The 57671-nt window shown below is 71.1% G+C and carries 48 protein-coding genes and 1 pseudogene (2 of these 49 cut by a window edge); 20 read left to right on the top strand and 29 right to left on the bottom strand.

Annotation, left to right across the window (positions count from 1 at the left end; genetic code table 11):
- The 3 genes from ligK to Sm713_RS11215 all read right to left on the bottom strand — a co-directional run.
- On the bottom strand, positions 1-71 hold the 5' end (the start) of the coding sequence (gene ligK, locus Sm713_RS11225) for a 4-carboxy-4-hydroxy-2-oxoadipate aldolase/oxaloacetate decarboxylase (protein WP_283249802.1). The gene continues 613 nt to the left of window position 1, outside the view; only the first 71 of its 684 coding nucleotides appear in the window; it begins with the start codon at positions 69-71; its stop codon lies off the left edge, out of view.
- 138 nt (positions 72-209) lie between these two features.
- Entirely contained in the window at positions 210-1235 is a 1026-nt protein-coding gene (locus Sm713_RS11220; protein ID WP_212909473.1) for an amidohydrolase family protein, read from the bottom strand.
- Positions 1232-2515 (bottom strand): 4-oxalomesaconate tautomerase, encoded by a 1284-nt coding sequence (locus Sm713_RS11215; RefSeq protein WP_212909472.1) that lies wholly within the window; start codon positions 2513-2515, stop codon positions 1232-1234. Before Sm713_RS11215 ends, Sm713_RS11220 begins: the two co-directional genes overlap by 4 nt.
- A gap of 237 nt (positions 2516-2752) precedes the next feature.
- Here Sm713_RS11215 and Sm713_RS11210 point away from each other — a divergent pair, with 237 nt between their 5' ends.
- Entirely contained in the window at positions 2753-3454 is a 702-nt protein-coding gene (locus Sm713_RS11210) for a GntR family transcriptional regulator (RefSeq protein WP_212909471.1), read from the top strand.
- A 76-nt stretch (positions 3455-3530) separates the two neighbouring features.
- Here the strand turns inward: Sm713_RS11210 and Sm713_RS11205 are convergent, their stop codons facing one another.
- From Sm713_RS11205 to Sm713_RS11185, 5 genes are all read right to left on the bottom strand, one after another.
- Positions 3531-4040: a nucleoside deaminase gene (locus tag Sm713_RS11205; protein ID WP_212909470.1), complete on the bottom strand. Its 510-nt coding sequence runs from the start codon at positions 4038-4040 to the stop codon at positions 3531-3533.
- 14 nt (positions 4041-4054) lie between these two features.
- Positions 4055-4591: a hypothetical protein gene (locus Sm713_RS11200; RefSeq protein ID WP_212909469.1), complete on the bottom strand. Its 537-nt coding sequence runs from the start codon at positions 4589-4591 to the stop codon at positions 4055-4057.
- Complete coding sequence (locus Sm713_RS11195) at positions 4588-6345, bottom strand: hypothetical protein (RefSeq protein ID WP_212909468.1); 1758 nt, start codon at positions 6343-6345, stop codon at positions 4588-4590. The genes Sm713_RS11200 and Sm713_RS11195 overlap by 4 nt, the downstream gene beginning before the upstream one ends.
- A gap of 152 nt (positions 6346-6497) precedes the next feature.
- The gene (locus Sm713_RS11190) at positions 6498-6710 is read right to left on the bottom strand and encodes a DUF397 domain-containing protein (RefSeq protein ID WP_212909467.1); all 213 of its coding nucleotides are present in this window, start codon (positions 6708-6710) and stop codon (positions 6498-6500) included.
- Positions 6707-7579: a helix-turn-helix transcriptional regulator gene (locus tag Sm713_RS11185; protein WP_212909466.1), complete on the bottom strand. Its 873-nt coding sequence runs from the start codon at positions 7577-7579 to the stop codon at positions 6707-6709. Before Sm713_RS11185 ends, Sm713_RS11190 begins: the two co-directional genes overlap by 4 nt.
- Before the next feature lie 327 nt (positions 7580-7906).
- On the opposite strand from Sm713_RS11185, the gene Sm713_RS11180 reads away from it, so the two are divergent.
- A complete protein-coding gene (locus Sm713_RS11180; protein ID WP_212911944.1) occupies positions 7907-8227 on the top strand; it encodes a hypothetical protein in 321 nt (106 codons plus the stop codon).
- A 118-nt stretch (positions 8228-8345) separates the two neighbouring features.
- Positions 8346-9248 (top strand): NADP-dependent oxidoreductase, encoded by a 903-nt coding sequence (locus Sm713_RS11175; RefSeq protein WP_212909465.1) that lies wholly within the window; start codon positions 8346-8348, stop codon positions 9246-9248.
- 100 nt (positions 9249-9348) lie between these two features.
- Here Sm713_RS11175 and Sm713_RS11170 read toward each other — a convergent pair whose 3' ends face one another.
- The 4 genes from Sm713_RS11170 to Sm713_RS11155 all read right to left on the bottom strand — a co-directional run bounded on the left by Sm713_RS11170 (position 9349) and on the right by Sm713_RS11155 (position 14410).
- Positions 9349-9792 carry a nitroreductase family deazaflavin-dependent oxidoreductase gene (locus Sm713_RS11170; protein WP_212911943.1) on the bottom strand — a complete coding sequence of 148 codons (444 nt, stop codon included), beginning with the start codon at positions 9790-9792 and terminating at the stop codon, positions 9349-9351.
- A 131-nt stretch (positions 9793-9923) separates the two neighbouring features.
- Positions 9924-10373, bottom strand: coding sequence for a hypothetical protein (locus Sm713_RS11165; protein WP_212909464.1), 450 nt, complete (start codon positions 10371-10373; stop codon positions 9924-9926).
- A gap of 171 nt (positions 10374-10544) precedes the next feature.
- Complete coding sequence (locus Sm713_RS11160) at positions 10545-12782, bottom strand: beta-galactosidase (RefSeq protein WP_212909463.1); 2238 nt, start codon at positions 12780-12782, stop codon at positions 10545-10547.
- 32 nt (positions 12783-12814) lie between these two features.
- Positions 12815-14410, bottom strand: a complete 1596-nt coding sequence (locus Sm713_RS11155; RefSeq protein WP_212909462.1) for a hypothetical protein — start codon at positions 14408-14410, stop codon at positions 12815-12817.
- A 162-nt stretch (positions 14411-14572) separates the two neighbouring features.
- Here Sm713_RS11155 and Sm713_RS11150 point away from each other — a divergent pair, with 162 nt between their 5' ends.
- The 5 genes from Sm713_RS11150 (at position 14573) to Sm713_RS11130 (ending at position 19973) form a co-directional block, all read left to right on the top strand.
- Positions 14573-15574, top strand: a complete 1002-nt coding sequence (locus Sm713_RS11150; RefSeq protein WP_212909461.1) for a carbohydrate ABC transporter permease — start codon at positions 14573-14575, stop codon at positions 15572-15574.
- Positions 15575-15586: 12 nt separating this feature from the next.
- Positions 15587-16492: a carbohydrate ABC transporter permease gene (locus Sm713_RS11145; RefSeq protein WP_212909460.1), complete on the top strand. Its 906-nt coding sequence runs from the start codon at positions 15587-15589 to the stop codon at positions 16490-16492.
- A 113-nt stretch (positions 16493-16605) separates the two neighbouring features.
- Positions 16606-17913 carry a sugar ABC transporter substrate-binding protein gene (locus tag Sm713_RS11140; protein WP_212909459.1) on the top strand — a complete coding sequence of 436 codons (1308 nt, stop codon included), beginning with the start codon at positions 16606-16608 and terminating at the stop codon, positions 17911-17913.
- Positions 17914-18014: 101 nt separating this feature from the next.
- Positions 18015-19097 carry a mandelate racemase/muconate lactonizing enzyme family protein gene (locus Sm713_RS11135; protein ID WP_212909458.1) on the top strand — a complete coding sequence of 361 codons (1083 nt, stop codon included), beginning with the start codon at positions 18015-18017 and terminating at the stop codon, positions 19095-19097.
- A gap of 75 nt (positions 19098-19172) precedes the next feature.
- Positions 19173-19973 carry an IclR family transcriptional regulator gene (locus tag Sm713_RS11130; protein WP_212909457.1) on the top strand — a complete coding sequence of 267 codons (801 nt, stop codon included), beginning with the start codon at positions 19173-19175 and terminating at the stop codon, positions 19971-19973.
- A 285-nt stretch (positions 19974-20258) separates the two neighbouring features.
- Here the strand turns inward: Sm713_RS11130 and Sm713_RS11125 are convergent, their stop codons facing one another.
- Positions 20259-22277, bottom strand: coding sequence for a beta-N-acetylglucosaminidase domain-containing protein (locus Sm713_RS11125; RefSeq protein ID WP_249416229.1), 2019 nt, complete (start codon positions 22275-22277; stop codon positions 20259-20261).
- 344 nt (positions 22278-22621) lie between these two features.
- On the opposite strand from Sm713_RS11125, the gene Sm713_RS11120 reads away from it, so the two are divergent.
- Positions 22622-23464 carry an alpha/beta fold hydrolase gene (locus Sm713_RS11120; protein ID WP_212909456.1) on the top strand — a complete coding sequence of 281 codons (843 nt, stop codon included), beginning with the start codon at positions 22622-22624 and terminating at the stop codon, positions 23462-23464.
- Positions 23465-23729: 265 nt separating this feature from the next.
- Entirely contained in the window at positions 23730-24368 is a 639-nt protein-coding gene (locus Sm713_RS11115; RefSeq protein WP_212909455.1) for an HD domain-containing protein, read from the top strand.
- A 21-nt stretch (positions 24369-24389) separates the two neighbouring features.
- On the opposite strand, the gene Sm713_RS11110 is transcribed toward Sm713_RS11115, so the two are convergent.
- The 4 genes from Sm713_RS11110 to Sm713_RS11095 all read right to left on the bottom strand — a co-directional run bounded on the left by Sm713_RS11110 (position 24390) and on the right by Sm713_RS11095 (position 27113).
- Positions 24390-25352, bottom strand: coding sequence for a GlxA family transcriptional regulator (locus Sm713_RS11110; RefSeq protein WP_283249770.1), 963 nt, complete (start codon positions 25350-25352; stop codon positions 24390-24392).
- Positions 25353-25944: 592 nt separating this feature from the next.
- Positions 25945-26148 carry a hypothetical protein gene (locus Sm713_RS11105; protein ID WP_212909454.1) on the bottom strand — a complete coding sequence of 68 codons (204 nt, stop codon included), beginning with the start codon at positions 26146-26148 and terminating at the stop codon, positions 25945-25947.
- Entirely contained in the window at positions 26145-26390 is a 246-nt protein-coding gene (locus Sm713_RS11100; protein ID WP_212909453.1) for a hypothetical protein, read from the bottom strand. The genes Sm713_RS11105 and Sm713_RS11100 overlap by 4 nt, the downstream gene beginning before the upstream one ends.
- Positions 26391-26729: 339 nt before the next feature.
- The gene (locus tag Sm713_RS11095) at positions 26730-27113 is read right to left on the bottom strand and encodes a hypothetical protein (RefSeq protein WP_212909452.1); all 384 of its coding nucleotides are present in this window, start codon (positions 27111-27113) and stop codon (positions 26730-26732) included.
- An 869-nt stretch (positions 27114-27982) separates the two neighbouring features.
- Here Sm713_RS11095 and Sm713_RS41450 point away from each other — a divergent pair.
- Complete coding sequence (locus Sm713_RS41450; RefSeq protein WP_308293162.1) at positions 27983-28792, top strand: transcriptional regulator; 810 nt, start codon at positions 27983-27985, stop codon at positions 28790-28792.
- Positions 28793-29176: 384 nt separating this feature from the next.
- On the opposite strand, the gene Sm713_RS11085 is transcribed toward Sm713_RS41450, so the two are convergent.
- Positions 29177-31582, bottom strand: a complete 2406-nt coding sequence (locus Sm713_RS11085; protein ID WP_212909451.1) for a SpoIIE family protein phosphatase — start codon at positions 31580-31582, stop codon at positions 29177-29179.
- Positions 31583-31974: 392 nt separating this feature from the next.
- On the opposite strand from Sm713_RS11085, the gene Sm713_RS11080 reads away from it, so the two are divergent.
- Complete coding sequence (locus Sm713_RS11080; RefSeq protein WP_212909450.1) at positions 31975-34197, top strand: NADP-dependent isocitrate dehydrogenase; 2223 nt, start codon at positions 31975-31977, stop codon at positions 34195-34197.
- A gap of 242 nt (positions 34198-34439) precedes the next feature.
- On the opposite strand, the gene Sm713_RS11075 is transcribed toward Sm713_RS11080, so the two are convergent.
- A complete protein-coding gene (locus Sm713_RS11075; protein ID WP_212909449.1) occupies positions 34440-35078 on the bottom strand; it encodes a TetR/AcrR family transcriptional regulator in 639 nt (212 codons plus the stop codon).
- Between the two features lie 73 nt (positions 35079-35151).
- Here Sm713_RS11075 and Sm713_RS11070 point away from each other — a divergent pair, with 73 nt between their 5' ends.
- Positions 35152-36159, top strand: coding sequence for an aldehyde reductase (locus Sm713_RS11070; protein ID WP_249416567.1), 1008 nt, complete (start codon positions 35152-35154; stop codon positions 36157-36159).
- Positions 36160-36268: 109 nt separating this feature from the next.
- Positions 36269-37945: an IS1182 family transposase gene (locus Sm713_RS11065; RefSeq protein ID WP_249416228.1), complete on the top strand. Its 1677-nt coding sequence runs from the start codon at positions 36269-36271 to the stop codon at positions 37943-37945.
- Positions 37946-38092: 147 nt separating this feature from the next.
- Here the strand turns inward: Sm713_RS11065 and Sm713_RS11060 are convergent, their stop codons facing one another.
- The 4 genes from Sm713_RS11060 to Sm713_RS11045 form a co-directional block, all read right to left on the bottom strand.
- Positions 38093-39556: a DEAD/DEAH box helicase gene (locus Sm713_RS11060; RefSeq protein WP_212909446.1), complete on the bottom strand. Its 1464-nt coding sequence runs from the start codon at positions 39554-39556 to the stop codon at positions 38093-38095.
- An 87-nt stretch (positions 39557-39643) separates the two neighbouring features.
- The gene (locus tag Sm713_RS11055; protein ID WP_212909445.1) at positions 39644-39847 is read right to left on the bottom strand and encodes a cold-shock protein; all 204 of its coding nucleotides are present in this window, start codon (positions 39845-39847) and stop codon (positions 39644-39646) included.
- Positions 39848-40213: 366 nt separating this feature from the next.
- Positions 40214-41305 (bottom strand): ROK family protein, encoded by a 1092-nt coding sequence (locus Sm713_RS11050; RefSeq protein WP_212909444.1) that lies wholly within the window; start codon positions 41303-41305, stop codon positions 40214-40216.
- Positions 41302-42825, bottom strand: a complete 1524-nt coding sequence (locus Sm713_RS11045) for an APC family permease (protein ID WP_212909443.1) — start codon at positions 42823-42825, stop codon at positions 41302-41304. The genes Sm713_RS11050 and Sm713_RS11045 overlap by 4 nt, the downstream gene beginning before the upstream one ends.
- Before the next feature lie 289 nt (positions 42826-43114).
- Here Sm713_RS11045 and Sm713_RS11040 point away from each other — a divergent pair, with 289 nt between their 5' ends.
- The 3 genes from Sm713_RS11040 to Sm713_RS11030 all read left to right on the top strand — a co-directional run bounded on the left by Sm713_RS11040 (position 43115) and on the right by Sm713_RS11030 (position 48693).
- The gene (locus tag Sm713_RS11040) at positions 43115-44611 is read left to right on the top strand and encodes an ROK family transcriptional regulator (RefSeq protein ID WP_212909442.1); all 1497 of its coding nucleotides are present in this window, start codon (positions 43115-43117) and stop codon (positions 44609-44611) included.
- Between the two features lie 119 nt (positions 44612-44730).
- Complete coding sequence (locus Sm713_RS11035; protein WP_212909441.1) at positions 44731-45600, top strand: alpha/beta fold hydrolase; 870 nt, start codon at positions 44731-44733, stop codon at positions 45598-45600.
- A gap of 279 nt (positions 45601-45879) precedes the next feature.
- A complete protein-coding gene (locus Sm713_RS11030; protein ID WP_212909440.1) occupies positions 45880-48693 on the top strand; it encodes an exo-beta-D-glucosaminidase in 2814 nt (937 codons plus the stop codon).
- A gap of 89 nt (positions 48694-48782) precedes the next feature.
- Here Sm713_RS11030 and Sm713_RS11025 read toward each other — a convergent pair whose 3' ends face one another.
- A complete protein-coding gene (locus Sm713_RS11025) occupies positions 48783-49181 on the bottom strand; it encodes a BlaI/MecI/CopY family transcriptional regulator (protein WP_212909439.1) in 399 nt (132 codons plus the stop codon).
- A gap of 540 nt (positions 49182-49721) precedes the next feature.
- Between Sm713_RS11025 and Sm713_RS11020 the strand changes: the two genes are divergently transcribed.
- Both Sm713_RS11020 and Sm713_RS11015 read left to right on the top strand, forming a co-directional pair.
- On the top strand, positions 49722-51311 hold the full coding sequence (locus Sm713_RS11020; protein WP_212909438.1) for a glycosyltransferase: 1590 nt from the start codon (positions 49722-49724) through the stop codon (positions 51309-51311).
- Positions 51308-52039, top strand: a complete 732-nt coding sequence (locus Sm713_RS11015) for a polysaccharide deacetylase family protein (RefSeq protein ID WP_212909437.1) — start codon at positions 51308-51310, stop codon at positions 52037-52039. The genes Sm713_RS11020 and Sm713_RS11015 overlap by 4 nt, the downstream gene beginning before the upstream one ends.
- A 370-nt stretch (positions 52040-52409) precedes the next feature.
- Here the strand turns inward: Sm713_RS11015 and Sm713_RS11010 are convergent, their stop codons facing one another.
- The 5 genes from Sm713_RS11010 to Sm713_RS10990 all read right to left on the bottom strand — a co-directional run bounded on the left by Sm713_RS11010 (position 52410) and on the right by Sm713_RS10990 (position 57372).
- Positions 52410-54554 (bottom strand): SpoIIE family protein phosphatase, encoded by a 2145-nt coding sequence (locus Sm713_RS11010; RefSeq protein ID WP_212909436.1) that lies wholly within the window; start codon positions 54552-54554, stop codon positions 52410-52412.
- A gap of 252 nt (positions 54555-54806) precedes the next feature.
- A complete protein-coding gene (locus tag Sm713_RS11005; protein ID WP_212909435.1) occupies positions 54807-55859 on the bottom strand; it encodes an aldo/keto reductase in 1053 nt (350 codons plus the stop codon).
- A gap of 190 nt (positions 55860-56049) precedes the next feature.
- Entirely contained in the window at positions 56050-56499 is a 450-nt protein-coding gene (locus tag Sm713_RS11000; RefSeq protein WP_212909434.1) for an NUDIX hydrolase, read from the bottom strand.
- 53 nt (positions 56500-56552) lie between these two features.
- Complete coding sequence (locus Sm713_RS10995) at positions 56553-56900, bottom strand: hypothetical protein (RefSeq protein WP_249416227.1); 348 nt, start codon at positions 56898-56900, stop codon at positions 56553-56555.
- A complete protein-coding gene (locus Sm713_RS10990; protein WP_249416226.1) occupies positions 56785-57372 on the bottom strand; it encodes a radical SAM protein in 588 nt (195 codons plus the stop codon). Before Sm713_RS10990 ends, Sm713_RS10995 begins: the two co-directional genes overlap by 116 nt.
- Before the next feature lie 36 nt (positions 57373-57408).
- Between Sm713_RS10990 and Sm713_RS41445 the strand changes: the two are divergent.
- A pseudogene (locus tag Sm713_RS41445) lies at positions 57409-57671 on the top strand (helix-turn-helix domain-containing protein) (its annotated part continues 151 nt past the right edge of the window); the annotation flags it as partial.

The following is a 57671-nucleotide window of genomic DNA, read 5'->3' as shown; positions in this document are numbered from 1 at the left end:
GGCGCCAGTGCCTCGACGTCGGCGCGCGGTGCCCGGGTGATGCTCCGGTGGACGACACCGAGTTCGTTCAGTTCGGACATGTCTTCGTTTCGTTCCTTCCGCGCTGTCGGCCGGCCGGTGGCGGGGTCGCCGTGCTCGGCTTCCGTGCTTCTCGGCGGCCCCGGTCTCCGTACTTCTCAGGGGCCCTGGTTCCGTACTTTCCGTACTTCTCAGCGGCCCTGGCGGGTCAGCAGGGCGTCAAGACGGGGGTAGACGGTGCGTGCGTGGTACTCCTGCAGCGCGGCCAGCTCGGGGGCGGAGAGGCCGGCGGCTTCGAGGTATCTGCGGGTGTCGTCGAAGTAGTGCCCGGTGTCCGGGTCGACGCTCCGCACGGCGCCGATCATCTCCGAGGCGAACAGGATGTTGCGGTGCGGGACCACCCCGAGCAGCAGGTCGATGCCGGGCTGGTGGTAGACGCAGGTGTCGAAGAAGACGTTGCCGAGGACGTGCTCCTCCAGCGGCGGCTTCTTCAGCGCCATCGCGAGGCCCCGGAAGCGTCCCCAGTGGTAGGGCACGGCGCCGCCGCCGTGCGGGATGACAAGACGCAGCGTCGGGAAGTCGGCGAACAGGTCGCCCTGGACGAGCTGCATGAACGCCGTGGTGTCGGCGTTGAGGTAGTGCGCGCCGGTGGTGTGGAACGCCTCGTTGTCGCTGGTGCTCACGTGCACCATCGCCGGGATGTCGTACTCGACCAGCTTCTCGTACAGCGGGTACCAGGAGCGGTCGGTGAGCGGCGGCGCGGTCCAGTGGCCGCCGGACGGGTCCGGGTTGAGGTTGACGGCGACGGCGCCCAGCTCCTCCACCGCCCGGCGCAGCTCCGGCAGGCAGGTGGCCGGGTCCACGCCCGGGGACTGCGGCAGCATCGCGGCGGGCACGAAGCGCTCCGGGTAGAGGGTGCTGACGCGGTGGCAGAGGTCGTTGCAGAGCGCCGCCCACCGGGCGGAGGTCGTGAAGTCCCCGATGTGGTGGGCCATGAAGGAGGCGCGCGGCGAGAACACGGTGACGTCGATGCCGCGTTCGTCCATCAGCCTGAGCTGGTTCGCCTCGATGCTCTCCCGCACCTCGTCGTCGCTGATCCGGGGGCCGGCCGGGTCGGGTGCGGCGGCCGGGTCCGTGAGGGAGGCGATCTGCCTCTCCCGCCAGGCGCCCAGGGCCGGCGGCGCCGTGGTGTAGTGGCCGTGAATGTCGATGATCATCGACGCTGCTCCTCGGGTCCGGTGGCCGACGGGGCGCCGGAGCGCCATGCGTGCCGGGGTATCAGGACGTCGCCGGCCATGATCAGTCGCGCGGTGCGCAGCAGGGCCGACTTCGTGACCTGCTGGGGGTCGGCCGGGTCCAGGCCCAGCTCGACGGTGAACTCGCCGGCCGGGTGCTCCACGGAGACGGTGGCGTCGGGCCCGGGGGCCAGCTCCGCCAGGTCGTGCGCGACGCTGCCGTCGAGCACGCAGGCCGTGGCGACGGTGACGGCGGCGAGCACGCCGATGGACTCGTGGCACACGTGCGGGATGAAGCTGCGGGTGCCGATCGCGCCGCCGTTCGCGGGCCGCGAGACGAGGGTCATCTTCGGGTAGTTCTTCGGGCGCACGTCGCCGAGGCCCATCAGCTCGCCGCAGACCAGCCGCAGGGCTTCCAGGCGCTCCTTCAGCTCGGTGTCGGCGTTGAGCGCGGCCACGGTCTCCCGGCCGGTGCGGCCGAGGGCGGCGGCGTCCACGATCACCAGGGGCATGCCGTTGTCGATGCAGGTGACGTCCACAGGGCCGCTGGATCCGTCGGGCCCGACGCCCGGCAGCTCGACCGTGTCGCGGACGCGCCCGGTGGGCAGCAGCGCGGAGCAGACCGAGCCGGCGGTGTCCAGGAAGTCGATGGTGATCGGCGCGGCGGTGCCCGGCACCCCGTCGATGGCCGCCTCGCCGGTGTAGTCGACGTAGCGGCCGTGCTCGCCCCCGGGGGTGCGGATGGTGATGTCGGCGGTCAGGCCGGTGTTGAGGGTGAGGACGCGTGCGGTGGTGGTGTCGGCGATCGGCACCAGCAGGCCGGACTCGACGGCGAAGGGGACCACGGCCGCGAGCATGTTGCCGCAGTTCGGCGTGGTGTCGACGGTGTCGCTGTCCGGCTGGAGCTGGGCGAAGAGGAACTCCAGGTCGACGCCATCCCGGGTGCTGCGGTCCACGATGCCGGCCTTGCTGGTGAGCGGGGTCGCGCCGCCGAGGCCGTCGATCTGGCGCGGGTCCGGCGAGCCCATCGCGGCCAGCAGCACCGCGTCGCGTCCGGCGGTGTCCGGGGGCAGGTCGGCCGCGCGGAAGAACGGGCCCCGCGAGGTGCCGCCGCGCATGAACCAGCTGGGAACGGCGACCTGGCCGCCCCGCACGTTCGGACGTGGGCCGGCGCCGGTGACCGCCTGGTCCGCGCCGCCCTCCGTGAGCCGGGGCGACGGGTCCGTGGGCCGGGTCACCGGGGTCGTGGTGGGCCGCGCCATTGCTCTCCCTCCGTCGTTGTCTGCGTCAACGTAACCGTTGACCAGATTGTTGACAATAAGTTCGACGAAAAAGGTGTCGTTATCGTCAGCACGTAACCCGGGGGGATAAACTCCCCAAGTCGAACGCCGGAGCGGCAGGAGCCCCCTGCCGGCCGGGATGCGTCGTGGCATCGACCGCCCTCGACCGGGATCCACCGCGGCGCAGGCACGGCAACGCAGCGAGGAAGGCGGCAAGGAGTGGCGGACAACCGGCTCACCGGTCAGGCGGGACGGCGCGTGGTCAGCACGGCGATCCGCCAGGCACTGTCGTCCGGAGACATGGTGCCGGGGCAGCGGCTCGTCGAGCAGGAGCTGTCCGACTCCCTCTCGGTCACCCGCAGCTCCGTGCGCGAGGCGCTCCAGGACCTCGCCGCCGACGGCCTCGTGGAGCTGGTGCCGCGCCGGGGCGCGCGGGTCCGGGTGATCTCCGTCGAGGAGGCGATCCTGATCACGGAGTGCCGGGCGGCCCTGGAGGGCCTGTGCGCACGCCGCGCGGCACGGCTCGCCACGCCGGAGGACCGCCGGACCCTGACCGCGATCGGGAACCGCATGCGCGAGTCCGTCGCCCAGGGCGACCTGAGCGCGTACTCGGCCCTGAACCGCCAGCTGCACGCCGCCATCGCGGAGATGAGCGGCCAGACGGTGGCGGACGGCCTCCTGGAGCGACTAAAGGGACAAATGGTGCGATATCAATTCCGCCTGGCCCTGCGCCCCGGCCGCCCCTCGCAGTCGCTCCCGCAACACCTGGCGATCATCGAGGCGATCACGACGGGCGACGCGGAGGCCGCGGAGGCGGCGATCCGCGAGCACCTGGACAGCGTGATCCGCGAGCTGGACGCCACGCCGAAACCGGGCGGAGAGGGTCCTCGGGAGAGCGAGCTGCAGGCCAGCGAGGTGTGAGGGCACGCTTCGCTGCGTCTTTCCGGTCGTGCTTTCCGGTGGCGCCTCAGCCTGCGGGGTTCTCGGAGTCCCGCACTCAGTATTTCGGGACAACCGTTTCCGGGAATGCGTCAGCCCACTGCTTGAGGACGGCAACGGCGTCCTCCTTGACGGAACCCGTGGCGCCCTGCCCACGGAGACTCCGCTGCTCCGCGGGAAAGGCCAGCTCCCGGTAGAGCTGGAGGTCCTCGAACCCGTAGGTGGCGACATCATGGCTGTTCGCCCCGTACACCAGCCGGGGAATACGGGCCCAATAGCAGGCGACCAGGCACATCGGGCACGGCTCGCTGCTGGCGTACATCACTCCGTCTTCGAACAGATGCCGGCCGAGTGCTTCACCGGCCGCGCGCAGGGCCATGACCTCCGCATGTGCCGTTGGATCATTCAGCTTGACGACCGAGCTCGTGCCCTCGGCGACGATTTCCCCGTTGATGACGATGAGAGCACCGAACGGCGTGTTGCGCTCGTCCTCCAATGCGCGGCGGGAGATTTCGACAGCGCGCTGCAGGTAGGCCAGGTCGACTTTGTCGAGAGAATCCTGCGACATCAGCAACTCGCTCCTTAGATGTACACGGACGGGTCGGCGTCTCCGAACGGTCCGTCGAGATTGAGGTCGTATCCGGTAAGCGGCGTGGTACCCCTTCCGGTGGCCAGGAGATCGATCATCGCGCGCGTCCTGTCCGGCCACAACCAGGAACCGCGCCGGCGCAGGTCGAGAAAGTCTTCGACGGCTGCCCGGCGCTGTTCACCGTCCACGATCAGGCGGTGTATTCGCAGCGCGGGGTTCTTCAGCAGCATCGATGTGCTGGCGAGACGGTAGGTCCACTCGCTGTGCACGGCGTTGAGACGGGCCAAGTCGCCTTCTTCGGCGCCCTGCCGCGTTGGCAGGCTGTGCAGGATCACGCGGTCGATCGGCAGATCCGGAGCAGCGTTGCAGCAGTCGAAGACCAAATCGTCGACGTCCTCGCGCAGAGCCTGATGGCTGGGGCGCAGCCACTCCAGGGAGCACTGCACGACGAGCAGCCGGTCGAAACCGCTGCGTGGCAGGACGGACATGGCCTCCTGCCAGGCGGCTATATCCACGGCGGACTGCGTCACGGTGCCACCGCCGCCGGTACCGGAAGGCGGATGATCTCCAGTCGCCCCACGATGTCCTCCACGGGATCCGGAGTGGTGTCGGGCACTCGCACCGGGGGAAGCACCCGGCTTGCCAGCCGGTGGACGCCGGCCAGCATCTCAGCGGGCAGGTGTTCCAGGAACGTGCGGAGTTCCCGGGCATCGTCCGCGGGGAACAAGGGCGCCAACCGGCACGCGACGGCCAGCACGATGGCCGCGAGACGCTCACGCGGCTCGGTCACGGGCAGCGGCACGGGGTAGCTGCACGCACGCACCAGTTCGCTGGATCGTGCCCACAGCGACTGCGGGGACTCTGCATGTCCCAGAAGCCGGAGCAGCACGGTGTGCGCCTCGGCGGCAGTCGTCACATACCGATGCGAGGCATACGTGCGCAGATAGGCAGCGAGCAGTTTACGGTCCGGAGTGAATTCCGGCCGGATCAGCTCCGGCGGATGCGTGCGGTTCACGTCGCGCAGGGTCGCCAGCGCCCCGACGGACACCAGCGTCCAGGTACGGTCGAACTCGTCCAGGCTGCCGAATGCCGCGCGGGAGAGCTCGGCCTGAGCCGTCTCGACGCGCATCGCTGTGCCGAACAACGCCTCACGCAACTCCGTGAGTATCGAGGCACCGTCCCAGTAGTTGCCCCCGAATTTCGTTCCGGTCAGCAACTCGAACACCGGATAGAAGGCATTGGCCTGCGCAGAACCGTGGAACTCCACGAACTGGCGAATCCACACGAGCACGCCGAGCGGGTTGTCGATCGGACTGCCCAGTGCAGCCTCGGTGACCGCGAACGGTGGATCCGGATCGAGGGTGAACGTGATGGAGTCCCGCGCTCGGACCGCGAACGCCACCAGTTCGCGTGCGACCCCCGGGGACGCCACCTGACGGATCGACATCGTCCACGCGGTGCTCGCCAGCCATGCAAGGTAGCGGCCGAGGTGGCCGGCCACCGCCGCTGCTCGGTCACGGCTCAACCCTCCCGGTACGGCCGAGTGGCCGGCCGCCTCGACATCCGCGAGCAGCGAGTCGACGAGCAGTTGCGCGCAGGAGGTGGCCACCGTGCCGTCCAGCCTGCCCGTCAGCGCGGCCTTGCTCAGCCGATGCAGTAGCTCCAGATGGAGCCCGCCACGTGCTTCTGCTCCCGCGGAAGTGGCCGGTGCCGCTGTCAGCTCCTCGATCCGGTCACGCACCGCATTCCCGTCACCCGAGGCAACGGCGGCATCCAGTTCCCGCACGTAGGCGGTGAGGACGTCGTCGGCGACGATCCGGTCGGCCATCTCCGCGATCGATCCACGGGTGCCGGCCAGGCGCCGCCCCAGGGTGCGGGTCAGCAACCGCTTGCGTCCTCCGGCACTGGCCAGATCGAAGAGCCTGACAAAGGAGTAGATGCCGACCAGGTCGGCCGCCAGGAAGAGGACCGCTCCGCAGGTCGAGGTGGCACGATCATCCACCAGGAGCCCGGCCCCGAGCAGCATCGCTCCCAACCAGCCGACCACGACCCACGCGCGAAAGGCGATGTGCCCATCGATCTCTCGCAGTGACGGCCAAGCGCTGGAGGCGGAGAACGCGAGGGCGAAGATCACCGCTTCGCCGGTGAGGATGGTCGCGAAGAACGCGACGCTGACCTGGGCCGAGGCGATGATCCGGTCATCCCCCACGGGAGCGGCCATCGACAACGGCACGATGGCGCCGACGACTGCCGCGACCCACAGCCCCGATCGACGCCGCATCACGCGCCGTGCGGGACCCCCCACCCCATACGGCACAGTGCCTCCCCCGCGTGTCGAGTACTGCACGCCGCTTCGCGTCCAGTTAACGATCACATCTCTCATCACCGTGCCCTGTGGTTCCTGGGAACCGCAGGGCACATCACCATGACCGCAGGTCAACGAGTCTGCTCGGCAGCGAAACTGACGAACGCCACCCATGCATCCATTTCAACGGAGAGTCCGGCAAGGGAGGAGTCCTTGGAGTCCCGCACGTGGACGGTCGCCGAGTGCGCAGCAACCTCCACGCACTCGCCTCCCTCCTCACTGCTGTAACTGCTTTTTATCCAGGCGAGTTGAGATTCCGCCTGCTGAATATTTCCGTTTCTCATGGCTCCCTCAGCAACTTCTCAACGTATGCCACCGATTCCTGGGGTGTGAGTGCCTGCGCCCGCAGGCTGCTGTACTTCGTTTCGAGTCCGCGCACGGCGGCACGTTCGGTGTGCACGCGACTCACGTTCTGCACCTCAACGTAGGCGATCCTGCGGCCCTCCGCTGTCTCGATGAGAGTGAAGGGGCCCGCCAGGCCCGCATTGACCTCGCGGTCCAGCGGCATGAGCTGGATCTCGACCATCCTCCTCTGGCCGACCAGGAGCAACTGCTCCAACTGTCCACGCAGAACGCCGCGTCCGCCGATCGGCCTCTTCAGCACGGACTCGTCGATCACGAAGGTCATCAGCGGGCATTGGGCGAAGATGTCCTGCCGGGCCAGACGTCCGGCTACCCGCTGCTCCATGGTCGCGTCGTCAAGCGGTGGCCGCATCATCTGGAAGACCGCCCGCGCATAGTCCTCTGTCTGCAACAGGCCGGGCACAACCTGGTTGGCGTACACGTGCAGTCCCACCGCCTTCGCCTCCAGCCCCGCCGCATCGCGGAAGAACGCCGGATACTGCGCTTGCGCGACCTCCTCCTTCATCTCCTGGAGGACACCGTCCGCGTCCAGCAACTCGTCTGCCAGATCGATGAATCTCGACGTCGGCACACGCCGACCTTGCTCGTACGCCGCGATGGTCGACGCCGAGTACCCCATGCGCCGGCCGAACTCGGCCCGTTCGATGCCCGCCCGCAACCGGAACCTTTTGAGCTGCCGACCGAAGACCCGCACGACACCCATCCCGGGTTCGGGCGGCTGACCGCTTTCCGCATCCGCGTCGTCTGTACTCTCCTCAGCCCGGTCCGGCTGTCGCAGCTTGTCACTCATCGGCCTCTGCTCGCCTCCACCCGTAATCCGCCGAACCAGCCGATCGGCATCCGTCGCCTGCCACCACGCCACGGCCATCCCCAGGGCGTTGGGGCGTGTCACGCAGCGTCGACGCTAGGGATTCGGTTGGTGGTGAAATCGGCGAACAGTGAAAGTTACCCAGGACGGATGGTGCACCCCCGGCCGCACCTCGCCCTCCAAGGTGTCCTGGTCCACGTTGGCGACAAAGCGGCGCCGAAGGGATATCCCGTTGTCGGGCCCGGAGCACGGCCATAGGGTCCCCGTATGTCCCTACGCGTTCGTATGCGCCAAGCACTCCCGGAAGCGATGCGCGCCCGCGACAAGGCCGCGGTGAGTGCCTTGCGCGCGACGCTCGCCGCGGTGGAGAACGCGGAGGCCGTGCCCGTGGACGACGCCGCGATGCGCGGCCTGGCCCTCGAACAGTCGCCGGTGGGTGCCGGCGCCACCGAGGCCGTGCGGCGTGAGCTGAGCGAGTCCGGTGTGGCGGACATCGTGCGGGCCGAGGCCACCGAACGGCTGGAAGCCGCAGCGCAGTTGACCGCGCCCGCCCACGCAGACCGGGTGGCGCGGCTCCGCGCGGAGGCCGCGGTGCTGCTGCGGTTCCTCGACGGCCAGGGCGGTGAGTGATCGCCGCGCGTTATACGGCCTGCAACGGCCCTGAGGCGGACAGCGCGCCGTCGAAGGCGCGGCAAGCACGACGACGCCCGCGGCGAGCACGGGGCCCGGGTCGGGATCGGAGCGAACGGTGAAGGCAGTCCGTTTCAGCGAGTTCGGGGGTCCCGAGGTCCTCGAACTCGTGGATCTCCCCGATCCGCATCCGGGTCCCGGCCAGGTACGGATCGCCGTGCGCGCGGCCGGCGTCAATCCGAGTGACTGGAAGAAGCGCCGGGGCCAGATGGACGAGGAGCTGCCGCAGACCATGGGGCACGAGGCGGCGGGCGTCGTCGACGAGCTCGGTGAGGGCGTTGTGGACGTGGCCCTCGGCGATCGGGTGTTCGGGTTCTCCGGCGAGGGGGCGGCGCAGGCCGAGCGTGCGGTGCTGTCCCACTACGCACCGATCCCGCCGTCGCTGGACTTCCCCGGCGCCGCCGCGCTGCCCGCCGCCGTCGAGACCGCCACGCGCGCCCTCGACCAGCTCGGCGTGGGGAGCGGCGACGCGCTGCTCGTCAACGGCGCCTCCGGAAGCGTCGGCAGCGCGGCGGTTCAGCTCGCCGTCGTGCGCGGCACGCGGGTGATCGGCACCGCCGGTCCCGCGAACCACGACTACCTGCGCTCGCTGGGGGCCGAGCCCGTCGCCTACGGTGACGGGCTCGTCGAACGGGTTCGCGCGCTCGCGCCCGACGGCGTCGACGTGGCCCTCGACGTCGCCGGCAGCGGCGTACTGCCCGAGCTCATCCAACTCGCCGGCGGCCCTCAGCACGTCGTGACGGTCGCCGATTTCAGGGGCGCCCAGGAGCACGGGGTGACGTTCAGCCGCGGGGACACCGGCCGCGCGGTCCACGCGCTCGACGGGATCGGGGAGCTGATCGAGGCCGGGCGCTTCTCGCTCCCGGTCGCGCGGACCTTCCCGCTCGCCGAGGTCGCCGAGGCGCACCGCCTCGGGGAGGGCGGCCACGTCCGCGGGAAGCTCGTGCTGCTGATCGGCTGAGGCGGGTGCCGGACGCGGCGGCGAGGGCTGCTGTCGCCCCGTCCGCCGTCCACCCACTCCGGGCTCAGAGGTCCTCAGAACCGGCCAGGCTGCCCCGCCGCTACCCCGCCGCCTTCAGCACGAAGACAGGGATCACCCGGTCGGTCTTCGCCTGATACTCGGCGTACGGCGGATACGCGGCGACCGCGCGCTCCCACCACTCCGCCTTCTCGTCCCCGATGACCTCACGGGCCGTCATGGCCTGGCGTACGGGACCGTCCTGGAGCTCCACTCGCGGGTCGGCCTTCATGTTGAAGTACCAGACCGGGTGGTTCGGGAAACCGCCCTTCGAGGCCACGGCCGCGTACTGCCCCCCGTGCTCCACGCGCATCAGAGGGACCTTGCGGATCTTGCCGCTCCTCGCGCCGCGCATCGTGAGGATGACGACGGGCAGTCCCGTGTCCCAGAGCGTCGTCCCCCGCGTGCCGCCCGAGCTCTCGTACAACTCCACCTGTTCGCGCACCCACTGCGCCGGACTCGGCTCGTACTCGCCCTCAAGAGGCATGGCGTCCATCCCGTCGTCGCCTACGGATGATGTTGCCATTCAACGGCCATGTTCGTCCCCGGTGGCGGCCGGATGCACCTCACGGTCAGAAGTTCGACGGCTTCGGAACTTCGGAACGTCGGAACTTCGGACTAGCGCAGCGGATTCCAGTCGAACCAGCCTCGGGAGGTGTTGTAGACGTTCGTGGGTTCGTCGCAGGTCTGGGATGTCGAGATCTGCCGGGCGACGGCATCCGCGCGCCCCGCCTGGTCGTCCGCCAGAACCACCACGACCAGCACCGAGGCCAGCGCGAGCACGGGGAGAACCCGTCCGCGGCGCACGCGTGAGATGACCAGTGCCGCCACCGACAGGACGAGGCCGGCCAGCAGGAGCCACCGGTTCACGGCTGCTTCCCGGCCGAGTCGTCCGGACAGCTCCGGGACGTCGTCGCAGAGTACGTACGTCTCCGGTCCGCCGAACAGCGACAGGCAGCGTTCCAGCACCGCGACCAGCACGATGCACATCCCGAGGGCCGGCAGCAGGCTCGGCTCCCTCTCCGACTCCGGCCCCGGCCCCGTGGTGACCTGCCGCGCAACCGCCATCGCCCCATCCCCCCCTCGACTGCCCGCGGAACATCCAGCCGAGCGGAGAGATTACCGGGTGGGGGTGGCCGTGGCGCCGGCCTCAGGGCGAGTGCGCTCATGCGCGGGCGGAGCGGCGGGGCGGACCCCCGCCGCCCCGCCCACCGTTCACCGCTCCTCCCAGCGCCCCTCTCACTCCTCCTCGAACACCACCACCTCGTGGTCCACGACCTCCTCCACCACCACGCCCGTCCCCACACCCGTCCCCGTGCTGACCGGCCCCACCGGAAGTTCCACGTCCGCGCAGAGCAGCCGTGCCCGCGCCGGGGTGAAGTCCGGGACGTCGATGCTCACCGTCAGCGGTCCTGTGCCGTACAGGTCGGTGACCGGGGGGCGCCAGGTGCCGGGGTTGGTGTGGTTGAGGAGGTGGGCGATGACGCGGCCGGGCTGGCGGTACAGGCGGCAGTCCAGCAGGCCGGGGCCCGTGACCGTGAGCGGGCGCCGGCCCCGCAGGGCCCAGTCGGCGAGGTTGCCCAGCAGGCGGGCGTGGTCCGGCTGGTTGTCGCGGGCCGTGCAGCGGTCCAGGTCCGCGGCGAGGTAGGCGCTCCGGCCGCCCCCGGGCAGCTCCCTGAGCACGACCGCGGGCAGGCCGCTGTCCGGCTCGCGGATCCAGGACGTCTCCGGCGGGTAGATGGGGAACGGTGCGACGAAGGTGACCGGCACGGTGGTGTCCGCGTCCGCGCGCACCACCTCCAGGCGGCCGGCGAACCCGATCAGGTCGGTCTCGTCGAAGCCGTCGAGCACCGGGTGCCGGACGCCGTCCGCGGGCGGCTCGTCGCCGGTGCGGGGCCCGTACACGGCGGCCCGCATCGCCGGGTGCAGCCGCAGGTAGCTGTGCGCCCGCCCGGTCTCCCAGCTCTCCGGCGCCGACGACGCCCCGCCCCGGTGCTCCCCGGTGGTGTGCACGCCGAGCAGGTCGGCGAGGGCGAGGTCGCCGCGCGCCTCGCCCCACTCGTCGTACCGGCTCGTCTCGCCGGTGGCGATCACGGAGCCGCCGGCCGCCGCGTACGCGCGCACCGCCTCGCACTGCTCGGCTGACATCGCGCCCACCTCGGGCAGGATCAGCAGGCCGAGGCGGCCCGCCTGCCCGGCGATGTCGTCGGCGTGCACCGGCAGGTAGCCGATCCTGGCGTCCCTGAGCGCGCGGGTGACGCCGGTGAACGGCAGGTCGGTGCGGGCCGCCGGGTCGTCGCGGCCGAAGTAGTCGGTGCTGCGCTGCGACCACACCACCCCGGCGGCGGCCACCGGCTCCCGGTCCACGAGGTACCGCTCGTTCGCCTCGTGCCAGGTGAACAGCGGCTCCGCGGTGCGGTACTGCCGGCGGTCGTCGTGGTAGGCGCCGATGTGGTGCCACCACGGCTGGATGCCGCCCGCGAAGCCCGCCTCGGCCCACAGCCTGACCTCCGGCACCGGCTTGCTGGCCAGCCGGAACGTCGGCCGGGCGTGCCCGTACATCGCCGTGCTCTCCGGGATGAGGGCGCCCCAGCCGGCCTGCTCGTGGATGAGCGCCCCCGCGTCGGCGTTGGCGGAGAACGTCTCGCCGGCGGGCCGCGCCTGCGAGTCGAGCATCACGATGTCCGAGCGCCGGCAGATCTCCCGCATGTCGCGGAAGCGGCCCGCCTGGTCGGAGACCCGGCCCGCGGTCATGCCCAGCCAGAGGCAGTGGGGGCCGCCGGCCTCGCGGGTGACGCGGTTGTTCAGGTCCCACACCGCGAGCCGGGTCCGGTAGCCCCAGGCGACCCACTCGCGGTACGCCCGGTCGTCCCAGTCCACCGCGGCCGGCAGCGCCCGGCCGGTGTCCGCGCGGAACGACTCGGCGCAGTGCGCGCAGTAGCAGATGTGCCCGCGGTCCAGGCCGCTCCAGCTGTTGTCGGTGATGCCCTCGGGCTGGCTGCGCTCGATGATCTCGCGCAGCACGCCCGGCAGGTACTCGTGGTAGTAGGGGCTGTTGACGCAGGTGATGTAGCGGTCGGCCGCGCGGTACGGGGCGCCGTCCCGGTCCACCGCGAACCAGTCCGGGTGGGCCGCGTAGAACTCCTCGCTCGTGCGGTTGGAGTCCATCCGGGCCAGCACGGCGAGCCCGTCCTCGTGGGCCGCCGCGGCGATCTCGCCGTACAGGTCGCGCTCGCCCAGCGTCAGCGCCCGGTGCTGGAGGGGGTACTCGCTCGGGTAGTACGCCACGATCCCGCCGGCGTTGACGATGACGCCGCCGATCCTGGTGCGCCGCCAGTGCTGGCGCCACCACGCCGCGTCGTAGCGCTCGGGGTCGGCCTCGGTGAGGTTCGTCTGCGCCCACCGGCGCACCCGCCGGTACCACGGCGCGGAGCCGGTTTCCTGTCCCTCACCCCCCTCACCGTGTACCTCGCTCATCCCCCGCCCCTCCTCCGTCGCGCCTGCCCCGCTCATCGCCCCGCCTCCGCCAGCTGCCGCATCGCGTCGCCCGCGCCCGCCAGGTTGTCGAGCCGCATCTCGGAGTACTTGCGGCTGAGCACCACGCCGCCGGCGCCGCCCGCGAACGCCGCGAGCACGCCGTCGCGCACGCCCTCGCGCGTGGTGCGGGCCAGCTCGCCCCGGTCCGCGCCGGAGCCGCGCAGGCCCGTGCTGTTGCCGGGGTTGAGGTCGGTCGGCGGCTCCTTGCCGGGGCCCACCGGGATGTCGATGTCGATGCCCGGCCAGACGGCGGTGCGCCCGCCGAGGCCGGCCACCGCGCGGGCCGTCTCGCGCCGCACGTACTCGGCGGAGAAGCCGGTCGCGGCCAGCTCCTCAAGGGGCGCCTCGTCGATGCCGAGCAGCCGCTGCACCAGCGGGTACACCTCGGCGCCGCTCGCGTCGGCGAACAGCGCGCGGCCGATGTTGCGGATCCAGTTGGTGAACCGCGGCCCGGCGCAGTTGTGGTAGGTCACGACCTTGAGGAAGTCGGAGAACCCGCTCATCTCCGCGTAGTCCTGGCTCGCCCGGTAGAACGGGCTGAACGACAGGTTGTGGTACACGTGCCAGCCGACCAACAGGTCGGCCCTGCACGCCTTGGCCGTGCCGTAGATGTCCCGGTAGAGCTGGTGCTGGGAGTCGGTCCACAGCTGCTGCCAGGCGAGCAGTTCCGGGTAGCGCATCAGCAGCCGCCAGAACGTGACGAAGGCGCCGTCGGCCGGGCGGTCGCCGTCGGCCAGACGCTGGTTCCAGGCCAGCGCCTCGCGGTAGCCCTGCCGGGCGCGGGCCACGTCGATGCCCCGGTCGGCGCCGATCCTGGCGCAGTGCCGGCAGAAGCAGGTGACGCTGTCCGGGGTGACGGGCGCCTCCACCAGCAGGTTGAGGGGGCCCGGTCGCTCGGAGCACCAGGCGATGCCGTCCAGCTCGTAGCTCTTGGCGTAGTCCTCGACCATGGCGAGGTGCCAGGCGCGGTAGTCGGGGTTGTTGAAGCACGGCCGGGGCGCGGGCCGGCCCCACACGTCGCTCTCCAGGCAGCTCAGGAAGCCCGGGTAGGTGCGCAGTTCGGCGGCGTACCCGCTCTCCTCCATCCACGCGAACGACTTCATGCCGCGCTCGCGCGCCGCCGGCAGCACCGCGTCGAACAGGTCCCAGCCGGGGTGCTCGGGTGCCGCGCCCGCGGCGCCGAGGAGCGTGCCGCGGTAGTACTCCGGGTGCACGGTGGCGTAGTTGCCGCCCACCCACTCGCGGTCGTACTCCTGGACGCCGTGGTCCGGCAGCGGGTGGCCGGGGAGCTGGCGGCCGCCGGTGCCGCGGGTCCAGGTGGGCGAGGCGAGGAACAGGGCGTTCACCGCGCCGCGTTCGCGCAGCCGGTCCAGGAGCGGTGCCACGCCCTCGTCCGCGAACGACACCGCGCCGATCTGGAGCGCGACCAGGGGGTCGTCCGGCGGGGTGCGGGGCGGGCTGCCCGCGGCGTCCGGGCGTGAGCCGGGGGTGCCGTCCTGCGGGGGGTGGGCCCCGGAATCGGCTGCGGAGTCGGCGGCGGAATCGGGAGTCTCGGGTGCTGTGGCCATGGGGCGTCCTCCGAGGGGCCGGGGGCTGCGGGAGCCATCCGTTCGGTGTTTGCCGGTTGCCAAGTCTGTTTGCCGGTTGCCAAGTCCTTGTCGTGCCCGGGCATCGTCAGTACGGTAACCGAGGTTCCTTCACTGTGAATAGGTTTCAAGGTTGTGAAAACCATGAAGACATCACAGCCCCACCTCCGGCCCCGGCCCCCCACCGGGAGCACCCCGACCTCCGACCCGCCCGGCGCCGCCTCCCGTGGCGCCACCACTCCGGAAGGCGTCCCGCCCCGGCGGGCGCTCTCCCCCGCCGCGCGCCGCCACCTCACCGGGTGGTTGTTCATCGGCCCGGTCGTGCTGGGCGTGATCGCGTTCCAGTTCGTGCCGGTGGCCGTCTCCGGCTTCGCGTCGCTGACGGACTGGAACGGCATGACGTCTCCGCACTTCAAGGGCGTCTCGAACTACGTCACGCTGTTCACCGAGGACCCGCTGTTCTACGTGACGCTGAAGAACACCCTCGTCTTCACGCTGGGCAGCATCGTGCTGACCATCGCGCTGGGCCTGGCCCTGGCGCTGCTCGCGAACCAGCCGATCCGCGGCATCAGCATCTTCCGCGCCGCGTTCTTCACGCCCGTGGTCACCAACGTGGTGGCCGTCGGGTTCGTCTGGTTCTGGCTCTACCGGCCCGGCGACGGGCTCTTCGACGGGCTGCTCGGGCTGGTCGGCGTGGACGGCCCCGCCTGGCTGGCCGACGCGCACTGGGCACTGCTCGCGGTGATCCTGGTGGCGGTCTGGCAGGGCGTCGGCTATCCGATGGTGATCCTGCTGTCGGGCCTCCAGGCCATCCCGCCGAGCCTCTACGAGGCCGCCAGGGTCGACGGCGCCTCGTCCTGGACGCGCTTCTGGCGGATCACGCTGCCGCTGCTCACGCCCCAGCTCTTCTTCCTGACGATCATGCAGTTCATCACGTCGTTCCAGGTCTTCGGGATCATCTACGTGATGACGCACGGCGGTCCGGGCGACGCGACCAGCGTCTACATCTACCAGGTCTACCAAGTGGCCTTCTCGCAGGGGAAGTTCGGCTACGCCTCCGCGATGGGCTGGGTGCTCTTCGCCATCGTCGGCCTGGTGACCTGGGCCCAGATGAGGCTGGAGAAGCGCTGGGTGTTCTACGGATGAGGAGGTGACCCCATGACGGCCGACGCCATCACCCGCACCCCGCACGACGGCTCCCGCCCCGGCGCACCGGGCGCGGGCCGCACCCGCCACGCCGGGGCGCCCGCCGGCCGGGGCCGGAAGGCGCTGACGTACACGGTGCTGATCCTGCTCGCGCTGGCCTTCGTCGTCCCGCTGGTCTGGATGGTCAGCTCGTCGCTGAAGCCCGAGAACCAGATCATGCAGGTGCCGCCGAACCCGGTGCCCACGCATCCGCAGTGGGACACCTACGCGAAGGCCGGCCGCACGGTGTGGCCGTTCTTCCTCAACAGCTGCAAGCTCGCCGCGCTCAACGTCGTCTTCCTGCTGCTGTTCGCCTCGCTCGCCGCGTACGGCTTCGCCCGGCTGAAGTTCGCCGGCAAGCGGATCGCGTTCGCGATGCTGCTGGCCACGGCCATGATCCCGAGCATGGTGTACCTGATCCCGCAGTACATCCTCTACCGGCACATCGGCTGGATCGACACCCAGTACCCGCTGCTCATCCCCCGGGTGCTGACGCCGGTGTTCGGCACGTTCCTGCTGCGGCAGGCGTTCAAGCAGGTGCCCGGTGAGCTGGAGGACGCCGCCCTGATCGACGGCGCGGGCCGCTTCACCATCTACTGGCGGATCATGCTGCCGCAGGTCAAACCGGCGCTCGCGGCGGTGGGCGTGCTGACGTTCATGGAGTCCTGGAACGACCTGTTCGGGCCGCTGATCTTCATCAACTCCCCCAGCATCCAGACCCTGCCGGTGGCGCTCGCGATGTTCCAGGGCGAGTACTTCAGCCAGACCAACCTGATGATGGCCGCCGCCACCGTCTCGGTCATCCCGCCGCTCGTGCTGTTCCTGATGGCCCAGCGGTACTTCGTCAAGGGCGTCACCATGAGCGGCCTCAAGGGCTGAACCCGCCCGGACCCGCCCGGACCGCCGCCGCAGCCGGGGCACCAGGGCACCGCGGGCCCCGAATCCCAGCGCCACGACCGCGGCCTGCCCGGCAACAAGGAGGTATCCCCGACATGCCCCTGCCCACCACCGCAGCACCGGGCGTCAGCAGGCGCACCGTGCTGCGCTCGGCCGCCGCCGGGCTCGGCCTCGCCGCGACCGCCGGGTGCATGACGGCGTCCGGCAGCGACGCCATCACCCTGCTCGACTGGGAGACGGTGCCCGGCACGCCGCTCGGCGACGCCATCGAGGTGTTCCAGAAGAAGACCGGCATCCGCGTCGACGTGCAGCCCACCCCCACGTCGGACTACGACACCAAGCTGCGCACCGTGATGTCCTCCGGCGCCCCGCCCGACATCGTGCGGATGAACGACGACTACGTGCGCGGCTACTCCGCGAACGGCCAGCTCGTCGACCTCGCCCCGTTCCTCCGGCAGGACGGGTTCCGCTCCGCCGACTACTTCGAGCGGGCCTGGAGGTTCCCCATCCAGCCCAACGGCGAGCACACCGCGCTCTGCGTCGGCACCCAGCCCTGCGTGATCTTCTACAACGTGGACGCGTTCAGGGCGGCGGGCGTGCCGCTGCCGCCCACCACCTGGACCGACGAGAACTGGAAGTGGGACGACTTCCTGGCCGCCGCGAAGAAGCTGACCGTCCCCGGCAAGCGGTGGGGCGTGCTGATGTACGACGACACCAGCGCGGAGACCACCTGCACCGTCAACAACGGCGACCCGACGGGCATCTACTCGGCCGACGGCAGGGAGTTCACCCTCGCGAGCCCGGCCGGCATCGAGGGCATCCAGTGGCTCGCCGACCTCACGCACAAGCACCACGTCCAGGTGCCGTGGTCGCAGTTGCAGCCCGACAGCACCACCAACTTCGACGACTCGCTCTTCGTGCAGGGCAAGGTGGCGATGGTCTCGCGGGCGTACGGCATCGCCCCGTACTTCTCGCAGAACGTCAAGGACTTCACCTGGGACATCGCCCCGATCCCCGGCAACAAGGGCCAGACCACCATCGCCACCATGATCGTGTGGGCGCTGCCCAAGCAGGGCCGCAACCACCACCAGGCCTGGCAGCTGCTCAAGTTCCTCTCGGACGGCGAGGGTGCCGAGATCCTCGCCCGGCAGCACAACTACGTCCCGGCCAACCACGAGGTGGCCCGGCAGCTGCGGAGCAACGGCAAGCCGCCCGCCCACCTGGACCTGCTGTCGGCGGCCATCGAGCACGCCACCAACGAGAACGTCAGCCCCAACGTCGACCGCGCCCGCACCATCTACCGGCCGCAGCTCGAATCGGTCTGGAACGGCGAGAAGTCCGCCGCCGAGGTCCTCACCTCGGTCAAGGGCCAGGTCGACAGGGCCCTGGCCGGAAAGTTCTGATCGGGCGCCGGCGACCGAGCGACCAGCAGGCTTCCACCGGGCGTCCGGCAAGTCGGCGAGCGTTGCCGAGCATCCGTTGAGCATCCGCCGAGGAGAAGCAGATGAAGATCACCAAGGTCGAGTCCATCGTGCTGCTCGACCGGTACCACCTGGTCCGGGTACACACCGACGAGGGCGTGGACGGCGTCGGCGAGGTGAGCCCGATGAACACGGCCGTCACCCACACCCTCGTCGAGCAGGCGCTGGCACCGCTGATCGTGGGCGAGAACCCCGCGGACATCGAGCGCCTGTGGATGCGGATGTACACGCACCCGTACAAGCTGGGGCCGATGGGCGCCCAGCTCAACGCCATCGCCGGGATCGACATCGCGCTCTGGGACATCGCGGGGAAGGTCGCCGGGCAACCGCTGCACGCCCTGCTCGGCGGCACCTACCGCGCGGCGCCCGAGGTGTACGCCAGCTCGATGCAGCGCGGCATGGCGCCCGCCGAGGAGGCGGCGCGCGCGGTCTCCTTCCAGGAGCAGGGCTACCGCGCCTACAAGATCCACTCCGCGACGCCGTGGATGGCCGACGACGGCTTCGACCAGACCCTCGACACGGTGCGCGAGATGCGTGCCGCGGTCGGCGACGACTTCGACATCCTCGTGGACGTCAACAACGCCTACTACCCGCACACCGCGGTGCGGATCGCGCGCCGCCTGGAGGAGTACGGCGTCTTCCACTTCGAGGAGCCGCTGGCGCCGCACGACCACGACGGCTACGCGGCGCTGGCCGCCGCCGTGGACATCCCGATCGCGGCCGGCGAGCAGGAGTACACCCGCTGGCAGTTCCGCGACCTGATCCTCCACGCCAAGCTGGACATCCTCCAGCCGGACGTGATCAAGTGCGGCGGCATCACCGAGTTCCGGAGGATCGCGGCGCTGGCGTCCACGTTCAACAAGCCGATCACCGTGCACAACACCCAGCCGACCATCGGCACCCTCGCCCACCTGCACCTGTGGATGTCCACGCCCGCGTGCGTGTACGCGCAGGAGTACAACATCGAGCCGCACCCGCTGCGGGACGAGATCCCCGTCTGGCGGGAGCCGGTGCTGCCTCAGGGCGGGCGGATGCGGCCGCCGGCCGCGCCGGGGCTCGGGGTGGAGCTGGACGAGGAGGCGGTCCGCAGGCTCAGGTCGGCATGAGGCCCCGGGACACGGCCCGCGCGGCTCCACGGGGCGCGGCCCCGCGACCGGGCGTCTGGGGGACAATGACGCGCTATGACGAGTGAACCCGCGTTCCAGCCGGTGAAGTCGGCCGATCGCGCGCTGGCCGTCCTGGAGGCCCTCGCCTCCGCACCGCACCGGCGCAGCCTGAGCGAGCTGAGCCGGGAGCTGGACATCCCGGTGAGCAGCCTGCACTCGATCCTGCGCACCCTCCAGCGCCGGATGTGGCTGGAGACCGATGACACCGGCACCCGGTTCGGCATCGGCGTGCAGGCACTGCTGGTCGGCTCCACGTACGCGCGCACCGACGACGTCGTGGTCCGGGCGGAGGCCGTGCTGGACTGGCTGAGCGAGCAGACCGGCGAGACCGTCCACTACGGGCGCCTGGAGGGCGCGCACGTCGTCTACCTGGCCAAGCGGGACTCCCCCCACCAGCTGAGGATCCACTCGGCGGTGGGCCGGCGGATCCCGGCGCACGCCACGGCGCTGGGCAAGGCGGTGCTGGCCGAGTACTCCGACGAGCAGGTGCGGCGGCAGCTCACCTGGCCGCTGCCGGCGCTGACGGCGCGCACGCGCTCCGACGCGGAGGGGCTGCTCGGGGACCTCGCCGAGGCCCGGCGGCTCGGGTACGCCACCGAGTCGGAGGAGAGCGACATCGGGCTCGGCTGCGTCGCGGTGGCCGTCCCGGAGCAGCAGCCGGCCCGCGACGCCATCTCGCTGTCCGTACCGACCGCGCGCCTCGGCCCCGAGCGGCTGGCCGAGCTGGCGTCCCTCCTGCTCACGGCGCGGGCCTCGCTCCGACGGGGGATCGCGGACCCGTCCGGCACGGAGGGGTTCTCCGGCGGGGCCGGGTGACCACGGGGCTCAGCCCCGGTACGACCTGCGGTCCGCCACCGGCCCGGTGGGGTAGTCGCTGTCGTGTCCGGACCACCGGCGGGTGGTGGCTTGTCGCGCCCACGCGGCGGAGCCGCACATCGACACAGCCCCGCGCCCCCTGGGCGGCCGGGGCGGAGCCCCGCGCCTGAAAGGGGCGCGGGGAACTGCGCGACAAGCCACGACGAACCCGCCAGATCGCCACCGACCCGAAGGGGCACATGCCGGCGTGGCCGGCCACCGGCCGAAGAACCCGTCCGAGTCCGGTCAGCCGCCCGGCCCCGGGGCCTGGCTGATGAACGTGTCCAGCACCCCGTCCGCGACCTTGACCGGCCCCTGGGGCCGGGTCGTGCCGGGGATGGTGGTGATCGCCGCCGCCCGGTCCGCCAGGTCCGCCGCCTTGGCGAAGTCCGCCTCGCCGGTGCCGCCGTGCAGGCTCGCGCGGAGGCCGTCGAGGGTGGCGTTCAGCGCGTCGCCCCACAGGTCGAGCGCGTCCAGCCACGGCTTGGTCTCGGCGAGGAACGCCGGGTCCGCCACGCCCGCGCGGATCCGCTCGGGCGCGCCCGCGAGCAGGTCCGCGTAGGAGCCGAGGGTGCGCAGGGCGGCGGCGCGCCGGGCCGGGGACCCGCTGTCCCAGGCGGTCCTGAAGGCGTCCAGCCGCGCGGCGAGCGCGGGCGCCTGGGGCTGCCAGTTCTCCGTGCCGAAGGTGGGCGCCAGGTGCTCCGTGTCGAAGAACGCGAGCAGGGCGCGGGTGGTGTCCGCGTCGCCGCCGGCCAGGTAGCCGGCCGCCGCCCGCCAGGTGCGGTCCGGGTCGTAGGCCATGTCGTTCCAGGCGAAGGAGGCGCCGCCGAAGAGGGCGACCTTGCTCGCCGCGGCCTGGTTCATCGGGTTGAGGACGATGCCGCTCAGCTCGTCGTGGAGGCCGGCCTCACGCTTGTCGTACGGGGCCATGAGGAGGCGTCCGGTGGTCTGGCCGTAGTCGTTGACCGGGTAGTTGTCCCAGAGGAACACCTTCCGGCCCCACACCTCGGACGCGGCGCGGGCGTCGGCCACGGTGACGGACGGCGGCACGACGGCCGTGCCGGTCCACTGCACGACGATCTTCGGGTCGAGCTGCTCCCGCAGGACGCTCTTGTAGGCGGAGTCGGCCGTGTCGGAGTACTCCGTGGGCACCATCTGGAGCGGCTGGGCACCGGAGTGGGTGTCGATGAAGTCGTGCTGGACGGCGTTGAGCAGGTCGGCCTGCGCCTGCCCGGCGCTGCCGCGGCCCGGCGCCCCGTAGGCGGCCTGATCGCCGTCACAGTTCCACTTCGTGTAACTGATGTCGTCCAGCGCGATGTAGAAGCTGCGTGCGCCCTGGTCGTAGAGGCTGCCGAGCTTCTTCTCCAGGGCGGCGACGTCGTCCGGGTCGCTGTAGCAGATGGACAGGCCCGGCGATACCGCGTACGTGAAGTCGACGTGGTGGGCGGTGGCCTGGTCGATGAGCTGGTGCAGGTCGGCCAGCCTGTCGGCGGGGTAGGGCTCGCGCCAGTTCTCCCGGAGGTAGGTGTCGTCCTTCGGGGTGTAGATGTACGTGTTGGCCTTGATGTCGCCGTAGAAGGCGAGCTGGTCGAGGCGGTCGGCCTGGGACCAGGGCGCCCCGTAGAACCCCTCGATGCTGCCGCGCAGCGGCATGCCCGGGTAGTCGGTGACGGTGACCGCCGCGATGCGGCCCCGCCCGGTGACGAGCTGGCGGAGCGTCTGGGCGGCGTAGTAGGTGCCGTCGCCGTCGTTACCCGCGAGCACGATCGTTCCGCCGCCGCCCGCCGCCCGGGACGCGAGCGAGTAGCCCTCCGCGACGAGGTCGCCGGGCACGGTCCCGCCCGCGGCGCGCAGCGCGCCGGCCACCGCCGGGTCGGTGATCGCACCGGCCACGACCGTGAGCTCCGCCTTCCCGGCGCCGGCGGAGGTGCTTCCCGCGCTGGCCGGGGCCCGGTCGACGTGGCGGGCTCCGGCCGCGGTCAGGGCGCGCTCGATCACGTCGACGCTCGGACCGTCCACGCCCTCGCCGGTCAGCAGCCGCACCCGGTCCGGCACGTGCAGGGCCGGGCCCGCCGCGGCCATGTGCTGCGGGGTGGGGGTGACCACGGGCAGGCCGGTACGGGGCGCGGTACCGCCGTCGACGGGCCTGGCGGTGGCCGACGGGGCGAGCGCGCCGGCCGGCACGGCGGTGAGCACGCCGAGGCTCAGGACGACGGCGCCGAGGAGGGGGAGGCGGGAAGGGCGGCTTCGGAATCTGAGGGGCACGGGACCTCCGGTGTTGATGGCCACCACGACAGGGATGGATGGGGATGTGGTCTAAACCACCACCGCCCGGTGCCCCTGTCAAGATCCGGGGAAGCAGCGCTGTTCCGGCCGGCCACCGGCGGTGACGTTCTGTCAGGGCCCGTCGGCACGGCTGCCGGAACCGCTGTCGGAACGGCCCGTCGGCACGGCCCCTCGACCCGGCCCACCGACGCGGCCCACCGACGCGGCCCCTCGACACGTTTTCCGTTCGTTCCTCATTCGGCGGGGGCGGTCGCCGCAGGCATTACGGTTCGATCTGTCCCGCGAGACCATCCGCCGGCCGCCGGAACAGGAAGCCCCCCGGAATGAGCACGTCGTCGAACACCCGAATCCAGCCGCAGACCACCGTCGTGGACGGGGTGTCTGTCCGCTTCGCCGAGGGCGGTGCGGGCGAGCAGGACGCCCTTCTGCTCAGCCCCTGGCCGGAGAGCGTCTTCGCCTTCCAGCGCGTCTGGCCGCGGCTGTCCGAGCGTGCGCACCTGGTGGCGGTGGACCCTCCGGGCTTCGGCGGGTCCGAGCGCCGGGCCGACCTGCTCTCGCCGAAGGCGATGGGTGGCTTCGTCGTCCGCCTCGCCGACGCCTTCGGCCTGGCGAACCCGCACCTCGTCGGCCCCGACATCGGCACCTCGTCCGCGCTGTTCGCGGCGGCGGCACAGCCGGGGCGGTTCCGCAGCCTGGTGGTCGGCAGCGGGGGCGCCGCCGTGCCGTTGCAGCTCACGGGGGTCCTCAGGGAGTGGGTGGAGGCGGCGGACCTGGAGCCGTACCGCCAGATGGACGGGCGCCGGATCGTCACCGCCACCCTGGCCACCATCGAGGGGTACGAGCCGCCGCCGGAGATCCGGGAGGACTACCTCTCGTCGTACGAGGGCGACCGCTTCGCCGAGTCGATGCGCTACGTGCGCGCCTACCCGGAGCAGCTTCCGGAGCTGAGCGACATGCTTCCGGGCATCTCGACGCCGGTGCGCGTCGTGCAGGGCGGCGAGGACCAGGTGGTGCCGCCCGCCAACGCGGAGTTCCTCGACTTCCGGCTGCCGAACAGCCGCGTGGACCTCATTCCCGGAGCGGGGCACTTCTGCTGGGAGGAACGGCCCGACGACTACGCGGCGCTCGTCGCCGACTGGTGGGAGCGGTGGCCCGCGACGGCGTGACGCGGGTCCGCGGGCGGGGGCCGGCGGGCGGTCCTCGGGCGGGGGCTTCCAGCCGCCGGCCCGCGGAATGGGGACTTCCGGCCGCCGATCCGCGGACGGAGACGTCCAGCCGCCGGTCCCCGGAACGGGGACTTCCGGTCGCCGGCCCGCAGGCGGGGGCCATGTCCGTACCGGTGGGATTCCTGGCCGTTCGAGCACGGCGGCGGGGCGTGCGCCGCGGTGATGCTGAGGGGGCAACCGACCGACACTGCGATGGGAGCCGTTCATGTCCGAGGAGATCGCGGGGGTCGCCGTCCCCGACAGCCAGGTGGTCGCGGACGCGACCGAGCAGGTGCGGGAGACGAGCACCCCGCTCCTCTTCCACCACTCGCGCCGGGTGTTCCTGTGGGGCAGCCTCCAGGCCCGCGCCGCCGGCATCCGGCCGGATCCGGAGCTGCTCTACGTCGCGGCGCTCTTCCACGACACGGGCCTGGTGCCGGCCTACCGCACCGACGACCAGCGCTTCGAACTGGACAGTGCGGACCAGGCGCGCGCCTTCCTGCTCTCGCACGGCTACTCGGCCTCGGACGCCGACCTCGTCTGGACGGCGATCGCCCTGCACACCACGCCCGAGGTGCCCTGGAAGATGGCGCCGGAGATCGCCGCGACCACGGCGGGCGTGGAGACCGACGTGCTCGGCATGCGGCTGGGGAACCTGACGCGGGAGCAGATCGACGCCGTCACCGCGGCGCACCCCAGGCCCGACTTCAAGCGGCAGATCCTCCAGGCGTTCAAGGAGGGCTTCGACTACCGCCCGGACACGACGTTCGGCACCGTCAACGCCGACGTGCTCGAACACTTCGTGCCCGGTTTCCGGCACACCGACTTCGTGGAGGTCATCCAGAACTCCGACTGGCCGGAGTGAGGCCCCCGGGCCTTCGGCCCGTCAGGTCCGCCCGGTGGTGCTGGTGAAGCGCCGCTGGTAGCGCAGGGGCGAGATCGACAGGTGGGTGATGAAGGACCGGCGCAGCGACTCGGGCGTGCCGAACCCGGCCAGCTGGGCCGCCCGGGTGACCGTGTGCCCCGCGTCGAGGAGCGCCTTGGCGGTGTCGAAGCGGACCAGCTCGACGAACTTCGCCGGGGTCGTGCCCAACTCCTCGCGGAACAGGCGGGTCAGGTGCCGCGGGCTCACGCCGGCGAGGCGGGCGAGGTGTCCGGCGCCGTAGGAGCCGGCCGGGTCCGCCTTGACGGTGTCGACGACGTGCCTGAGCACGGGGGTGCGGGGCGTGGGGGCGAGGAGCGCGGCCGAGAACTGGGACTGGCCGCCCGCGCGCTGCATGTACACCACGAGCGACTTCGCGACCGTGCGCGTGAGGGCGGGGCCGTGGTCCTCCTCCAGCAGCGCGAGGGCGAGGTCGATGCCCGCGGTGACGCCCGCGGAGGTGTAGGTGGTGCCGTCCCTGACGAAGATCGCGTCCGGCCTGATCTCGGCCGAGGGGTGGCGGCGTGCGAGTTCGCGCGCGTGCTTCCAGTGGGTCGTGGCCCGCTTGCCGTCGAGCAGTCCGGCGGCGCCGAGGACGAAGGCGCCGGTGCAGATCGAGGCGATCCGGCCGGACCGCTCGGCGAGGACCGCCGCGGCGGTGCGCAGGTTCTCGGGCACGGGCTCCGCGGGGAAGGCCTCGCCGCCGGCGATGAGGGCCGTGTCGAGGCGCCCGGCTTCGTCCGCGGGCGCGTCGGCGGGGACGCGCATGCCGATCGACGACCGGACGTCGTCGCCGGTCGCCGAGAGGTACCGGATGCGGTAGTCCGTGCCCGAGAGGTTCGCCTCGGCGAAGACCTCGGCGGGGCCGGCCACGTCCAGCATCTTCACGCCGTCGAAGACGAGGATGCCGACGGTGTGTGCGCGCACGGGGGTCCTCCCTTCGGGTTCTGTACCGCTTCCCGACGGTACCCGGCCGGTACCGGCACGTGGGGCTGCGCCCCGGCCAACCCAGGGGCGCGGGGGGGGATAAGTGACAGCGTCCCTGACCTGTCCACCCCCGTGACCACTCGCCTACCCTGAGCAACGGTTACCGTGCGTGAAAAAGGGAGCCGTCCGGCTGGTTGGCCGGACGGCTCCCTTTGCTGTTTCACGTGCGGACCTTTCCGCGTGATTTAACTTGGGTTTCCGTCAGATCCTTGATGATATCGACGATTTCGTCACGAGAGGCAGCGAGAGCTAGTAATGGAGGGTCTTGTACCCGTCCCCTTGGCACTCGTGGCAGTTCTTCTCAGAAGTGACCACGACATACGAATTGATGTACTTCCGTGCAGACGGATTCCATTCCTTATGGGTTTCAGTGTGCGTCCAGCTCACACGGCCACCCTGACACGCATCGTTAGGGCACGGGATTGTCTCTCTGGCCATGGTTCAGCCCTTTACATTTCGCGGAGAGTTCTGCGGGTCAAGTAAATAACCACCCGCCCCCACGGAATCAAATCAACGTGGGAGCGGGGGCAGATCAACCCTCCGCCGATATACGGCGGTTCAACGTGGCATCTCTCTGGAGATGGAACAGCGTCTCGTCACGGAAGAAGAGAAGTTTTCCGTAAGTCACTGTGCTCCGCATGTCGACCACTTCATAGAAGTGCATGCCGAAGAGCAGGAAGTCCCCACGCTGGACGGTGTCGGAATTAACCGGCTCCGTTATCTTCACATGCTTCACTCGCCGGTTTCTTCCCTTCCCACCTGCTCCAGAACGGCAGTGAGCTTGCACGCTGTCTCGACATTGACGCGCCCCAACTCCACCAGGTAAATCGCCGGATTGTAGGAGACTCCGACTGGATCAGTATCCAGCGACGGTAAGACAACGCCGACTTTGTCGAGTGCCGCCCTGAGTTTCTTGACAGCCTCACCCACTTCCCGCCTACGTGCAGCGGGATGCTCGACCTTTTCCAACCTACTCATGACCCTCCCTCACCACCGTTCGGACTAGTAATCACCGGAAAGGACACCAGAGCCCTTGCAATCCGGGCATGGCGCGTCCCTCAGAGAATCGACAGTTCGTGTCACTGTCTTCTGCTGTACGTTGCTCCACTCCTGCACCACAGTTGGCACCCGCACAAACACGGTGCCGTTATTGCAGGGAGCACTGCTTTTCGCTCACGCTTGCCCCCTACCGGAACGCCCCGGAGGCAAGTCCGTACGCCATCAGGCCCAAACCGACGAACAGACCAGTCATGACGAGAGGCCATGCAATTTCGTCGAGGAAACGACCGAAGCACTCGCGAACGGTGCCCCGTTCTTTCACGGCATGGGCGGGCATGTCTCACCACCACCCAACAGCTCATAGGCACCAGCCAGACGCAAAATCAGACGCGCCCAGCAACGCAGCGTATCCTGACCGCTGACCTTGCTGTTCACCGTATGCTTCAGAAGCAGATTCGCGTGAAAGAGAATCGCCTTTCCAGCCGCTCGAAACTCTTCCGATCGCGTCGTTTCGCTCAGCTCTTGAACGCCGAGCATGAGAATCTGAATCTTGTTCCTCAGATTCACCAGCGCAATCGTAAGCGCTGCCCCCGTGGGGGGTTGGCTGTGTTTGAGCAAGCTCCGCACCACCGCCCGTGTCTCCGTCACGTTCAGTTGGGTGGGCGCTGCCAAAGGCGTCAACGCTCCGGTAGCGTCTGCCATGTCGACGGCCTTCCTTGTCCTCGTCGGCCACAGCCCCGGGCCGCTCCCTCCCAGTTGCGGTCGCGGGGGTCCGCCGTTCCTGGGCGGACGTGGCATGCAGTTGTTGAGCCCTGCTCCCCGACCTGCCTGGACCGGAGGCTTAGAACGGTCCGGGTCCGACCGGGGAGCAGGGGCCCCGCCCACCCGGCTGAAGCCGACGTGGCGTCATCAACCAGCGAAGCTCTGTGCCTTGGGTGGGCGGAGCACGTACAGCCAACCGCCGTGACAAGGAGCGCGGTACCGTTGCAAGGACACGGATTTTTAAATCCGTTAAGTTCCGAGCGAAGGGGAGGCGCGAACGGTGACCAGTCGCGACCCCAACGAGTCACTAGAACGGCTGTTCAACGAGACGGGGTGGACTTTCGAGCGCTTCGCGCGGGAGGTCAACAAGATCGCGACGGAGCGCGGTACCCCCGCGAGGTACGCCGCTCCGTCAGCGCATCAGTGGATTTCAGGAGTCAGGCCCCAGGGAGAAATCCCGCTCCCTGATCTTAGAAGCCCTATCTCGTAAACTCGGACGTCCGATTACGCGCGCTGAGGCTGGTTTCCCCGACCCTGCTAAGGGGGTGAATGAACCTGCGAGCACTGCTGAAGGGCTGATTGATTTGGGCATAAGCGATATGGACCCTTCGCGGCGCAGCATTATTGGCGCAACCCTCTTTTCAGTCGCGCTGACAGTGCCAGACTGGCCCGATGTCGTCGGACGCATGGAGCGAATCCAGAGAGGCCAAACTCACCGCATTGGAATGCAAGACGTCGACACGGTCATTGCCATGACTGAGCGAGTGTCCGACCTGGACGACCAATTTGGGGGACGTCATGCTAGGCCGATGGCAGCAGCCTTTCTGGTGAATACTGTTGCTCCCTATCTACGGTGTGATGGGCCGGAAGACGTCCGAAAAGCGATGATGTCCGCTGCCTCAGACCTGTGTTATCTCACGGGCTACATGGCCGTGGATGAGGGTTTCCATGGCCTTGCCCAACAGTATTACCTCAAAGCCCTACAGTTGGCCGGGGCTTCAGAGGACCATCTGACGTACTGCACAACGCTACGAGGAATGAGCGTGCAAGCCACCGACCGGGGGCATGGGCAGTACGCTGCACGTCTAGCGGACGCTGCCGCTGCGGCATCTCCGCAGGCAGGGCCCCGTATGCGAGCGTTCCTGGCGGGTCAACAAGCGCACGCTAGCGCTCAAATTGGCGACCGAAATAACGCCAACAGGTTCCTCCGTGAGGCGGAAATCGCCATGGAGAAAGCAGAGTCAAGGACAAAAACGTTCGGCTCTTACAACCCCTCCTCGCTTACGTATCACATCGGCCAAGTTCGATACGAACTCGGTGACCTTTCCGGCTCAATTTCGGCCTTGGCAGAGTCGGATAAACTGCGCCTTAGCACTTTCAGGAGAACCCGCATCCGTTATCTCTCACTCTTGGCTGAACGGCAATTGGAGATTGGTCACCCGGAAGAAGCCTGTGTGACGTGGGAAAATATCCTGGACATCTACCCACACGTTGCATCAGGGCAGTGCGACGAAAAAATTGCAGACATGGGAAGTCGAATTAAGCCGTACGTCAAGAATCGTAATGCTCGCGAACTATACGAGAGAGCACATCTAGTCGCCCCCAAGTTGATTGCTTAGAGTGGTGCCCAAAAAGGCCGTCCGGCTGAGTAGGCGGACGGCTTTTTTCCGCACCGTCACCGTCACCGTCACATAGAGTGGGCCGCTCGTGACAGGCGTGGTCAGGTCAGCGGGTCTATCACTTATCCACCAGGGGCGCGGGGAACTGCGCGAGCAACCACCCACCCACCGGTGGTCCGGACACGACAGAACCAGCCCCCTTGGGACGGCGACGACCTGTCGGTCTCATCGTGGCTGGTCGCTCCCCCACTGCCTTACTAGGGGCGTGGGAGGTGCCCCCACCTCTCTATCTGGGCGCAGCCACACATACGGGCGCCCCGGAAAGGGAGCGGGAAACCCGCGCAACCACCCACGCCGGGGTGCCCGCACATAACAGCACCCCCCTCACGCCACCTGCGGAAGCAACCCCTGCTCAGCCCAGATGATCTTGCCGTCCGCCGTGTACCGCGTCCCCCACCGCTGGGTGACCTGGGCCGTGAGGAACAGGCCCCGGCCGTCCTCGTCGCCGGCGCGGGCGTGCCGCATGCGGGGGGCCGCGGGGCTGCCGTCGTGGACCTCGCAGGTCAGGGTCTGGTCACGGAGGAGGCGGAGCTGGATGGGGCCCTCGGCGTGGCGGATGGCGTTGGTGACCAGCTCGCTGGCGACGAGCTGGCTGGAGAAGACCATGTCCGCCAGGTTCCAGGAGGAGAGCTGCCGCTCGACGAGGGAGCGGACGGTCGCCACCACGGCCGGGTCGCTCGGCAGGTCCCAGGTGGCCACCTGGTCGTCGTCGAAGACGTGCGTGCGTGCCAGCAGCAGCACCGCGTTCGGCCGGGGCGCGCCGTCCAGCAGCAGCTCGGTTGTGGTGCGGGAGGCCTCGTCCAGGGAGACGCGGCGGTCGTCGGCGAGGCGGCGGGTCAGGGTCTGGAACGGGGTGCGGCCCCGCTCAGGGCCGTCGCCCGCGAGCAGCCCGGGGGTGTAGAGCGCGATGGTGCTCTGCGGCGGCAGGTCGGTGTCGGCGGTGCCGAACGGGCTGTCGCCGGTGCCGAGGGCCACCCCGGAGGGCAGGTCGGCGGGCTCGACGGCGCCCTCCGGGTAGGCGATCAGCGGCGCCGGGTGCCCCGCGCTCGCCACGCTGAGGTGTCCCGTCGTCGGGTCGTACACCACGTAGGCGCAGGTCGCGCCCGCCACCCCGCCGGGGACTGGGGTGCTCGTCGCGTCGGGAACCTCGGGGCGCTCCCGGCTGATGTGCGTGACGAGGTCGTCGAGCCGGGCCAGCACCTCGTCGGGGCCGAGGTCCAGCTCGGCGAGGGTGTGGATGGCGGCGCGCAGCCGGCCCATCGCCGCGGAGGCGAGCACCCCGCCGCCCACGACGGTGCCCACCACGAGCGCCAGCCGGGCGCCGGGCAGCGGGATCGCGTCGAACCAGTCGCCGCCGGTGCCCTCGGCCACGCCGCTGTGCGCGATGTCCATGGCGCTCTGCGGCGGGAAGCGGGAGGGCAGCAGCTCCTGGCGGACCGTGCGGGCGAGGGCGTGCTCGCGGGTGAAGCGGCGCGCGTTGTCGATGCACACCGCGGCGCGCGAGCTGACCTCACGCGCGGTGACGATGTCGTCGTCCTCGAAGGTGCGCGAGGTGCCGAAGCGGTAGAAGGTGGCGAGCCCCAGCGTCGTGCCGCGCGCCCGCAGCGGCACGGTGAGCGCGAACAGGCCGTGGCCGCCCTCCCCCAGGTCCTGGGTCAGCCGGCGTCCGGACGGCTCGGGCTCGGTGACCCGGAACAGCCGGGGCTCCTCGCGGAGGAGGCAGTCGTCCCCGATGGGCGGGAACGGGAAGGTGGTCCCGACGTCCACCAGCGGATCGCCGCTCTCGGCGCCGAGCACCGGGTTGACGGCGCCGGCGACGCGGCGGAGCGCCGCGTGCCGGATCACCTCGGGCTCGTCTCCGCGGAGAACCGGATCGAGGATGTCGGCCACGGCGGCGTCGCAGAATTCGGGTACGACGACGTCGGTCAGCTCCTGGGCGGTGCGCAGGATGTCCAGGGTGGTGCCGATGGCCACGCCCGCCTCGGCGAGCAGGGCGAAGCGCTGCTCGGCCCGGCGGCGCCGCGTGATGTCCACCAGGGTGGCCGCCACGCCCACCACGCGCCCCGCCGCGTCCTGGAGCCGGAAGGCCGAGGTGGAGAAGTGGCGCTCGGTGTCCGGCTCGCCCGGCGGGAACCCGTGCGAGTCGAAGCCGACCACGGGGACGCCGGTCTCCAGGACCTTGGTGAGCGCGGCCTCCTTCTCGTCGGAGTTGGAGTCGGGCCACAGGTCGCGGGGCCGCTTGCCCAGGCCGTGCGCGGCGTAGATGCCCTGTCCCTCGGCCGCGGCGTTGTAGCGGCGCAGCCGCAGGTCCGTGTCGAAGATGCAGAGCCCGACGGGCGACTGGTTGAACAGGGTCTCCAGCGTCGCGCTGTCGGTGGCGTCCCCCAGCACCACGGGGTTCAGCGTCAGCCGCCAGGCCGGCTCGCCGTCGGGGGCCGGCTCCGCGGGGCGGACCCGCACGGAGCACTTCTCGACGTGCCCGTCCTTGTGGCGGAGGCACAGCGCTGCCCCGCGCCGCTGGTCGCCGTGGGACACCGCCCCGTCCGCGAGCAGGGAGACGGCCATCCGGCCCACCGCCTCGGAGCCCCGGTAGCCGAGGAGGCGCTCGGCCTCCGGGCTCCATGCGGTGAGGACTCCGTGCCGGTCGATGGTGACGCCCGCCTCGGGCCCGGCTGCTCCGGCCGTCCTGCGCGGGTTGTTCTCCTCGTACGTGAGGATGGGGTCACCCACAGGTATCAATCCCTCTGTTGCCTTCTCTACCAGGATGGCACGGTATGGGGTACTTGAAACGGGTTCTGCGGTGCTGTCCCGGCATCGTCCGCGGCGGCCCGCCGGGCACCGGACGGGCTTGTAAACGGCCCCGTTGACCTGGAGAAACGCCCTCCGGACGCGCTCGGGAGGCAGCCGGCGCCCACCCCCGGGAGAGAGCGCCGGCACCCCGGAGCGCACCCTGGGCGAGGGGGCGGCCGCCGGCGCGGACCGGTCGGGGCTACGGGGAGACGGGATCCGGTGGCGGGACCCTGTCGAGCGGGCGGGCCGGACGAGATATCTTGATGTCAAGCAATGTTGCAGACGTAGCAGACGAAGACACGTAGCAGACGCAGACGCGGAGCGGAGCACCGGTGACAGACGCGACCATCATCTACACGCACACCGACGAGGCACCGGCCCTGGCGACGTATTCCTTCCTGCCGGTGATCGAGGCCTACGCCTCCACCGCCGGCGTCGCCGTGGAGACCCGGGACATTTCCCTCGCGGGGCGGATCATAGCCAGCTTCTCCGAGTGGCTTCGGGAGGACCAGCGCACCGACGACGCCCTCGCGGAGCTCGGTGAGCTGGCGCAGACGCCCGCGGCGAACATCATCAAACTGCCGAACATCTCGGCGTCGATCCCGCAGCTCAAGGCCGCCGTCGCGGAGCTGAACGAGCAGGGCTACGCGCTGCCGCCGTACCCGGACGAGCCGAAGACCGACGAGGAGCGGGACATCCGCGCCCGCTACGACCGGGTCAAGGGCAGCGCCGTGAACCCCGTGCTGCGCGAGGGCAACTCCGACCGGCGCGCTTCGGCGTCCGTGAAGAACTACGCCAGGAACCACCCGCACCGCATGGGCGCCTGGTCGGCCGAGTCGAAGACGAACGTCTCCCACATGACCGGCGACGACTTCCGCTCCACCGAGAAGTCCGCCGTGATCGCCGCCGACGGCTCCCTGCGCATCGAGCTGTCCGGGGACGACGGCAGCACCACGGTGCTGCGCGAGTCGGTGCCGGTGCTCGCGGGCGAGGTCGTCGACGCCTCCGTGATGCGCGTCGCCGCGCTGCGCGAGTTCCTCTCCGCGCAGGTCGACCGCGCCAAGGCCGAGGACGTGCTGTTCTCGGTGCACCTGAAGGCCACCATGATGAAGGTCTCCGACCCGATCATCTTCGGCCATGTGGTGCGCGCGTTCTTCCCGAAGACGTTCGCCGAGCACGGCCAGGCCCTCGCCGCGGCGGGACTCACCCCCAACGACGGCCTCGGCGGCATCCTCAAGGGCCTTGAGGCCCTGCCCGACGGCGCGAAGATCAAGGAGTCCTTCGACGCGGAGCTGGCCGCCGGCCCCGCGCTCGCGATGGTCGACTCCGACCGCGGCATCACCAACCTGCACGTGCCGAGCGACGTCATCGTGGACGCCTCGATGCCCGCCATGATCCGCACCTCGGGCCACATGTGGGGCCCGGACGGCCGGGAGGCGGACACCCTCGCGGTGATCCCGGACAGCAGCTACGCCGGCATCTACCAGGTCGTCCTCGACGACTGCCGCGCCAACGGCGCCTTCGACCCGGCCACCATGGGCTCCGTGCCGAACGTCGGCCTGATGGCGCAGAAGGCCGAGGAGTACGGCAGCCACGACAAGACCTTCGAGATCCCCACCACCGGCACGGTGCGGGTGCTCGACCGGGACGGCGCCGTGGTGCTGGAGCAGACGGTCTCCGCCGGCGACGTCTTCCGGATGTGCCAGACGAAGGACGTGCCGATCCGGGACTGGGTCAAGCTCGCGGTCACCCGGGCGCGCGCCACCGGCGACCCCGCGGTGTTCTGGCTGGACGAGGGCCGGGCGCACGACGCGCAGCTCATCGAGAAGGTCAGGGCCTACCTGCCCGAGCACGACACCGAGGGCCTGCGGATCGAGATCATGTCCCCGGTCGACGCGACCGCGTTCTCCCTGGAGCGGATCAGGCGCGGCGAGAACACCATCTCCGTCACCGGCAACGTCCTGCGCGACTACCTCACCGACCTCTTCCCGATCCTGGAGCTGGGCACCAGCGCCAAGATGCTGTCGGTGGTCCCGCTCATCAACGGCGGCGGGCTCTTCGAGACCGGCGCGGGCGGCTCGGCTCCGAAGCACGTCCAGCAGCTCGTCAAGGAGAACTACCTGCGCTGGGACAGCCTGGGCGAGTTCCTGGCGCTCGCGGTCAGCTTCGAGCACCTGGCGCAGAAGACAGGCAACGCCCGCGCGCAGGTCCTCGCGGACACCCTGGACCGCGCCAACGCCACCTTCCTCAACGAGAACAAGTCCCCCACCCGGCGCGTCGGCGGCATCGACAACCGCGGCAGCCACTTCTACCTGGCGCTCTACTGGGCCCAGGAGCTGGCGCGGCAGAGCGACGACGCCCGGCTCGCCGAGGCGTTCGCGCCGCTGGCCAAGACGCTGACCGAGCAGGAGGGCAGCATCGTCGAGGAACTGCTCGCGGTGCAGGGCTCGCCCGCGGACATCGGCGGCTACTACCAGCCGGACCCGGTGAAGGCGGCGGCCGTGATGCGCCCGTCCAGCACGTTCAACCAGGCGCTGGCGTCCCTGACGTCCTGACGCCCCCGCATCGGGCCTCGGCGCACGCCCCGTCCCACGGGTGTGCGCCGGGGCTCGCGGTCTGAGCGAGCCTCGTGCTCGTACAGGCCGGCGGAGACCCCCTACCGCGCCTGGAGCAGCCCCTCCGACTGCCTGCGCCACACCCGCACACCCGGGGCAAGCCGTCCGGCTGTGTCATGCCGGTCGGCACGCTCGGGGCGCGGAATCAGCCTTACGCCCTGTCGGGCAATGCCTCGAACAGGTCAAGAGACGTCATTCGGAACGTCTTGCAGCATCCGCCCGAAAAGCGCCGCGACTTGGGCTGTCAGCTCGGTGGTGCTGGAGCCGCGCGCGGCTGACATATCGTCCATCGGGCCGTCGATGGCCAGCATGGCCAGGCCGGCGCCCAGTGACCAGACCATGGTGACCAGCACGGCAGGGTCGCCCGGCGGGGCGCTGCCCTCGCGTTGGGCGGCCAAGACGGTGTCGGTGGCCAGCTGGATCCCCTCCTGCGCGAACCCCTCGGCCACCGGGCCCTTGCCCGTTCGGGACAGCTCCGGCCGGTACATCAGCCGAGCGTACCCGGTGTGCTCGCGGGCAAAGCGCACGTACGCCTCGATCATCGCCCCCAGCGCCTCGACCGGCGTACTCGCGCCGTCGCGGGCCGCCCGCAACTCGGTGACCAGGAGCTCGAAGCCCCGGGCGGTGATGGCGTTGAGCAGCGTGGCGCGGTCGGGGAAGTGATGGTACGGCGCCCCAGGGCTCACCCCGGCCTCCCGCGCGACTCGCCGGAGGCTGACCGCGCCGATGCCCTCGACCTCGATCAGCGCGAGGCAGGCAGTCATCAGCTCCTCGCGCAGAGCGCCGTGGTGGTACGGGGACCTGGTCTGACCGGAAGGCACCCGTTGAGTGTAGAGCCCGGCCATCTATACACTGCTTACATTCTGAACGCCGATTAGATTGGCGAGGGTGCACATGAGAGTTCTGATCACGGGGGCCACCGGATACGTCGCCGGACACTGCATCGCCGAGCTTCTGGCCAGTGGCTACTCCGTACGCGGCACCGTACGCGACCTGCGCACCGCCGACGTCGCCCACCTGCGCGCACTGGCCAGGGGTACGGGCGGCGAGCTGGAGTTCGTCGAAGCCGACCTGGCCGACGACTCCGGCTGGATCGAGGCGGTCGACGGGTGCGCGTACGTCTGGCACGTGGCGTCGCCGTTCCCCAGCACGGTCCCGCGCGACGAGGACGAGCTGATCCGCCCCGCGATCGACGGCACCCTGCGGGTGCTGCGGGCCGCTGAGTCCAGCGACTCCGTCCGCCGCGTGGTGCTGACCTCTTCGGGGGCCGCCGTGCACTACGGGCATGACAGCGACCGGGTGTTCACCGAGGCGGACTGGACCGACCCGGGCAAGGCAAGCCCCTATGCGAAAAGCAAGACGCTGGCCGAGAAAGCGGCCTGGGGCTTCGCCCGCGCATCCGGACTGGAGCTGGTCGTACTCAATCCGGGCACCGTCCTCGGCCCGATGCTGAACACCGACGTCAACACCTCCCTGGAGCTGATCCGGCGGATCATGCGGGGCGCGCTGCCGGTCGTCCCGAAGATCGGATGGGATGTCGTGGACGTCCGCGACCTTGCCCGCCTGCACCGGCTCGCCATGGAGACGCCGTCGGCGGCCGGGAACCGGTACATCGCGGTCGGCCGGTTCATGTGGGCCCAGGAGATGGCGTCCGTACTGGCCGGCCGCTACCGGTCGCACGGCTACCGGATCGGCACGGGCGCGATGCCGTACTGGTTGATGTGGGTGATCTCCCGGTTCGACCCGAGCGGCCGTCTGGCGCTCACGTTCTGGGGGCGTGAGGATCGCAGCAGCGCGGCCAAGGCGGAGAAGGAGCTGGGTTGGACGTCCCGGCCACCGTCCGATGCCGTCCTCGACACCGCCGCCAGCATGATCGAGCTCGGTGTGGTCCCCCGGCGTTAGTCACACGCCTTCTTGAAGCTTGCTCCCCCGCCTGAAGGACTTCGTTGGGAAATCCGTGATTCGGGCGGGGTGGAGTCGTTGATCTTCCTGTTGCAGTGCTTGCAGGAGGGTGGGGCTGGTGTCGTTGGAGCCGCGGGCGGTGGGCGGGGTGCCGGAGTTGACCGCGAGGGTGGTGCGGGCGGCGTTCCCGAAGGGAACGCTGGCCGTTCGGGTTCGGGAGGTGCTGGGGCCGGTGTTCGAGGATGAGGCCTTCGCGGCGGCGTTCCCCCGGCGTGGCCGCCCGGCAGTGTCGCCCGGCGCGCTGGCGCTGGTGTCGGTGTTGCAATACGCCGAGGGCTTGTCGGACCGGCAGGCAGCCGACCAGGTCAGGGCGAGGATGGACTGGAAGTTCCTGCTCGGCCTCCATCTGGATGATCCGGGGTTCGACTTCACCGTCCTGGGAGACTTCCGCTCCCGTCTGCTCGCCCATGGCCTTGAGGAACAGCTCCTGGACACGGTGCTGGAGCGCCTGTCGCAGGCTGGGCTGTTGCGCGCGGGCGGGCGCCAGCGCACCGACTCCACGCATGTGCTGGCCTCGGTGAGGTCGCTGAACCGGATGGAGTTCGTCGGCGAGACCCTGCGGGCGGCTTTGGAAGCCCTGGCCGCAGCAGTACCAGACTGGCTCGCCCCGTTGATCGATGCGTCCTGGGCGGAACGCTACGGAGCCAAGATCGACAGCTACCGGTTCCCGAAAGGCGAGAACGTCCGCCAGGAGTGGGCCGAGCAGGTCGGCAGGGACGGCTTCACCATCCTGGAGGCCGTCGGTCATTCCACCGGCCTGCCCTGGCTGCGGGAGGTCCCGGCAGTAAAGACCCTTCGCCATGCCTGGGAGCAGCAATATCACCGGGACGGACAGGAGGTGTGCTGGCGGGAGGGCAAGGACCTCCCGCCGGGCAGAAAGCGCCTGGCCTCCCCCTACGACCCCGACGCGCGTTACGGCGTCAAGCGCGGCTCGGGCTGGACCGGGTTCAAGACGCACCTGACCGAGACCTGCGAACCCGATGCGCTTCACGTGATCACCAATGTGGAGACGACCAGCGCGAACGTCGATGACGCCGAGATGACTCAGGTCATCCATCAGCACCTGGGTAAGCGCCAGTTGCTGCCGGACGAGCACATCGTGGACGCCGGCTACGTCACCGCGGCCCACATCCTGACAGCCCGCGACGACCACAACATCACCCTGCTCGGCCCGGTCGGCGCCGATACCCACCACACCAAGCGCGGTGACGGCGACCAGAGCCCGGACCTGACCCAGGCCGCCTTCCACGTGGACTGGGACGCGAAGCAGGTCACCTGCCCCGTAGGAGCGGTCAGCGTCACATGGTCCGACCAGCGCAAACCCAGCGGCACCCCCATCACCCGGGTCCACTTCACGCGCGAGGACTGCGATCCTTGTCCGCTGCGGTCCCGCTGCACCAAGGCCACGAACGGGAAGTACGGCCGGAGCCTGACACTCCTGCCCCGTGACCAGCAGGAAGTCCTGGCCCAGCAGCGGGCCGAGCAGCGGACCGAGGAATGGAAGGCCCGCTACGACATCCGCGCCGGCGTCGAAGGCACAATCTCCCAGGCCGCCCGCCGCACCCGCCTCCGGCGCACGCCCTACCACGGCCAGCCCAAGACCCATCTCGCGAACCTCCTCTCGGCCGCCGCCATCAACCTCATCCGCCTCGACGCCTGGACCACCGGCCTCCAGCCAGGAGGAACCCACACCTCCCACCTCGCCCGACTCGCCCTCGCCGCATGACCAGACCGATACGCCCCCGTCTGCAGATTTCCCAACGAAGTCCTGAAGGGCGGGGGGTTCCAGCGGTCGTCCGGGGATCTCCGAGAAGGCGCTTCGGCACTTCTCCACGGAAGCCCGGTCGGGGAAGGGCGGGGCAGCGGGCCCCCGTCAGCGGCGGCCGCTGCGGCGGTCGGAACCGCGGCCTCCCGTCCCGCCCGTGGCAGCCGCCGCCGGCTTGGCCCCGGTGCCGCCGCGGCGCCGGCGGGAGGACCGCCTGCCGGGGTTGGCGCCGGTCTTCCGGTCCGGGCGGGACGACGCCGGTGTCGCCGGCCGGGGGGCCTCGATGGTGACGGCCAGGCCGGAGGGCTCGCGGGCGCCTGTGATGGTGGCCAGTTGCGCGTCGCTCGACGTGATGCTGGCCGTGCGGGGGCGGATGCCGGCGTCCGACATGAGCCGGCTGACGTCCCGCTTCTGGGTGGGCAGGACCAGCGTGACGACGCTGCCGGAGCCGCCGGCGCGGGCGGTGCGGCCGCCGCGGTGGAGGTAGTCCTTGTGGTCGGTGGGGGGATCGACGTTCACGACGAGGTCGAGGTCGTCGATGTGTATGCCCCGGGCCGCGACGTTCGTCGCCACCAGGGCGGTGACCTGGCCGTTCTTGAACTGTTCCAGGGTGCGGTTGCGCTGCGGCTGTGAACGGCCCCCGTGCAGTGCCGCGGCACGCACGCCGACGGCCAGGAGCCGCTTGGCGAGCCGGTCGGCCGACCTCTTGGTGTCGAGGAAGAGCAGCACCCGGCCGTCGCGGGCCGCGATGCGCGTGGTGACGGCCTTCTTGTCGGTCTCGTCCTGGACGTGGAGCACGTGGTGCTCCATGGTGTCGACGGCACCGGCGGACGGGTCCACGGAGTGCACCACGGGATCGGTCAGGAACCGCTGCACCAGGCGGTCGATGTTGCGGTCGAGGGTGGCCGAGAACAGCATGCGCTGCCCGTCGGGCCGCACCTGCTGGATCAGCCTGGTGATCTGCGGCAGGAAGCCCATGTCGGTCATCTGGTCGGCCTCGTCCAGCACCGTGATGCCCACCTGGTCGAGCCGGCAGTCCCCGCGTTCCACGAGGTCGTTGAGCCTGCCGGGGGTCGCCACGAGCACGTCGGCGCCGCGCCGGAGCGCACCCGCCTGCTTGGCGATGGACAGCCCGCCGACCACGGTGGCCAGCCGGAGGTTCACCGCCGTCGCGTAGGGGGTCAGCGCCTCCGTCACCTGCTGGGCGAGCTCCCGGGTGGGGACCAGCACGAGGGCGAGAGGTGCCTTGGACTCCGCGCGCTGCCCGGCCGTGCGCGCCAGCAGCGCGAGGCCGAACGCGAGGGTCTTGCCGGAGCCGGTGCGTCCGCGCCCCAGCAGGTCGCGGCCGGCGAGCGAGTTGGGCAGCGTGGCGGCCTGGATGGGGAAGGGGGTGGTCACGCCCTGCGCGGTGAGGGTCTTCAGCAGCCCCTCGGGCATGTCGAGGTCGGCGAAGTCCCGGGCGGCGGGCAGTGCGGGGGTCGTGTTCTCCGGCAGCCGGAAGTCCCTCGGCGATGAGGCGGACGGCCTGGGGGACGAGGGACGCCGGTTCGGTTTCTGTGGTCTACGGGCCATGCAGGGGGACGCCTTTCTGGAAACAGCACAAACCGGGGTCCGCACCTTGACGGTGCGAACCCCGGTGAGCGGATCGCGTTACGGCGATCAGGCGGGGACGATGTTCTCCGCCTGCGGGCCCTTCTGGCCCTGCGTGACGTCGAAGGAGACCCGCTGGCCGTCCTGGAGCTCACGGAAGCCCTGGGCGGCGATGTTCGAGTAGTGAGCGAAGACGTCGGGACCGCCGCCGTCCTGCTCGATGAAGCCGAAACCCTTTTCGGCGTTGAACCACTTCACGGTTCCCTGTGCCATGGCCTTCTCCGTTCTGTAGGCAGAGGCCCCATCCGGAGATGCCGGAAAAAACTAATGCACCTGAAGGAGAAGCATTCCCGTCAGGTGCACATAGGTTCATGGGTACCACAACTGCAACATCGCAAGATTAGCACGGCTCGGGGGCACCTCGGTGGATCTTCGGGACGCGCGCCCCGGTTGCCCGGAGCGTTTCGACGGCGTTCGCCTGGCGGCCGCCTCCACGCAGGGTCCGGGGCCCGGAACGGGGGGCGGCGGCCGTCGGCCACCCGGGCCCGTCAGCCACCGGCAGCCCGCCGGCCGTCGGCGATCCATCCGCCACGCGCGCACCCGCCCTCCGCACGGCGGCCATCCGCCGCCGAAGGCCCCCTACGCCACCTCGTCCGTCAACGTCGCCGGCAGGCCGAGGGCGTCCAGGATCAGGGCGAGGGCGCCGTGCAGGGCGGAGTCGTTCGGGTAGGCGCTCGGGACCAGCTCGGGCGGGAAGGGCACGGCCTCGCCCAGCCGCGCCCGGAGCACCGGGAAGATCCGCTCCGCCGAGCGCATCATGCCGCCGCCCACGGCGATCCGCTGCGGGTCCAGGGTCGTCGCGAGGTTGGCCACGTGCACCGCGAGCTGGTCCAGCGCCTCGTCCACCAGCTCCCGGACCCGTGGCTCCGTGGAGCCGAAGAGGTCCGCGGCGGTCGGGCTGCCGCCCAGCAGCTCGGCGCCCCGGCGGGCCAGGCCCATCCCGGAGAAGTACTCCTCCAACGGGGCCCGGTCCGAGGCGGCGCCGGCCGTGTCGTGCGGGCCGCGCAGCAGGTAGCCGATCTCGCCGGCGGCGTTGTGCGCGCCGCCGAGCACCCGGCCGCCGACGACCAGCGCCGCGGCGAGCCCCGTGCCCAGGTTGAGGTAGATGCCCGGGTCCACGCCGCGCAGCGCGCCCCAGCGGGCCTCCGCGAGCCCGGCCGCCTTGACGTCGTTGGCGGCGGCGACCTCCGCGATGTCCAGGTGCTCCCTGACCAGGGCGGGCAGCGAAAGCTCGCCCCAGCCGGGGATGTTGGGGGCCATGAGGACCCGGTCCTCGTGGACGACGCCGGGGCTGGCGACGCCCGCGCCCAGGCACCGTCCACCGGTCTCGGCCGAGGTCTCCGCGCGCAGCCGTTCCGCGGTGTCCAGGGCGCGTTCGACCGTCTGGAGGGCGCCCCGGGAGGCGTCCGTGTCGATCCTGGTCCGCCGCAGCACCCGCCCGTCGCGGGCGGCGGTGGCGACGGCGACCTTGGTGCCGCCGACGTCGATGCCGAGCACGAAGTCCAGGCCGCCGCCGTCCGGATCGGGCACGCCGGCCCGGCGGGGCGCGATCGGGCCGGCCACCTCCTCCAGGCCCGTCGGTTCGATGGCGGCGGTGGCACCCGCCCGGACTGCCGCACCGGCCCCTCCGACGGCGGGGGCCGCGCGGTGCGGCGGAGGAACGCGGGTCACACGGTCTCCTGCGGGGAGTCGGGCAGGCCGCCGGCCTGGTCGCCGGGGGCGGTCCCGGCGGCGGGCACGGTCAGGAAGTTCTCGTGGATCTCCTTCGGGCCGAACGGCCACACCTTCTCGACGCGGGCCCATATCAGGAACGCGATCGCACCCAGGGCCACCCAGGCGAGCGACCACTCGATGGGGTGCAGCCCGTGGTTGTTCTTGTCGGCGAAGACGTACACGCTCAGCCATCCCGCCAGCGCGACCAGGCTGGGCAGCGGGTAGAGCCACATCCGGTACGGGCGCTTGAGCGTGGGCTGCCGCTTGCGCAGCACGGTGACGGCGGCGACCTGGGCGAAGGACTGGACGATCACCATGACGGTGGTCAGCAGCGTGATCAGCACGGTCAGCGGGGGCGTCTTGGCCGAGGTGCCCAGGTGGCGGCTGATCAGGAAGGCGGCGGCGGTGATCACGACCATCGCGACCAGGCTCAGCACCGGGAAGCGGTGCTTCGGGTGCAGCCGCCCGAACTGCCGGAAGAAGACCTTGTCCCGCGCCGCGTCGTAGGGCACCCGGGAGCCGCCGAGCAGCCCGGCGAAGACCGAGGTGAAGGCGGTGATCAGGATCAGCCCGGTGACGACCTGCGCGGTCGTCTTGCCCCACGCCTTCTCCAGCACCACGGACGCCACGGACTGCGACGCCGGGTTGTTCGGGTCGATCATGTCCTTCCAGTTGACCACCCCGAGCGTGCCGATCTGCATCAGCAGGTAGATCGTCATGACGCCGAAGATCGCGAGGACGATGGACCGGGGGATCACCCGCCCGGGGTTCTTGATCTCGGCGCCCAGGTACGCGGTGGTGTTGTAGCCCAGGTAGTCGTAGATGCCGATGGTCAGGCCGGCCGCGAAGCCCAGCCAGAACGTGGAGCTGCCGAGCGAGAACGCGCCCGCCGGGTAGGTGAAGGCGTCATGGGCGTGGAAGTGGGTGAACGAGGCGATGATCACGCACGCCACGCTGACGATCATGATCACCCAGAGCCCCGTGGCGAGCCGGCCGATGGACTCGATCCGCCGCCACAGCAGCACGAGCACGACCAGGCACATCGCAAGACCCACCAGGTCGCCCTGCCCGCTGCTCATGGACGGCCAGAGGTACGTGAGGTACTGCACGAAGCCCGCCACGCCGGTCGACATGATCAGCGGGATGAAGAGCATGGCGGTCCAGGTGAACAGGAACGGCATCAGCCGTCCCGTGCGGTACTGGAACGCCTCGCGGAGATAGATGTACGAGCCGCCCGCGCCCGGCATCGCGGCGCCCAGCTCCGCCCAGATCAGTCCGTCGGCGAGCGCCAGGACGGCGCCCGCGACCCAGCCGATCACCGCCTGGGGGCCGCCGAAGGCCAGCACCATCGCGGGGATGGTGATGAACGGGCCCACGCCGACCATCTGGCTCATATTGATGGCACTCGCCTGGAACTGGCCGATCCTGCGGACGAACCCGGGATCGGCCGGCGCGGGCTTCTGCTCCGTGTCGGCCATCGGGCCACCTCCTCTGGCTGCCGCGGGGTGCCCGTCCGGGCGCCGCCATCGTCGTCAAGAAAACGTCAGGAAGAAACATCAAGTTAGGGTCCTTAACAAAAACTCGTCAATGGTCCGGCCGAAATCCACCGCCGCCCGGGCCACACATGCGCGGTCTCGTAACCTGGTCGTCATACGCGCGGCATGTGCGGACAAGCGCGGGGAAGCGCGGGGCCGGCCCGAGGGGCGGGCCCGCAGGGCGGCACCGGCGTACCGGAGCCGCTCACCTAGGACGACGGCCAGGGGGACGATGCTGAACGGTTCGACGGGGAACGACGAGAACGCCGCGGAGCGCCCTGCCGGGCCCGTGCCGCGTTCCGCGCAGGCCGCGCCGCCCGGCGCGGAGCCCCTGCCGCCCGCGGCGGAGTCCGGCCGGGCTCGTTCGGCGGAGTCCGGACAGCCCGGTGCCGATCCCGTGCCACCTGCTGCCGAGCCCGACCCGGATCGACCGGCGGAGTCCCCGCCCGACCCGGCCGGGCGGGCGGCGCGGGCGTCCGAGCCCACCGGGCGGCCCTGGAACCGCACCGTGCTGCGGAGCAACAACGAGCGCATGCTGCTGGAGGCGCTGCGGGCCGCCGGCACCACCTCGCGGGCCGAACTGGCGCGCGCCACCGGCCTGTCCAAGCCCACCGTCTCCACCGCGCTGGCCAGCCTGGAGCGGGCCGGCCTCGTGCGCCGCACCGGCGAGGTCGCGCGGGGCCAGGGGCGCGGCCGGGCCGCCGTGCTCTACGAGGCGGATCCCGAGGCCGGCTTCGTGCTCGGCGTCGATGTGGGCCGCCGCTGGCTGCGCATCGCCGCCGCGGACCTGGACGGCCGGGTGGTCGGCCGCCGGGACGCGCCCAACACCGCCCGCACCGCGAGCGCGATGGTCCGCGACGCCGCCCGGCTGGCGCGTGCGGTCGCCGAGGAGGCCGGGCTCTCCTGGTCGCAGGTGGTGCACACGGTCGTCGGCAGCCCCGGGGTCACCGATCCGGGCACGCGGCGGGTGCGGTACGCGGTCAACCTCCCCGGCTGGGGGCGCACCGGCCTCGTCGAACGGCTCCGGGCGGAGCTGGGCACCGGCCTGGACGTGATGAACGACGCCAACCTGGCCGCCCTCGGCGAGTACGCGCTCGGCGCCGGGCAGGGCGCGCGGCTCTTCGCCTACCTCTGGGTCGGCACCGGCCTCGGCGCCGGCATCGTCAGCGACGGCAAGCTGTTCCGGGGGCGGCACGGGGCGGCGGGCGAGATCGCCTACCTGCCGCTCTCGCCGCTGCCCGACAGCGCGGAGAAGCCGTCGGCCGAGGAGCGGACGGCCGGCCGGGCCGCCTACTCCACCAGCACCGTGCCGCGCGGGCCGATGGAGGACGCGGTCAGCGCGGACGCGGTGGTGCGGCTCGCCCACGCGCTGGGGATGCCGGCCGGCACCATCAGGACCGCGAAGGACGTGTTCGCCGCGGCCCGGGCGGGCGATGCCGTGGCTCGGGCGGTCGTCGAGCGCGAGGCCGCGCGCCTCGCGCACGCGGTGGCGGCGCTGTCCGCGGTGCTCGATCCCGAGCTGGTGGTGCTGGGGGGCGGGGTCGGGCGGAACGGGGACCTGCTGCTGGGGCCGTTGCGGAGGACGTTGCACTCGCTGACGCCGCTTCGGCCTCGCGTGGTGTCGTCCACGCTCGGGGATGACGCGGTGCTGCTCGGGGCGGTGGCGCTGGCGGCGGACGCGGCGCGGGAGAGGGTGTTCGACACGCGTAACGGTTCCGGGACGGCCTGACGAGAGCGAGGGGCTGCGCCCCGTCCATCTCCATGAGCGCGTTGGTACGCCCACCCTTTTTACCAAAACTTTCCATATGGATGCATCGTGCGCCATAGGACTTCTGCACAATTCCAGCCATGACAGTGATCGCGATGGCTGACGGCCGCCGACTCGACATAGCCGTGACCGGGCCCGAGGGCGGGATCCCGCTGGTTTTCCATCACGGCACGCCCGGCGGCGTACCGCCGGCCCGCGGCCTGGAACGTGAAGTCCACAAGCGGGGACTCAGATATGTGAGCTTTTCACGTGCCGGCTACGGCTCGTCCACGCGTGCGCCGGGCCGCGATGTCGTGGACGTGGCGCAGGACGTACGGACGCTGCTCGACCACCTCGGTGCTGCCCGCTGCCTGGTCGCCGGCGCATCCGGCGGCGGGCCGCACGCCCTGGCCACGGCGGCACGGCTGGCCGATCGGGCCGCCGGGGTACTGGTCGTCGCGGGTATCGCGCCCTACGGCGTACCGGGCCTGGACTTCCTGGCCGGAATGGGAGAGCAGAACGTCGAGGAACTGGGGCTGGCGCTGGAGGGTGAGGCCGCGCTGCGCCCGTACCTGGAGAAGGAGGCGGTGGGAATGCGCGACACCGATCCGGAAGGGCTCGTGGCCGCACTGAGGACCCTGCTGCCCGAGGTCGACCGGGCGGTCCTGTCGGCGGAGTTCGGCGAGGACCTGGTGGCGCAGTGCGCCGAGGGGCTGCGGCCCGGCGTGGACGGCTGGCTCGACGACGACCTCGCGTTCACCAGACCCTGGGGATTCTCGCTGGACGAGATCACAGTGCCCGCGTTCGTCTGGCAGGGCAGTGAGGACCTGATGGTGCCGTTCGCCCACGGGCAATGGCTCGCCGCGAACGTCCCGGGTGCCGTGCCCCATCTCGAAGAGGGCGAGGGCCACCTCTCGGTGCTCGTGGGCGCCGCCGACCGGATGCTGGACGAACTGGTCCAGGTGCTCTGAGGCATCGGCTCGCGATCCGACGCCTGCTCCACGACCTGCCGCCGTCCCGGCGGGCGTGTGAGGAACCGCGCACGCCCGCATCACCCGATGGTCCGATGACGGCCTCGACACCCGCTCCGGATGGTGGCGGGTGCCGGGCCCCGGAGCGGTCCGCCGGCGCCGTGTCGCGGACCGCGTCGCGCGGCGCACTTGACTTGGTTGGGGAGTCTTCCTGAATCATGGGTGGGCGCCCGGAACGGAAGCATCGCGGTGCCATCCACCCCCGCCGCGGAGGCAGGCATGCCCGATTCGCGTTCTCTCCTCAGTCGCACCGCACGCCCGCCGAGAGGCCGGCGCCGGGTCATGGCGGTCGCCGCCGTGCTGGTCGCGGCGCTCCTGCCGGTGGGGCTCGGCTCCGGCGCCGCGAGCGCCGAGGCGAAGCTGCCGCCGCCGCCCGTGACCACCCCGCAGTTCCACACGACCCCGACCGGCGCGCCGGGCACCGCGAGCGCCATCCGCTCCTGGCAGGTGCAGTCGAGCGCCGTCACCGGGGGCACGGACGGCGCGGCCCTCTCCCGCACCGGCTACGACACGTCCGGCTGGTACGTGGGGCCCGCGCGCTCCACCGTGCTGGCCGCGATGCTCGCCGACGGCCTCTACCCCGACGTCTTCCACTCGAAGAACCTGAGCCGGATCGACCCCGCGATGTTCCAGGTGCCGTGGTGGTACCGCAGCACGTTCACCGTGCAGGGCGACGGCCGCACCGTGCTGCGCGCGGACGGGATCATCCCGGGCGCCGACGTCTGGGTGAACGGCAGGAAGGTCGCCTCGCGCAGCACCGTCCAGGGCGGCTACACGGTCAACGACATCGATATCACCGCCGACGTCCACCCGGGCGAGAACGCGGTCGCCTTCGAGGTGCCGCCCACCGACCCCGACAAGGACCTCACCCTCGGCTGGGTCGACTGGAACCAGACGCCGCCCGACAACAACATGGGCATCTGGCGCGACGTGGAGGTCCTGCGCACCGGCGGGGTCAGCCTGTCCAACGCCCACGTCACGCCCGACCTCGACCTGCCCTCGCTCGACCGCGCCGACCTCACCGTCGCCGTGGACGCGCACAACGCGGGCAGCACGGCCGAAACCGTACGCGTCACGGGCAGCGTCGGCGGGAACGGCGCCGCCGTGCCCCTCAGCCGGAGCGTCGAGCTCGCGGCCGGCCAGACGAGGACGGTCACCTTCACGCCCGCCGACACCCCCGGGCTCACCCTGCGGCACCCCGCCGTGTGGTGGCCGGTCGGCGAGGGCGCCCACCCGCTGTACGACCTGAAGCTGAGCGCGGAGCAGGGCGGCGCCGTCACCGACCGGGCCGCGACCAGCTTCGGTGTCCGCAGCGTCACCAGCTCCGTGGCGCCGGGCGGCGGGCGGCAGTTCGTCGTCAACGGCCGCAAGGTGCAGCTGCGCGGCGGCGGCTGGGCGCCGGACATGTTCCTGAGGGACGACCAGGGCCGCACCGCGGACGAGCTGGGCTACGTCGCCGACCTCGGGCTGAACACCGTCCGCCTGGAAGGCAAGCTGGAGAACCCCGAGTTCTACGACATGGCCGACCGCGCCGGCATCATGGTGCTGCCCGGCTGGGAGTGCTGCGACAAGTGGGAGGCGTGGGCCGGCACCGGCGGCGAGCCGTGGACGGACGAGGACCGCGCGGTCGCCGCGCGCTCGGCCGCCGACGAGGCCGTTCTGCTGCACAACCACCCCTCGGTCGTCGCCTTCCTGATCGGCAGCGACAACGCCCCGCCCGCGGACATCGCGAAGCCGTACGCCGACGCGCTGACCGGCGCCGGCTGGTCGGTGCCGATCGTCTCCGCCGCCTCGGACCAGAGCACCGAGCCCACCGGCGACTCCGGCATGAAGATGAACGGCCCCTACGCGTACGTCCCGCCGAACTACTGGTACTCCACCCGGGACGACCAGGGCGGCGCGATCGGCTTCGACTCGGAGACCAGCGCCGGCGAGGCCATCCCGCGGCTGCCCACCCTCCAGTCGATGCTGACGCCCGAGGAGCAGCGGCAGCTCTGGCAGGAGCCGAAGACGCCGCAGTACCACGCGGGCAAGACCGGCTCCCAGTTCTCCGACCTGTCGATCTTCGACAACGCCCTCTCGCACCGCTACGGCGCCCCGACCAGCGTCACCGACTACGTGCGCAAGGCGCAGCTCGCGAACTACGAGGCGACCCGCGCGCAGTTCGAGGCGTTCGGCAGCAAGGCCGCCGCGGACAAGCCCGCGACGGGCGTCATCTACTGGATGCTGAACAACGCCTGGCCCAGCCTCCACTGGCACCTGTTCGACTACGACCTCGACCAGGCGGGCGGCTACTTCGGCGCCAAGAAGGCGAACGAGCCCGTGCACGTCCAGTTCGCGTACGACACCTCGGCGGTCCAGGTCGTCAACCACACCCCGGACGCGACGGGCAAGCTGACCGCCCGGGTGCGCGTACGCGACATGGACGGCACCGTGCGGCAGGACCAGCAGGCGAAGGTCAACCCGGTGCCGGGCGGGCACACCTCCGACGCCCTCACCCTCAAGCCGCCGTCCGGCCTGACCACCGCCTACTTCGTGGAGCTCACCCTGAGCGACGCGAACGGCAAGGAGGTCAGCCGCAACGTCTACTGGAACTCCACCGAGCCCGACGTCCTCGACAACGCCAAGACCACCTGGTACTACACGCCGGAGAGCTCCTACGCCGACCTGACGGGCCTTGCGAAGCTGGGCGACGCGGACGTCCGGGCGACGGCGGAGTCCGGCGTGGGGCCCGGCGTGCGGGCCGCCCTCGCGAAGTCGCCGGCGCCAGGTGGCCAGGCGACGACCCGGGTGACCCTGCGGAACGACGGGAAGGTGCCCGCCGTCGGCCTGCACGCCGGCATGGTCGGCGCCCGGCACGGGGCCGCGGTGGCGCCGGTGTCGTGGAGCGACGACGACATCACCCTCTTCCCCGGCCAGCAGATCACGCTGACCGCCACCTACCGCCCCGCCGACCTGCACGGGGACACCCCGGCGGTGGAGCTGTCCGGCTTCAACGTGCCGACGGCGAAGGCGGTGGCGGCGCGGGGCTGACGGAGCCGTGGGCCCCGGCCGGGATGTGACCCCCCGGATCCCGGCCGGGGCCCGGCCTGGCCCCGCAGGCGCGTCCGCGCCGGCGGAGGTCAGGCGCCGGGCTCCTGGTCGTCCGCGGCGAGGAGGCGCTGGAGGAGTTCCTCGTCACGGGCCGAGAGCTGGGAGACGAAACGCGTGAGGACGGCCTCGCGGTCGGAGCCGCCGTCCAGGAGCGTGCGCATGCGCTCCGCGGTGTGGGACGCCTCGTCCGCCGCGGGCGCGTACGCGTAACCGCGGCCCGCGCGGTTCCGGACCACCATGCCCTTCGCGTACAGCCGGGCCAGGATCGTCAGAACGGTCGTGTAGGCGAGGTCCCCCGGCAGGCGGGAGCGGACCTGTCCGGCCGACAGCGGCTCCCCGGCCTCCCAGAGCGCGGCGAGCACGCCCGCCTCAAGCTCCCCGCGAGCGCGCCTGCGCGCCTTCCCGGCCCCGTCCTGCCCCTCGCGCACCGTCCACGCTCCTTCCGGTTCGAGCCCAGATTACTGCGGGTGGGGGTGCGGGAGGCGGGACGAGGGGAGCGCACGGGCCCGCGGAGGACGGCAGGGGGCTGAGCAGACGGGATCGGGCGAAGCCCGGATGAAAGGGGCGCGGGTATGGGGGTACCTCCCACGCCTTCAAGGCAGTGGGGGAGCGACAAGCACCACACCCACCGGCGGATGGCCAGGTACGAGACGGGAGGGGCAGACCCCTGATAAGGGGCGCGGGGAACTGCGCAAAGAGCCCCGGCCGGCGGATGGCCAGGTACGAGACGGGAGGGGACTGGGCCCTTGATAAGGGGCGCGGGGAACTGCGCAGAACAGCGCGGACGCGCAGGCGGAGGTACGGACCGGGGCGCGGGCGGAGCATTCGCCGCCGACGGAGCCATCTACTACATGTTGTAGAGTTCCGCTCACCCAGCCCGACGCTCAGCCGCGGGCATCCCGGAGGCCCGCCCATCGCGGCCTCGCAAGAGCTTTCCACCCGGCGCTCGGCACTCAGAAGGCAGGTCCATGGTGCGCTTCGGCAGCACGGTCGACCCGGGAGCGGCGCCGCCCGCCGCTCCCGGCCCAGCACGGACGGCGCACCGCGTCGTGATCGTCTCGGCGAGCATGGGAGCCGGTCACGACGGCGCCGCCGCCGAGCTGGCCCGGCGGATCTCCGCGGCCGGCACCGAGGTCGTGCGGTACGACCTGCTCGACCTGCTGCCGGCCCGGCTCGGCCGGGCGGTGTGCGACGGCTACCACCGGCTGCTCGACCACGCCCCCTGGGTCTACCAGCGGATCTACCAGGGCGCCGAGCGCGCCGGCGGCAGCGGCCCGCTGGCCCGGACCCTGCTGCGGGCCACCGAGAACCGCCTGCTGCGCGCCCTGCCCGACGGCACCGGGGCGGTCGTCTCCACGTACCCGGGCGCCAGCCGGATCCTCGGCTCGCTGCGCCTGGACGGCCGGCTGACCGTGCCCGTGCTCACCTACCTGACGGACTTCTCCGTGCACCCCTTCTGGGTGGCCCCCGGTGTGGACACGCACCTCGCCGCGCACGCCGTGCCCGCCGGGCAGGCGCGGGCGCTCGGGGCGAGGGACGTGCGGATCTGCGGGCCGGTCACCGGCCCCCGGTTCCGGCCGGGCGAGCCCGCCGAGCGGCGCGCGGCGCGCGAGCGGTTCGGGCTGCCCGCGGACGCGCCCCTCGCGCTGCTGGTCGCCGGTTCCTGGGGCGTGGGGTCGCTGCACGAGGCGGCGGCGGAGATCCGGGCCACCGGCGCCGCACTGCCCGTGGTCCTCTGCGGCCGCAACACCGCGCTCGCCGAACGGCTGCGGGCGGACGGCATCGAGCACGCCTTCGGCTGGACCGACGACATGCCGGGGCTGATGCACGCGGCGGACGTGCTGGTCCAGAACGCCGGGGGCCTGACCTCGCTGGAGGCGCTGGCAACGGGGCTGCCGGTGGTCAGCTACCGCTGCATCCCCGGCCACGGCCTGACGAACGCCGCCGCCCTGGACGAGGCGGGCGTCGCCGCCTGGGTGCACGCCCCCGACGAGCTCGGCCGGACGCTGGCCGCGGTCCTGGACGGGTCGCTCGGCGAGCGGCAGCACCGTGCGGGGCAGGCCCTGTTCACGCCGCGGGACGGCGGTCCCGAGGAGGCGATCATCGGGGCGTGCGGGGGCGCTGGCGCGGGGCCCCGGCGGACCGACGGGGTCGCTGTCTCGTCCCGGCTGCCCGCCGGCGGGGGGTCTTGCGCAGTTCCCCGCGCCCCTCATCAGGGACGTGCCCCCTCCCGTCCCGTACTCGGCCTCCCGCCGGCCGGGGGCGGCGAGGCGGCGGTTCCGGTGGTGGTTCCGTCTGGCGGGTCGGTGGTTCCCCCGGGCGGGGCGGCGGCTCCGGGTTCCGCGCGGCGGCGGCCAGCGGGGCGGCCGGGGCGTGTCCGGCCCGTTCTCGTTATGCGGCGGTTCGCCGTCACCGTGGCGGTGGCGTGTGCGGTGTCGGTGGGCGGGGTCGGCGCCGGGTTCGCCTCGGTGCACCACTCGGCCGGCCTGCTGCACGCCATCGACCACCACCTCGATCCCGACGACTTCCACCTGCACGGCAAGGGGCCCCGGCCGTGACCGCCGCCCGGGCGCTGCGCACCGCGGCCCTGGCGGCGCTGCCCGCGCTCGCGGCCGCCCACGCCGCACCCGTGATCTCCACGTTCGGGCCGCTGCGCAACCGCTCCATGCCCCGGCTGGCCGGGCAGGGCCGCTCCGACCACCTCGCGCTCACCTTCGACGACGGGCCCGCGCCGCTGTCCACCCCGCTCTTCCTGGCGCTGCTGGCCGAGCGCCGGGTCCGGGCGACGTTCTTCCTGCTCGGCGGGGAGGCCGAGCGCTCCCCCGGTCTCGTGCGGGAGATCGCGGCGGCCGGGCACGAGATCGGCATCCACGGCTGGCGCCACCTGCCGCTGCTGGTGCGCGGACCGCGGGCCACCCGCGACGATCTCGCCCGCGCCCGGGACCTGGTGGGCGACCTGCTCGGGCGCCCGCCCCAACTCATCCGGCCGCCGTACGGTGTGATGACCACCGCCGCGCACGTCGCCGTCCGCCGGCTCGGGCTCACCCCCGTGCTGTGGACGTGCTGGGGCGAGGACTGGACGGCCCGCGCCACGCCGGGCTCCGTCCACCGGACCGTCATGGCCGATCTGCGGGGCGGCGGCACGCTTCTGCTGCACGACTCCGACTGCACGTCGGCGCCGGGGTCGTGGCGGGCGACGCTCGGGGCGTTGCCCCGGATTCTCGATGCGTGCGGGGAGAGGGGGCTCGGGGTGGGGCCGTTGCGGGACCACGGGCTCCTGGGTTGAGGCGGTACGCCCGCCAGTGCGCGCCTGCGGCGGGCGGGCCGACGGGGAGCGGTCTCCTGTCCGGCTGCCCGCCGATGGGGGTTTTGCGCAGTTCCCCGCGCCCCTGATCAGGGGAGGTGTCCTCTCCCGTCTCGCGCCCGGCCCTCCGCCGCTCGGGGTTCTTTGCGCAGTTCCCCGCGCCCCTGATCAGGCGCCTGTCCCCTCAGAAACAGCCCCGCGCCCCTGATCGGGGCGAAGCCCCGCTTCTAGGGGCGCGGGGAACTGCGCGACCAGCCACGGCGCACCCGTCAGGTCGCCGCCGCCCGAAGGGGCAGGTTCTGTCGTATCCGGATCACCGCGGCGGAGCCGACCTGCGGCGTCGCCGCCCCCCCTACGTCGTGCTCAGCAACAAGAGCGCTATGTCGTCCGTACCCGAGAGCGTCGGTGGGGCGTTCTTCAGGATGAGGTCGGCTCGGGTGTCCACCGGCTCGTCGCGGGGGATCGCGGCCAGGTTGCGGGCCAGTTCCTCCGTGGCCAGGTCGGGGTCCTGGCCCGGGATCTCGACGAGGCCGTCCGTGTACATGAGGAGGTCGGCGCCGGGCGGCAGCGGGATCTCCATGGTCGAGTACCGGGCGGTGTTGACGATGCCCAGCAGCGGTCCGGGCGGCACGCGGATCACCGACACCGTGCCGTCGGGATGGCGGAGCAGCGGTGGCGGGTGGCCGGCGCTGGCGAGCTGGGCGCGGTGGCGTGCCAGGTCGAGGTCCGCGTAGAGGCAACTGGTGAAGAGCCCCGCGTTGAGATCGGTCAGCAGCCGGTTGGTGCGGGAGAGCACCTCGGGCGGCGGCGCCCCTGCCGTGGCGTGCACGGCGGTGCGGACCTGGCCCATCAGCGCCGCGGCCGTCGGATTGTGGCCCTGCACGTCGCCGATGGCGGCGGCCACGCCCGACTCGCAGGTCCTGATCAGGTCGTAGAAGTCGCCGCCGATCTCCATACCGCGCGACGCGGCCCGGTAGCGTGCGGCCACCTGGAGGCCCGGCACCTCGGGCAGCGTTCCCGGCAGGAGTCCGGCCTGGAGGCCCCGCGCGAACCTGTACCGGGAGTCGTGCAGCATGGCCCGGTCCAGCGCCTGGCCCAGCAGTCCGCCGAGGGCGGTCAGGAACGCGCGCTGTCCGGGCGTGAACGTGCGCGTGTGATCGTAGGAGATCACGCAGCAGCCGACCGGGCGGTCCGAGACGATCAGCGGCAGGTACGCCCAGGCGGCCTTGCCGGTGAGCGTCGACATGCCGCGATAGACGGCGTCCATCTCCTCCGGGGTGGCGTAGAAAGCGGCCTCCCGCCTGCTCAGCGCCTGTGAGGCGGGGGTGGGCGTCCAGCGCATCTGGGCGCCGTCGAGTTGCCGCATCGCCTCGGCCCGGTAGCCGCGGTAGCCGACGTTCTTCAGCCGGCCGTCCTCCAGCACCAGCAGGGCCAGGCCCTGCGCCTCGAACATGGCCATGATCGGGTTGGCCGCCAGCGGCACGATGTCGGCCACCTCGACGGTCTGGGTGAGCATCGCGGCGAGGTTCATGAACTCGTACATCGTCCCCAGGGAGGTGGGGGCGGCGGCGTCACTGCGGGCCTGGCCGGTGGCCCCCTCCCCTCCGTTCCCCTGCCCGCCGCCGGTGGGCGGGGGCTCGGGCGGCGACGGCTGGTGGGCGGAGGTGATGCGTATGCTCAGGCCGCTGTCGTCCGGATAGAGCACGAACGACAGCCGCGTGCCGGGCGGGCGCAGGGCCGTGAACGCCGTGGACTCCCGGCTGAAGACCGCCGCCCGGTACCGCTCCTCGAAGACGGGATCGCCCAGCCAGGGCAGCGCCTCCCAGAGCCACCGCCCCCGCAGGTCCTCCGCCGGGACGCCGACCAGCTCGGCCGCCGACGTGGTGACGAACGTGACCCGGCCCTCCGAGTCCAGCGCCACGCCGCCCTCGGGCAGCCGCTGCGCGAACTTCACCGCGGCGGCCCCGTCCGCGTCCATGGCGGTGTCCGCGGCCCTCAGCATCGTGCGCGGCTCGGCGGCGGGCAGCAACGGCCGGCCCTGCTCCGAGGCGTCGGCCAGCACCTCGGCGAGACCGCGGCAGCACGCGTGGACCGCGGCGAGCTGCTCCGGTGACAGCCGGGCCGGCTGCGACGCCGGGAAGAGCAGGGAGATCGTGCCCCACACCGTGTCATCGCCGGCGATGGGGGCGCTGACCGCCGCGAAGCGGTAGGGCAGCAGGACCGAGGTCTGCGGGTACCGGGCGAAGGTGTCGCCCACCGGCAGCCAGATCAGCCGCCGCTGGCGGGCCGCGTCGGTCGTCGGAGTCCGCGCGCCCAGCCAGAGCCGCTTCCAGGGTCCGACGAACGCGTCGGGCACGCCCACCTTCACCGCGAGACCCAGCACCTGCTCGTCCGGGAAGAGCAGGAAGATGCCGCCGCCGTAGGCGCCGCTCTCGCGCAGCACCGTTTCGAGGTACGGATCCAGGGCTTTGAGACGAAGACGGACAGAATCTGACATTCAGGTCATTCTACGCCACCAAACGGGTGAGACACGGCGCCCCCGGGCCGCCGATTCCGCTCTCCGGCGGCCCGCTCGCACCCTCGGGCGGGCCCTTACCGCCCTCGACCACTCGGGGTGCGGGCCTGGGCACCGTCCGGGCAGCCGCACGGGCGCCTCGGTGACCCCCCGGCGGTGTGCCGGTGATCGCGCGACGCTCAGCCCACCGGACCGCGCGGCCCGCCGAGCCGCGCCCAGCTCTCCGAGCCGTCCTCACCTCGCCGAGCCGTGCAGGGCCAGGTCCGCGGGGCCGAAGCGCTCCTTCGCCAGTTCCGCCTGGTGCCAGTGCGGATAGATCATCTCGGGGGCGCTCACCCGCTCCAGCGCCTCGATCTCGTCGGGGGCGAGGACGAGTTCCGCGGCGGCGAGGTTGTCGCGGAGCTGATCCTCCTTGCGCGCGCCGACCACCACGGAGGTGATCGCGGGCCTGGTGAGCAGCCAGGCGATGGCGACCTGCGCGGGGGACACGCCGTGCGCGTCGCCGATCTGCACCAGCTTCTCCACGGTGTCGTAGAGCTTCTCCCGGTCACGCACCGGAGGCTCGTTCCACCGGTCGTCGACCTGCCGGGTGCCCTTGGGGGCGTCCTTGCCGCGCCGGTACTTGCCCGACAGCAGCCCGCCGGCCAGCGGGCTCCACACCATGACGCCGAGGCCCTGGTCGACGGAGAGCGGCAGCAGCTCGTACTCGGCGTCGCGCGATTCGAGCGAGTAGTAGATCTGGTTGGAGACGAACCGCTGGTAACCACGGGCGTCGGCGGTCGCCAGGGCCTTCATGAGCTGCCAGCCCGCGTAGTTCGAGACGCCCAGGTAGCGGACCTTGCCCGAGCGGACCATGGCGTCCAGCGTCTCCATGGTCTCCTCCAGCGGCGTCTGCCCGTCCCACTCGTGGACGTGGTAGACGTCGACGTGGTCCGTGCGCAGCCGCCTCAGGCTGCGCTCCAGCGCGCGCGTCAGGTAGAAGCGCGAGGAGCCGCCGTCGTTGGGGTCGTCGCCGAGGACCATACGGCCCTTGGTGGAGATCAGCACGTCGTCCCGGCGCTTCTCGACGATCTGCCCGATCATGTCCTCGGAGAGGCCGTTCGAGTACATGTCCGCCGTATCGATGAGGTTCACCCCGGCGTCCAGCGCCATGCGGACCTGCCGCTCGGCGTCCTTGACGCCGGCGCTGCTCAGGGCGCCGAACATGCCCTTCCCGCCGAAGGTCATGGTGCCCAGGTTCAACGCCGACACCCGCAGCCCGGAGCGGCCCAGCTGACGGTATTCCATGATCACTCCACTCCCTTGCCTCCGACCCTGGCCCGGCCCGGGGGGCGTTCCGGTCCGGCCCGGTCCTGATCGTGTGCGAGTACCCGCGCGGGGCGAGCCCTCACCGGGTCGTGCGCGGGGATGACCGGGCATACCTGGGCGGCCACACGGGCGTGTCGGCGCCCTTCCTGGGCCCCGGATGGAGGTGCACTCAGTCCGGCTGGTCCACGAGACGTGCGGACAGGAGCAGCGCGAGGGGGCCGCCAGGGAGCAGAAACCTGCCCTCCACGGCTGCGTTGACGGCATCCTCCAATGACCACCACGAGAGCTTGAAATCGTGCTCACTGTCGGTGAGCTGCTGCTCCCCGTGGATCAGGTCCTGGGCAAGGAACAGGGACAATCGCACCGGGCTGGTCAGGGTGATGGCGTAGGAGCCCAGAAGGCGCCAACGGGTAGCGGTGATACCCGCCTCCTCGCGCAGTTCGCGGCGTGCGCACTGCTCGGCATCTTCGCCGTTTTCTCGTCGGCCACCGGGGAGAAACAGGTATTCGCCGCCGTGTTGGGGAAACTGCGCGCTGAGGATGGCGATAAGCCCGTCTACGTCCCGCGCGACCGTGACTGATGCGTCGGCGTCCGGTCCATGGCATGTGTCGGCGTCCACGGGTCGAGGCTAACGTCACATCCCATGGACGCCGGTGCTGCTTTGTCAGCTCGTCAGCTCGTGAGGTATGTGCCGATGAGATCGGCCAGTTCTTCGGGTGAGTGGTCGTCGGTTTCCAGCGTGACGCCGGTAGGGTCGGTTGCGGCCACTTCATCGAAGTTGGCGCGTAGGCGGTCGAGACGACCGGGGACGGTCATCATGTCGTGATCGTCCTTGTTGACGTCGCCTTTGGCCGCCATGCGGACACTCAGGGTGCGCGTACTGCACCGCAGGTGGAACGTCCGGTCAGGCCGTACGAGGTAGTCCTGAAATGAGGCGAGGAGTCCTCTGACCTGAGCCATGTCCAACTTGTGCACGGCGGAGTGGTAAGCGATGACGGAGGAGACGTACCTGTCGGCCACCACAGCCGTCCTTGATGGTGTCGATGCCGATACGGGATTTGGCGATGTCGTAGAGCGATTCGTCGGAGAAGTAGTGCAGGCTGACTTTCACTCTGTTCAGATCGGTGGTAGCCAGCCATTCCTGGTGCTTGCGGACGAGTGTCCCGTTTGTGATCAGTGTGTACGAACCGCCGGACGCCTGGTCGGGCAGACGTGTGAGGACCGGTCGGGCAAGCGGCGAGGCAAGTGGCTCACCCCCAGTGAAGTACACACGCGTCAAGCCGGTCTCGATGAGCGTCCGCAGTGTGTTCACGTAGTCGTCGGCGGACATCTCCCGCGGGCGGGGCTGCATGCTGCGGTTGACGCGGGTCAACGGCGGCGGCACATCGCCCTCGTTGTGGCAGAACCAGCACGACAGGTTACAGCGGGGCGTCAGCGATAAACGGAGCTGCCCGCCGAGCGCTGCGAAGTTCCGTAAGGCCGTCCAGTCCACAGGCGGACTGGCGCCTACTGAGCCAGTGGGGTTGGGATGCATCAGGACCTCCCGAACGCCGAAGGGCCGGCGGCGCGGAGTGCGACCACCGCGCTCCCAGAAGACCGCGAAGCAGTGACCACCGGCAGGCGCGCGATCATCAGACGCAAATCCTTTGCATATGACGCAAAATGCGAGCAGACACCCACTCGACTCCCTACGATGGGTCGCCCACCAGCTCGACCCCACGAGGAATCGATGCCGTCGGTCAGCAAGCCCCGAAGGTCCTCAGCTCCCGTGCCCCCCGGTGAACTGGTGCG

Source organism: Streptomyces sp. TS71-3 (genome assembly GCF_018327685.1).
Lineage (GTDB): Bacteria > Actinomycetota > Actinomycetes > Streptomycetales > Streptomycetaceae > Streptomyces.
This window is presented reverse-complemented; position numbering and strand designations above follow the sequence as displayed.

Bases quoted from the DNA above. Each gene is read 5' to 3' on its own strand.
- Sm713_RS11165 (WP_212909464.1), bottom strand. From the start codon at position 10,373: ATGGCGGTTGCGCGGCAGGTCACCACGGGGCCGGGGCCGGAGTCGGAG.
- Sm713_RS11220 (WP_212909473.1), bottom strand. From the start codon at position 1,235: ATGATCATCGACATTCACGGCCACTACACCACGGCGCCGCCGGCCCTG.
- Sm713_RS11010 (WP_212909436.1), bottom strand. From the start codon at position 54,554: ATGTCAGATTCTGTCCGTCTTCGTCTCAAAGCCCTGGATCCGTACCTC.
- Sm713_RS11045 (WP_212909443.1), bottom strand. From the start codon at position 42,825: ATGGCCGACACGGAGCAGAAGCCCGCGCCGGCCGATCCCGGGTTCGTC.
- Sm713_RS11055 (WP_212909445.1), bottom strand. From the start codon at position 39,847: ATGGCACAGGGAACCGTGAAGTGGTTCAACGCCGAAAAGGGTTTCGGC.
- Sm713_RS41450 (WP_308293162.1), top strand. From the start codon at position 27,983: ATGGCAGCAGCCTTTCTGGTGAATACTGTTGCTCCCTATCTACGGTGT.
- Sm713_RS11185 (WP_212909466.1), bottom strand. From the start codon at position 7,579: ATGAGTGACAAGCTGCGACAGCCGGACCGGGCTGAGGAGAGTACAGAC.
- Sm713_RS11040 (WP_212909442.1), top strand. From the start codon at position 43,115: ATGCTGAACGGTTCGACGGGGAACGACGAGAACGCCGCGGAGCGCCCT.
- Sm713_RS11205 (WP_212909470.1), bottom strand. From the start codon at position 4,040: ATGTCGCAGGATTCTCTCGACAAAGTCGACCTGGCCTACCTGCAGCGC.
- Sm713_RS11070 (WP_249416567.1), top strand. From the start codon at position 35,152: ATGAGAGTTCTGATCACGGGGGCCACCGGATACGTCGCCGGACACTGC.
- Sm713_RS11140 (WP_212909459.1), top strand. From the start codon at position 16,606: ATGCCCCTGCCCACCACCGCAGCACCGGGCGTCAGCAGGCGCACCGTG.
- Sm713_RS11155 (WP_212909462.1), bottom strand. From the start codon at position 14,410: ATGGCCACAGCACCCGAGACTCCCGATTCCGCCGCCGACTCCGCAGCC.
- Sm713_RS11145 (WP_212909460.1), top strand. From the start codon at position 15,587: ATGACGGCCGACGCCATCACCCGCACCCCGCACGACGGCTCCCGCCCC.
- Sm713_RS11115 (WP_212909455.1), top strand. From the start codon at position 23,730: ATGTCCGAGGAGATCGCGGGGGTCGCCGTCCCCGACAGCCAGGTGGTC.
- Sm713_RS11135 (WP_212909458.1), top strand. From the start codon at position 18,015: ATGAAGATCACCAAGGTCGAGTCCATCGTGCTGCTCGACCGGTACCAC.
- Sm713_RS11120 (WP_212909456.1), top strand. From the start codon at position 22,622: ATGAGCACGTCGTCGAACACCCGAATCCAGCCGCAGACCACCGTCGTG.
- Sm713_RS11170 (WP_212911943.1), bottom strand. From the start codon at position 9,792: ATGCCTCTTGAGGGCGAGTACGAGCCGAGTCCGGCGCAGTGGGTGCGC.
- Sm713_RS11095 (WP_212909452.1), bottom strand. From the start codon at position 27,113: ATGGCAGACGCTACCGGAGCGTTGACGCCTTTGGCAGCGCCCACCCAA.
- Sm713_RS11005 (WP_212909435.1), bottom strand. From the start codon at position 55,859: ATGGAATACCGTCAGCTGGGCCGCTCCGGGCTGCGGGTGTCGGCGTTG.
- Sm713_RS11130 (WP_212909457.1), top strand. From the start codon at position 19,173: ATGACGAGTGAACCCGCGTTCCAGCCGGTGAAGTCGGCCGATCGCGCG.
- Sm713_RS11160 (WP_212909463.1), bottom strand. From the start codon at position 12,782: ATGAGCGAGGTACACGGTGAGGGGGGTGAGGGACAGGAAACCGGCTCC.
- Sm713_RS11060 (WP_212909446.1), bottom strand. From the start codon at position 39,556: ATGGCCCGTAGACCACAGAAACCGAACCGGCGTCCCTCGTCCCCCAGG.
- Sm713_RS11020 (WP_212909438.1), top strand. From the start codon at position 49,722: ATGGTGCGCTTCGGCAGCACGGTCGACCCGGGAGCGGCGCCGCCCGCC.
- Sm713_RS11030 (WP_212909440.1), top strand. From the start codon at position 45,880: ATGCCCGATTCGCGTTCTCTCCTCAGTCGCACCGCACGCCCGCCGAGA.
- Sm713_RS11035 (WP_212909441.1), top strand. From the start codon at position 44,731: ATGACAGTGATCGCGATGGCTGACGGCCGCCGACTCGACATAGCCGTG.
- Sm713_RS11100 (WP_212909453.1), bottom strand. From the start codon at position 26,390: ATGAGTAGGTTGGAAAAGGTCGAGCATCCCGCTGCACGTAGGCGGGAA.
- Sm713_RS11190 (WP_212909467.1), bottom strand. From the start codon at position 6,710: ATGAGAAACGGAAATATTCAGCAGGCGGAATCTCAACTCGCCTGGATA.
- Sm713_RS11215 (WP_212909472.1), bottom strand. From the start codon at position 2,515: ATGGCGCGGCCCACCACGACCCCGGTGACCCGGCCCACGGACCCGTCG.
- Sm713_RS11150 (WP_212909461.1), top strand. From the start codon at position 14,573: ATGAAGACATCACAGCCCCACCTCCGGCCCCGGCCCCCCACCGGGAGC.
- Sm713_RS11180 (WP_212911944.1), top strand. From the start codon at position 7,907: ATGCGCGCCCGCGACAAGGCCGCGGTGAGTGCCTTGCGCGCGACGCTC.